General features: G+C 54.9%; 50 protein-coding genes, 1 tRNA gene, 2 rRNA genes and 2 pseudogenes (1 of these 55 only partly in view). 28 read left to right on the top strand and 27 right to left on the bottom strand.

Annotated features, from left to right (window positions below; genetic code table 11):
• The first annotated feature begins 7 nt into the window (after positions 1 to 7).
• The 3 genes from rrf (SK62_RS01510) to rrf (SK62_RS01520) all read left to right on the top strand — a co-directional run bounded on the left by rrf (SK62_RS01510) (position 8) and on the right by rrf (SK62_RS01520) (position 372).
• A 5S ribosomal RNA gene (gene rrf / locus SK62_RS01510) occupies positions 8 to 123 on the top strand.
• A 14-nt stretch (positions 124 to 137) separates the two neighbouring features.
• A tRNA-Thr gene (locus tag SK62_RS01515) sits at positions 138 to 213 on the top strand.
• Between the two features lie 43 nt (positions 214 to 256).
• Positions 257 to 372, top strand: a 5S ribosomal RNA gene (rrf, locus tag SK62_RS01520).
• Positions 373 to 707: 335 nt separating this feature from the next.
• On the opposite strand, the gene SK62_RS01525 is transcribed toward rrf (SK62_RS01520), so the two are convergent.
• The 3 genes from SK62_RS01525 to SK62_RS01535 form a co-directional block, all read right to left on the bottom strand.
• Positions 708 to 929 carry a lipoprotein gene (locus SK62_RS01525; RefSeq protein ID WP_003860364.1) on the bottom strand — a complete coding sequence of 74 codons (222 nt, stop codon included), beginning with the start codon at positions 927 to 929 and terminating at the stop codon, positions 708 to 710.
• A 248-nt stretch (positions 930 to 1177) separates the two neighbouring features.
• Positions 1178 to 4291, bottom strand: coding sequence for an efflux RND transporter permease subunit (locus SK62_RS01530; RefSeq protein WP_047719157.1), 3114 nt, complete (start codon positions 4289 to 4291; stop codon positions 1178 to 1180).
• 11 nt (positions 4292 to 4302) lie between these two features.
• Positions 4303 to 5442 (bottom strand): efflux RND transporter periplasmic adaptor subunit, encoded by a 1140-nt coding sequence (locus tag SK62_RS01535; RefSeq protein WP_047719155.1) that lies wholly within the window; start codon positions 5440 to 5442, stop codon positions 4303 to 4305.
• A 396-nt stretch (positions 5443 to 5838) separates the two neighbouring features.
• Between SK62_RS01535 and envR the strand changes: the two genes are divergently transcribed.
• Entirely contained in the window at positions 5839 to 6486 is a 648-nt protein-coding gene (gene envR / locus SK62_RS01540) for an acrEF/envCD operon transcriptional regulator (protein WP_047719153.1), read from the top strand.
• Here the strand turns inward: envR and SK62_RS01545 are convergent.
• From SK62_RS01545 to SK62_RS01610, 14 genes are all read right to left on the bottom strand, one after another.
• Entirely contained in the window at positions 6481 to 8565 is a 2085-nt protein-coding gene (locus tag SK62_RS01545; protein ID WP_032649683.1) for a putative bifunctional diguanylate cyclase/phosphodiesterase, read from the bottom strand. The genes envR and SK62_RS01545 overlap by 6 nt on opposite strands.
• 139 nt (positions 8566 to 8704) lie before the next feature.
• Positions 8705 to 8869 (bottom strand): DUF2556 family protein, encoded by a 165-nt coding sequence (locus SK62_RS01550; protein WP_003860373.1) that lies wholly within the window; start codon positions 8867 to 8869, stop codon positions 8705 to 8707.
• 178 nt (positions 8870 to 9047) lie between these two features.
• Complete coding sequence (gene fis, locus SK62_RS01555; protein WP_000462905.1) at positions 9048 to 9344, bottom strand: DNA-binding transcriptional regulator Fis; 297 nt, start codon at positions 9342 to 9344, stop codon at positions 9048 to 9050.
• Between the two features lie 23 nt (positions 9345 to 9367).
• The gene (dusB, locus tag SK62_RS01560) at positions 9368 to 10333 is read right to left on the bottom strand and encodes a tRNA dihydrouridine synthase DusB (RefSeq protein WP_023295513.1); all 966 of its coding nucleotides are present in this window, start codon (positions 10331 to 10333) and stop codon (positions 9368 to 9370) included.
• A gap of 330 nt (positions 10334 to 10663) precedes the next feature.
• Complete coding sequence (locus SK62_RS01565; RefSeq protein WP_047719150.1) at positions 10664 to 11404, bottom strand: carbonic anhydrase; 741 nt, start codon at positions 11402 to 11404, stop codon at positions 10664 to 10666.
• A 137-nt stretch (positions 11405 to 11541) separates the two neighbouring features.
• On the bottom strand, positions 11542 to 12423 hold the full coding sequence (prmA, locus tag SK62_RS01570) for a 50S ribosomal protein L11 methyltransferase (RefSeq protein ID WP_015572021.1): 882 nt from the start codon (positions 12421 to 12423) through the stop codon (positions 11542 to 11544).
• Between the two features lie 11 nt (positions 12424 to 12434).
• Positions 12435 to 13886, bottom strand: coding sequence for a sodium/pantothenate symporter (gene panF / locus SK62_RS01575; protein ID WP_017382704.1), 1452 nt, complete (start codon positions 13884 to 13886; stop codon positions 12435 to 12437).
• Positions 13876 to 14118: a YhdT family protein gene (locus SK62_RS01580; protein WP_003860385.1), complete on the bottom strand. Its 243-nt coding sequence runs from the start codon at positions 14116 to 14118 to the stop codon at positions 13876 to 13878. Before SK62_RS01580 ends, panF begins: the two co-directional genes overlap by 11 nt.
• A 108-nt stretch (positions 14119 to 14226) precedes the next feature.
• Entirely contained in the window at positions 14227 to 15576 is a 1350-nt protein-coding gene (gene accC / locus SK62_RS01585; protein WP_003860388.1) for an acetyl-CoA carboxylase biotin carboxylase subunit, read from the bottom strand.
• A gap of 10 nt (positions 15577 to 15586) precedes the next feature.
• Positions 15587 to 16051, bottom strand: coding sequence for an acetyl-CoA carboxylase biotin carboxyl carrier protein (gene accB, locus SK62_RS01590; RefSeq protein ID WP_015572018.1), 465 nt, complete (start codon positions 16049 to 16051; stop codon positions 15587 to 15589).
• 21 nt (positions 16052 to 16072) lie between these two features.
• Positions 16073 to 16525: a type II 3-dehydroquinate dehydratase gene (gene aroQ / locus SK62_RS01595; RefSeq protein ID WP_015572017.1), complete on the bottom strand. Its 453-nt coding sequence runs from the start codon at positions 16523 to 16525 to the stop codon at positions 16073 to 16075.
• Positions 16526 to 16759: 234 nt separating this feature from the next.
• Complete coding sequence (gene msrQ, locus SK62_RS01600) at positions 16760 to 17359, bottom strand: protein-methionine-sulfoxide reductase heme-binding subunit MsrQ (protein WP_003860393.1); 600 nt, start codon at positions 17357 to 17359, stop codon at positions 16760 to 16762.
• Positions 17360 to 18361: a protein-methionine-sulfoxide reductase catalytic subunit MsrP gene (msrP, locus tag SK62_RS01605; protein ID WP_015572016.1), complete on the bottom strand. Its 1002-nt coding sequence runs from the start codon at positions 18359 to 18361 to the stop codon at positions 17360 to 17362.
• A gap of 77 nt (positions 18362 to 18438) precedes the next feature.
• On the bottom strand, positions 18439 to 19413 hold the full coding sequence (locus SK62_RS01610) for an acrylyl-CoA reductase (NADPH) (protein WP_017382706.1): 975 nt from the start codon (positions 19411 to 19413) through the stop codon (positions 18439 to 18441).
• Between the two features lie 184 nt (positions 19414 to 19597).
• On the opposite strand from SK62_RS01610, the gene csrD reads away from it, so the two are divergent.
• The 8 genes and pseudogenes from csrD (at position 19598) to tldD (ending at position 31872) form a co-directional block, all read left to right on the top strand.
• Positions 19598 to 21538: an RNase E specificity factor CsrD gene (csrD, locus tag SK62_RS01615; RefSeq protein WP_032669091.1), complete on the top strand. Its 1941-nt coding sequence runs from the start codon at positions 19598 to 19600 to the stop codon at positions 21536 to 21538.
• A 282-nt stretch (positions 21539 to 21820) separates the two neighbouring features.
• Positions 21821 to 22864, top strand: a complete 1044-nt coding sequence (gene mreB, locus SK62_RS01620) for a rod shape-determining protein MreB (RefSeq protein WP_000913396.1) — start codon at positions 21821 to 21823, stop codon at positions 22862 to 22864.
• Between the two features lie 62 nt (positions 22865 to 22926).
• Positions 22927 to 23943: a rod shape-determining protein MreC gene (gene mreC / locus SK62_RS01625; RefSeq protein ID WP_047719148.1), complete on the top strand. Its 1017-nt coding sequence runs from the start codon at positions 22927 to 22929 to the stop codon at positions 23941 to 23943.
• Complete coding sequence (mreD, locus tag SK62_RS01630) at positions 23943 to 24431, top strand: rod shape-determining protein MreD (protein ID WP_003860402.1); 489 nt, start codon at positions 23943 to 23945, stop codon at positions 24429 to 24431. The genes mreC and mreD overlap by 1 nt, the downstream gene beginning before the upstream one ends.
• A 9-nt stretch (positions 24432 to 24440) precedes the next feature.
• Positions 24441 to 25034, top strand: coding sequence for a Maf family protein (locus SK62_RS01635; protein WP_003860403.1), 594 nt, complete (start codon positions 24441 to 24443; stop codon positions 25032 to 25034).
• On the top strand, positions 25024 to 26493 hold the full coding sequence (rng, locus tag SK62_RS01640; RefSeq protein ID WP_003860405.1) for a ribonuclease G: 1470 nt from the start codon (positions 25024 to 25026) through the stop codon (positions 26491 to 26493). Before SK62_RS01635 ends, rng begins: the two co-directional genes overlap by 11 nt.
• Before the next feature lie 42 nt (positions 26494 to 26535).
• Positions 26536 to 30343 (top strand): annotated as a pseudogene (gene yhdP, locus SK62_RS01645) (AsmA2 domain-containing protein YhdP).
• Positions 30344 to 30426: 83 nt separating this feature from the next.
• On the top strand, positions 30427 to 31872 hold the full coding sequence (gene tldD / locus SK62_RS01650) for a metalloprotease TldD (RefSeq protein WP_047719145.1): 1446 nt from the start codon (positions 30427 to 30429) through the stop codon (positions 31870 to 31872).
• Positions 31873 to 31921: 49 nt separating this feature from the next.
• Here the strand turns inward: tldD and aaeR are convergent, their stop codons facing one another.
• Positions 31922 to 32848 (bottom strand): HTH-type transcriptional activator AaeR, encoded by a 927-nt coding sequence (aaeR, locus tag SK62_RS01655; protein WP_003860415.1) that lies wholly within the window; start codon positions 32846 to 32848, stop codon positions 31922 to 31924.
• Between the two features lie 179 nt (positions 32849 to 33027).
• Between aaeR and aaeX the strand changes: the two genes are divergently transcribed.
• The 5 genes from aaeX (at position 33028) to SK62_RS01680 (ending at position 38003) form a co-directional block, all read left to right on the top strand.
• On the top strand, positions 33028 to 33231 hold the full coding sequence (gene aaeX, locus SK62_RS01660; RefSeq protein WP_003860416.1) for a p-hydroxybenzoic acid efflux pump operon protein AaeX: 204 nt from the start codon (positions 33028 to 33030) through the stop codon (positions 33229 to 33231).
• Positions 33232 to 33238: 7 nt separating this feature from the next.
• Entirely contained in the window at positions 33239 to 34171 is a 933-nt protein-coding gene (aaeA, locus tag SK62_RS01665) for a p-hydroxybenzoic acid efflux pump subunit AaeA (protein WP_017382713.1), read from the top strand.
• Between the two features lie 5 nt (positions 34172 to 34176).
• Positions 34177 to 36144: a p-hydroxybenzoic acid efflux pump subunit AaeB gene (aaeB, locus tag SK62_RS01670; protein ID WP_003860418.1), complete on the top strand. Its 1968-nt coding sequence runs from the start codon at positions 34177 to 34179 to the stop codon at positions 36142 to 36144.
• 86 nt (positions 36145 to 36230) lie between these two features.
• Positions 36231 to 37685, top strand: a complete 1455-nt coding sequence (locus SK62_RS01675) for an NAD-dependent succinate-semialdehyde dehydrogenase (RefSeq protein WP_048249258.1) — start codon at positions 36231 to 36233, stop codon at positions 37683 to 37685.
• Positions 37686 to 37730: 45 nt separating this feature from the next.
• On the top strand, positions 37731 to 38003 hold the full coding sequence (locus SK62_RS01680) for a barstar family protein (protein ID WP_003860424.1): 273 nt from the start codon (positions 37731 to 37733) through the stop codon (positions 38001 to 38003).
• 59 nt (positions 38004 to 38062) lie between these two features.
• Here the strand turns inward: SK62_RS01680 and yhcN are convergent, their stop codons facing one another.
• Both yhcN and argR read right to left on the bottom strand, forming a co-directional pair.
• Positions 38063 to 38326, bottom strand: a complete 264-nt coding sequence (gene yhcN, locus SK62_RS01685) for a peroxide/acid stress response protein YhcN (RefSeq protein ID WP_006812160.1) — start codon at positions 38324 to 38326, stop codon at positions 38063 to 38065.
• A 378-nt stretch (positions 38327 to 38704) separates the two neighbouring features.
• Positions 38705 to 39175, bottom strand: a complete 471-nt coding sequence (gene argR, locus SK62_RS01690; protein ID WP_003860428.1) for a transcriptional regulator ArgR — start codon at positions 39173 to 39175, stop codon at positions 38705 to 38707.
• A 397-nt stretch (positions 39176 to 39572) separates the two neighbouring features.
• On the opposite strand from argR, the gene mdh reads away from it, so the two are divergent.
• Positions 39573 to 40511, top strand: coding sequence for a malate dehydrogenase (mdh, locus tag SK62_RS01695; RefSeq protein ID WP_003860429.1), 939 nt, complete (start codon positions 39573 to 39575; stop codon positions 40509 to 40511).
• Between the two features lie 51 nt (positions 40512 to 40562).
• Here mdh and degS read toward each other — a convergent pair whose 3' ends face one another.
• The 3 genes and pseudogenes from degS to zapG form a co-directional block, all read right to left on the bottom strand.
• Positions 40563 to 41630, bottom strand: a complete 1068-nt coding sequence (gene degS / locus SK62_RS01700) for an outer membrane-stress sensor serine endopeptidase DegS (protein WP_003860430.1) — start codon at positions 41628 to 41630, stop codon at positions 40563 to 40565.
• A gap of 92 nt (positions 41631 to 41722) precedes the next feature.
• A pseudogene (gene degQ / locus SK62_RS01705) lies at positions 41723 to 43089 on the bottom strand (serine endoprotease DegQ).
• Between the two features lie 170 nt (positions 43090 to 43259).
• A complete protein-coding gene (gene zapG / locus SK62_RS01710; protein ID WP_003860432.1) occupies positions 43260 to 43658 on the bottom strand; it encodes a Z-ring associated protein ZapG in 399 nt (132 codons plus the stop codon).
• Positions 43659 to 43847: 189 nt separating this feature from the next.
• On the opposite strand from zapG, the gene zapE reads away from it, so the two are divergent.
• From zapE to nanQ, 10 genes are all read left to right on the top strand, one after another.
• On the top strand, positions 43848 to 44972 hold the full coding sequence (zapE, locus tag SK62_RS01715; protein ID WP_047719142.1) for a cell division protein ZapE: 1125 nt from the start codon (positions 43848 to 43850) through the stop codon (positions 44970 to 44972).
• Between the two features lie 292 nt (positions 44973 to 45264).
• A complete protein-coding gene (gene rplM / locus SK62_RS01720; RefSeq protein ID WP_003860434.1) occupies positions 45265 to 45693 on the top strand; it encodes a 50S ribosomal protein L13 in 429 nt (142 codons plus the stop codon).
• A gap of 15 nt (positions 45694 to 45708) precedes the next feature.
• On the top strand, positions 45709 to 46101 hold the full coding sequence (gene rpsI / locus SK62_RS01725; RefSeq protein ID WP_003860436.1) for a 30S ribosomal protein S9: 393 nt from the start codon (positions 45709 to 45711) through the stop codon (positions 46099 to 46101).
• A gap of 307 nt (positions 46102 to 46408) precedes the next feature.
• Complete coding sequence (sspA, locus tag SK62_RS01730; RefSeq protein ID WP_003860438.1) at positions 46409 to 47047, top strand: stringent starvation protein SspA; 639 nt, start codon at positions 46409 to 46411, stop codon at positions 47045 to 47047.
• 5 nt (positions 47048 to 47052) lie between these two features.
• On the top strand, positions 47053 to 47550 hold the full coding sequence (gene sspB / locus SK62_RS01735; protein WP_026080566.1) for a ClpXP protease specificity-enhancing factor: 498 nt from the start codon (positions 47053 to 47055) through the stop codon (positions 47548 to 47550).
• Positions 47551 to 47652: 102 nt separating this feature from the next.
• Positions 47653 to 48435: a transcriptional regulator NanR gene (nanR, locus tag SK62_RS01740; protein ID WP_017382717.1), complete on the top strand. Its 783-nt coding sequence runs from the start codon at positions 47653 to 47655 to the stop codon at positions 48433 to 48435.
• A 122-nt stretch (positions 48436 to 48557) separates the two neighbouring features.
• Complete coding sequence (nanA, locus tag SK62_RS01745; RefSeq protein WP_047719140.1) at positions 48558 to 49451, top strand: N-acetylneuraminate lyase; 894 nt, start codon at positions 48558 to 48560, stop codon at positions 49449 to 49451.
• 62 nt (positions 49452 to 49513) lie between these two features.
• A complete protein-coding gene (locus SK62_RS01750) occupies positions 49514 to 51004 on the top strand; it encodes an MFS transporter (protein ID WP_047719139.1) in 1491 nt (496 codons plus the stop codon).
• Between the two features lie 88 nt (positions 51005 to 51092).
• Positions 51093 to 51965 (top strand): N-acetylmannosamine kinase, encoded by an 873-nt coding sequence (locus tag SK62_RS01755; protein WP_015571999.1) that lies wholly within the window; start codon positions 51093 to 51095, stop codon positions 51963 to 51965.
• Positions 51965 to 52432, top strand: coding sequence for an N-acetylneuraminate anomerase (gene nanQ, locus SK62_RS01760; RefSeq protein WP_023295505.1), 468 nt, complete (start codon positions 51965 to 51967; stop codon positions 52430 to 52432). Before SK62_RS01755 ends, nanQ begins: the two co-directional genes overlap by 1 nt.
• An 89-nt stretch (positions 52433 to 52521) precedes the next feature.
• Here nanQ and SK62_RS01765 read toward each other — a convergent pair whose 3' ends face one another.
• The 4 genes from SK62_RS01765 to gltB form a co-directional block, all read right to left on the bottom strand.
• The gene (locus SK62_RS01765) at positions 52522 to 53814 is read right to left on the bottom strand and encodes a cytosine deaminase (RefSeq protein ID WP_047719136.1); all 1293 of its coding nucleotides are present in this window, start codon (positions 53812 to 53814) and stop codon (positions 52522 to 52524) included.
• The gene (gene codB / locus SK62_RS01770) at positions 53804 to 55054 is read right to left on the bottom strand and encodes a cytosine permease (RefSeq protein ID WP_017693905.1); all 1251 of its coding nucleotides are present in this window, start codon (positions 55052 to 55054) and stop codon (positions 53804 to 53806) included. The genes SK62_RS01765 and codB overlap by 11 nt, the downstream gene beginning before the upstream one ends.
• Before the next feature lie 187 nt (positions 55055 to 55241).
• Positions 55242 to 56660: a glutamate synthase subunit GltD gene (gene gltD, locus SK62_RS01775; protein WP_017382721.1), complete on the bottom strand. Its 1419-nt coding sequence runs from the start codon at positions 56658 to 56660 to the stop codon at positions 55242 to 55244.
• A 9-nt stretch (positions 56661 to 56669) separates the two neighbouring features.
• On the bottom strand, positions 56670 to 57671 hold the end of the coding sequence (gene gltB, locus SK62_RS01780) for a glutamate synthase large subunit (protein ID WP_017382722.1). Its footprint extends 3459 nt past the window's final position; only the last 1002 of its 4461 coding nucleotides appear in the window; its start codon lies off the right edge, out of view; its stop codon occupies positions 56670 to 56672.

A 57671-nucleotide genomic window follows, 5' to 3' on the forward strand; every position in this document is an offset into this window, starting at 1 on the left:
GAATTTGTCTGGCGGCTTTAGCGCGGTGGTCCCACCTGACCCCATGCCGAACTCAGAAGTGAAACGCCGTAGCGCCGATGGTAGTGTGGGGTCTCCCCATGTGAGAGTAGGGAACTGCCAGGCATCAAATTTAGCGTGCTGATATGGCTCAGTTGGTAGAGCGCACCCTTGGTAAGGGTGAGGTCCCCAGTTCGACTCTGGGTATCAGCACCACTTTATACTTAGGTTAAAGTTCGGCAAGAAGTAAAAGAATTTGTCTGGCGGCTTTAGCGCGGTGGTCCCACCTGACCCCATGCCGAACTCAGAAGTGAAACGCCGTAGCGCCGATGGTAGTGTGGGGTCTCCCCATGTGAGAGTAGGGAACTGCCAGACATCAAACAAGTAGAAAGGCCATCCGAAAGGATGGCCTTTTTGCGTTATCGCTCCAGCCAAACCAATTCCCTCATTCGATATTCCTGCTGTCGCCATTAATACCTTACGGACGTATTAAAGCGTTTTACCCTACTGAAACTGAAGTTGTGGAATGCATTATGCTGGCTCGCAGCAGCGTTAAATCAATTAAATGTTATGTACAGGTATGGGGTATAGCGGAGAGTAAGGTAGCGTATTGAATTTAATTAATATCTGATGCTATTCGTGATGAGGAATATACGCTCCTTATATCAGGAAAAAATAAAAGCGCGGCGATGGCCGCGCTTTTAGAAGCCTTATTTAGTCAGGGCGACAATACCGAGTGTCAGGCCAGCGATTGCCGCGGCGCCACCAGCAATCGCACCTGCTGTTTCCCAGTTATCCTGGGTAGTGCCCTTCATACAGGTATTGGTGTGAACCAGTCGCCCCTGATCGTCGTATACCGGTACACATGGAGAGTCGTGCGCGCAACCAGCAAGCAGCGCAGCGAGAAGTGCAACGGAAAGGAATCTTTTCATGATGTTACCTCAATATGATCGCTTATTCGCTAAAGAGCCGATACAGCAATTAACGAACTGATGATTATTTTACCACCGCACTAATACCATGCAGCACGGGGAATAATCTCAATTTGTGTGGATTGTAAAAATTATGAAGAAAAAAGCGCGGGCACTGATTATTAATGGAGGAAATGTGAAGAGGGGAAGTGTTTTTACATTGTTTTCAGGAAATAAAAAAGGCACCAGAGGTGCCTTTATGATTTTCATTAATCCTTGTGCTTTGTAAATCGTCTCCGGACAACCACAAAGAAAACAGGAACAAAGAAAATGGCCAACAGGGTGGCTGACAGCATCCCGCCCATCACGCCCGTCCCGACCGCATTTTGTGCCCCACTACCTGCACCGCTGCTGATGACCAGAGGCATAACACCAAGGATGAATGCCAGGGAAGTCATCAGGATAGGACGCAGACGCATACGCGAGGCTTCAAGCGTGGCTTCGATAATCCCTTTGCCTTCTTTATCCATGAGATCCTTGGCGAACTCAACGATCAGTATGGCGTTCTTGGCTGATAAACCAATTGTCGTAAGCAGACCAACCTGGAAGTAAACGTCATTGTTCAGCCCTCGCATTGATGCAGCCAGAAGCGCGCCGATCACCCCAAGCGGCACAACCAGCATGACCGAGAAGGGAATTGACCAACTTTCATAGAGGGCCGCCAGACACAGGAACACCACAATCAGTGAGATGGCGTACAGCGCCGGAGCCTGATTCCCGGAAAGTCGTTCCTGATAAGACATCCCCGTCCAGTCGTAGCCGATGCCGGAAGGCAGTTTTGACGCAAGGCTTTCCATCAACGCCATTGCCTCACCGGTACTTTTGCCAGGGGCAGACTCACCGAGGATCTCCATTGACGGCATCCCATTGTAACGTTCCAGACGCGGTGAACCGTACACCCAGTGAGAGCTGCTAAAGGCAGAGAAAGGCACCATTTCGCCGTTAGCGCTACGCACATACAGGCCGTTAATGTCTCCTGGTAGCATACGGAAGCGAGCATCAGCCTGGACATAAACTTTTTTCACCCGTCCGTGATCGATAAAGTCGTTCACATAGGTGCCACCCAGCGCTGTTGAAATCGTCTGATTGACGTCAGACACGCTCACACCCAGCGCCTGTGCCTTCTCCTGATCGACGTCCAGCTTGAACTGTGGCGTATCTTCCAGTCCGTTAGGACGCACGCGAACCAGTAAGTCAGGATGTTCTCTCACCATGCCCAGCAGCTGGTTACGCGCCTGGGTTAACTGCGTATGCCCCAGGTTTGCCTGGTCAATCAGTTCAAAGTCAAAGCCTGTTGCGGTACCCAGTTCAATAATGGCAGGCAGGTTAAACGGAAATACAAGACCGTCTTTGATCTGGCTGAACGCTTTCGTCGCGCGGCTGACAATCGCCTCAACGCCGTTTTCCTTGCCCGGACGTTCTTCCCATGGCTTAAGGCTGACAAAAGCGATACCGGAGTTCTGCCCCTGTCCGCTAAAGCTAAAACCGTTTACGGTAAAGACCGATTCAACGTTCGCTTTCTCTTTCGTCAGGTAATAATCCTGAACCTGATCGAGTACCTGCTGGGTACGCATCTGCGTCGCCCCTGCCGGCAACTGAACCATCGTCATAAACACCCCCGGATCCTCTTCCGGCAGGAAGGAGGAAGGCAGGCGCAGGAACAGAACTGCCATGCCGCCGACGATGATGACGTAAACCAGCAGATAGCGGCCGGTCTTACGTAAAATGCCGCTCACGCTGTTGCTGTAATGCTCCACACTTTTATCAAAGAGCGCGTTAAACCAGCCGAAGAAACCACCTTTCTTTTCATGATGTTCGCTGGCAACCGGTTTGAGCAGCGTTGCACAAAGAGCAGGCGTTAATATCAACGCCACCAGTACCGACAAGGCCATCGCGGAGACAATGGTCAGCGAGAACTGGCGATAGATAGCCCCGGTTGAACCACCAAAGAATGCCATCGGGATAAATACCGCCGAAAGCACCATGGCAATGCCCACCAGGGCGCCCTGGATTTGCTCCATCGACTTCTGCGTCGCCTCTTTTGGCGGCAGCTTGTCCTCAACCATGACGCGTTCTACGTTCTCGACCACCACGATGGCGTCATCGACGAGCAGACCTATCGCCAATACCATCCCGAACATCGTCAGGGTGTTAATGGAGAACCCGAACGCAGCCAGTACCGCAAAGGTGCCCAGTAACACCACGGGCACGGCGATCGTCGGAATAAGCGTTGCCCGCAGGTTTTGCAGGAACAAGTACATCACCAGGAACACGAGAACAATCGCTTCAAACAGTGTCTTCACCACTTCATGGATTGAGATCTTCACGAAAGGTGTGGTGTCGTACGGATACACGACTTTCAGGCCCTGAGGGAAGAAGGGCTGCAACTGCGCCAGTTTACTCTTGATGGCGGCAGCGGTATCCAGCGCGTTTGCGCCAGTCGCCAGCTTGATCCCCAGCCCCGTTGCTGCCTGGCCATTGATTTTGGTGACCATGTTGTAGTTTTCGCCACCCAGCTCAATGCGGGCCACATCTTTCAGGTGGACCATTGAACCGTCCTGGTTCACCTTCAGAGTCACACGACCAAACTCCTCCGGCGATTTCAGACGCGTTTGAGCAATAATTGAGGCGTTCAGTTGCTGCCCAGGTACGGACGGTGTTCCGCCCAACTGGCCCGCAGCAATCTGGTCGTTCTGCGTTTTTAGCTGGTTAATGATATCCAGCGGCGTGAGCTGATATTTGTTCATCGCGTTGCTGTCCAGCCAGATGCGCATTGCATACTGGGCACCGAACAGCTGCACGTCACCGACGCCGGAAGTACGGCTGATCGCATCTTTTACATTAGAAGCGACATAGTCGGAGATATCATCCTGCGTGAGGTTTTTATTGTCCGACACAAAGCCTGCAACCAGCAGGAAGCTGCTGCTGGATTTCTCCACGCCGATCCCCTGCTGCTGCACTTCTTGTGGCAGCAGCGGCATGGCGAGCTGGAGTTTGTTCTGAACCTGCACCTGCGCAATATCAGGATCCGTACCCGACTCGAACGTCAGCGTAATGGTGACGTTACCAGCGGAATCACTGGTGGACGACATGTACATCAAATTATCGATACCGTTCATGTTCTGTTCGATAACCTGAGTGACGGTGTCCTGTACCGTCTGGGCATCAGCGCCCGGGTAGGTTGCTGTCACCGCAACCGCCGGCGGCGCAATGGTCGGATATTGCGCGACCGGTAGTTTTAAAATGGCCAGTCCGCCCGCAATCATCAGAATGATGGCGAGTACCCAGGCGAAAACAGGCCGTTGAATAAAGAAATTAGCCATGTCGTTATTCCTTAACTGGCTGGAGTCGCTGCGGTATCAGGAATAGCCACGACGGTGACGCCAGGACGAACTTTTTGCAGGCCGCTGATAATGACGCGGTCGCCGTTTTTGAGGCCTTCCGTGATCAGCCAGCGATCGCCAATCGCCTGCGGTGCAACGACAGTGCGTGATTCCACCTGGTTTTTCTCATTTACCACAAGCACGGTGGCATCTCCGCGTGGTGTACGGGTTACTCCCTGCTGGGGAACCAGTATGGCATCAGGTTGCGTACCTTCATCGATGCGCGCACGGACAAACATACCCGGTAACAGCATATGCTGTGGGTTAGGGAAGAGGGCGCGAAGGGTGATTGAGCCGGTACTTTCATCTACCGAGACATCAGAGAACTGGAGCGTTCCTTTCAGCGGATAAGGCTGGCCATTTTCCATCAGCAACTCGACGCTGCTGGTGTCTCCCTTTTGCAGGCTCGTCTGCTGCTTCAGGCGCATAAAATCGCTGCTGGATTGCGTCACATCGACATAAATGGGATCGAGTTGCTGAACCGTAGCCAGTGCAGTTGCCTGGCCATTAGTGACTAACGCCCCTTCGGTGACGCTGGATTTACCTATACGCCCGTTGATTGGGGATGTGACTTTCGTATAGGCCAGGTTGATCCGCGCGCTTTCAACGCCAGCCTTCGCGGCAACCACGCTCGCATCCGCCTGCTGGGCAGTTGCCACCGCCTGATCGTACTCCTGCTTGCTCACATATTGCGTACCAACCAGCGGAACGTAACGTTTCACCGTCAGATGGGCGATATTCGCCGCCGCCTGTGCTTTTACCAGCTCACCTTTCGCATTGTCGTAGGCTGCCTGATAGGTGGCCGGATCGATTTGATAAAGGGATTCACCCGCTTTAACGTCGCTGCCTTCGGTAAAATTACGGTGCAGAATGATACCACTTACCTGAGGACGAACCTCCGCAACACGATACGCGTCAGTTCTGCCGGGCAATTCTGTCGTTACGGCCAGTGGCGCGCTTTTAACAATATGAACACTGACCTGAGGAGCTTGCGCATGCTGCTGTGGGTTTTCTTGCCCATCGCACCCGGTGAGCAGCGCGGCACAGACAATGAAACCGGATAAGGGTAAGCATCTGAAGTGATTCGTCATTACTGTTCCTTAAACTACCCTTGAGCCGATATTTGCCATGAATCGGTGAAAGGGTGTGAGGCAAAAAATAGAAATGTAGCCGCGTATAATAATGAGGGTGTTTAATGTTTTTTAATTTATAAGTGCTGATGGAGCTTTTAAAAGTAAAAATCGGAATCTGACACAGTGCATTCGGTATTCTTTTTCTGTCAGGATAATCAACGAAATGTTTTCGGTGAATGCTATTCATATATTTTATGAATTTTATGTATTCGATTTATTCACGTGAATTATAAATTAAATGAATTGACTTTTTTTGTGCAAAATTAACACGGGTTTTGGTTAATACTTTGACTACACGACCACGGCAATATCCTTTGATAACGTATCAATTTTATGAGTAATGAGTAGCAGGTTATGGCGCGCAAAAAAAAAGAAGAGGCTCAAAAGACCCGCCAGCAGCTGATTGAAGCCGCTATCGGGCTATTCGCGACGCGTGGCGTATCCAGCACCACGCTTACCGACATCGCCGATGCTGCTCAACTCACTCGCGGGGCGGTTTACTGGCATTTCTCGAGTAAAGCGGAAATATTTAATGCAATATGGGATCAGCAATTGCCGATGCGTGAGATGATTCGTGACAGGTTAATACTTTCCGAAAATGACGACCCTTTGTTAATGCTTCGTGAACAATTTATTGTCGCACTACAATATATTGCGAGCGAGCCGCGGCAATATGCGCTTTTACAAATTTTGTATCATAAGTGTGAATTTCATGACGATGTGATTTCAGAATGTGAAATACGAAAGCGGATCGGTTTAAACGATGATTATCTTCGCAAGACGCTAAAGCGATGCATTGCTCGTAACGTTATCTCTTCGCAAACCAATATTGAACTGGCGCTGATTTTTTTCCACGCCTTTTTTAGCGGTGTCATTAAAAACTGGTTAATGGATAGCAACAATTTTAATCTGTACAAACAAGCACCGGCGCTGGTGGATAATATTCTGGCGACACTAAATATCACCCGAGTGGCGCCAGTGGTTTACGATACAGCCTCATGACCGCGTCCGGGGTAGCGACATCTCCCCGTGCTGGCACTGTTCCATAATAGCTTGCGCGGTAATCGGTTTGCCCAGCAGGTAACCCTGTAGCGTATTGCATCCCAGTTCTGTCAGAAAGGTTTGCTGCGCTGCGGTTTCGACCCCTTCCGCCACGACCTTCAGATTCAGCGTTTTTGCCAGGGCGACAATCGCCGAGACAATCGTCGCATCTTCGCTCTCACCACTTAACTCTTTCACAAAAGCACGATCGATTTTCAACTCGCAGGCGGGGAGTCGCTTAAGATACAGAAGGCTTGAGTAACCGGTGCCAAAATCGTCTATCGAGGCTTTTACTCCCGCATCCGTCAGCGCTGTCAGGACACGCACGCTTTCGTCCGGATTGTTCATTGCCGTGGTTTCGGTCACCTCCAGGATCAACATGCCGGGCGGTACGCTATGGCGCGTCAGACAATCGAGAACTGTTTTAACCAGCGACGGCTGTTCGAACTGCAATGTAGAAAGATTCACCGCCATTGACCAGTCCGTGTGGCCCTGAAGATGCCATTCACGCAGCTGGCGGCAGGCCTCGTCGATTACCCAGTTTCCAATCGGAATAATCAGCCCCGTTTTCTCTGCCAGCGGTAGAAAAAGATCGGGTGGGAGTAACCCCTGTTTGGGATGCTGCCAGCGTAACAGCGCTTCGAATCCGAGGACTGGCCCGGCAGGGGCGTGAAATTTAGGTTGATAAAGCAGGCGTAACTCATTACGGTCGATGGCCTGCCACAGATCATTCATCAGCTGTAGATGCGTCTGCGCCAGCGTATTCATTGACGGCTGGAAGAAGTGATAGCCGTTACGACCCATATGTTTTGTGTGGTACATCGCAGCATCAGCGTTAAACATCAGTTCACGATCGGTTTTGCCATCGTGTGGATATAGCGCAATGCCAATGCTCAGGGTGACCATCAGTTCGTAAGGATCGAGATGGAACGGGCTATCAATGACGCGCACCAGTGAATTTGCCAGTGAGGCAGCATCATCCGGAGTGGCGGTTTCGGCCAGCAGGACGAATTCATCCCCACCGATACGCGCCAGCGTATACTGACCTTTCAGCTGCAACAGCAAACGCTGAGTCACCGCAACCAGAAGCTTGTCACCGACATCATGACCATAGGCATCGTTGACGGTTTTAAAGCCGTCGAGATCCATAAACATCAGCGCGAAAGGGCTTCCTTCGCGATCGGCCTTGCTGATGGCCTGATCGAGGCGATCCTCAAGCAGAATACGATTGGGTAATCGCGTCAGCGTATCATGTAACGCCAGCTGTGCGAGTTCACGATTAGCTTCTGCCAGTGATGAGGCCAGCAGCGAGGTACGAGCCTGAAGGCGGGCATCGAACATCGACACCAGCAGCGTAATCCCCAGAATAGCGAGCGCGACCACGCTAACCAGTATCGCCAGCCAGCTCCCGTTAATGCCATGATGGTGGACCATCGTCGACATTGGAAATTGTGCTGCTTCCATGCCGGCGTAATGCATGCCAGCGATAGCGATGCCCATGGTGATCGCCGCCCCCAGCCGCATCAACGCCATTCGTGCGGCTTCCTGACGTAAACGGAACGTCAGCCAAAGAGCGGCCAGTGAAGCGGCAAGGGCAATGACCACGGAGATAGCCACCCACTTTTTATCCCAGACAATACCCGGTGTGACCTCCAGGGCTGCCATACCAGTGAAGTGCATGGCAACAATGCCCGTTCCCATCACGACGGCGCCAGGCAGCAGCCGGCGCAAACGTAGCTGCTCGCCGCTAACGAGCCACAGGGCAAACATTGACGAGCTGATGGCGATAACCATCGAAAGCACGGTCAGGACCGCGTTGTAACTCATGCTCATGGAAAGATCCATCGCCAGCATACCGATGAAATGCATCGCCCACACGCCAATCCCCATCGAAACACCGCCACCTGCCAGCCAGACGCGTGCAGCGATGCCCTGGCTTCCGGCAACGCGCGCAGCCATATTCAGCGCGGTATAGGCGGCAAGAATGGCAACAACAAAGGAGATGACTACGAGGATTTGGTTGTATTGGCTAACCAGCATGGTCTGTTCACTCGTTGTGAGACGTTAAGCAAGAGCGGTTGGAAAGGGCACAGACATTATCATCGTCAGGAAATGACGAAAAGTGATTCAAATCCCTGTTTTTATTGGGTGATAACAGGGGGGGACAGGATGGAAGCGGTTAGTCCAGCTCTGAGCAGTTGACCAGTTTAAGCGGGTTCACGGAATTCATATTGCGACATTTATCGGTTTCGGTGCTCATCAGTTCAATCCACTGCATCAGCAGCGCATCAAAAATGAAAACAGAGACAGCAAAAACGACCAGCCACCAGTATTTACGAATCATGTGTCATTCCGTGAAAAGAGAGCCTGTAAGTTGCTGGAAATATACACGAAAAGCGGGCGTTGAAAAGTGGGGAAAGAGAAGGTTTACAAAGCATTGACGGTTGCCCGTCCGGACGATAAAAAAGGCGCTTCCCCATGCCGAAGAGCGCCTTTTTAAACAAGCAGTTAGCTAATCGAAATTAGTTCATGCCGTATTTTTTCAGTTTCTTACGCAGGGTACCACGGTTGATGCCCATCATCAGGGCAGCGCGGGTTTGATTACCACGGGTGTATTGCATCACCATGTCCAACAGTGGCTGTTCAACTTCAGCCAGTACCAGCTCATACAGGTCATTAACATCCTGACCGTTCAGTTGAGCAAAATAGTTCTTCAGTGCCTGTTTAACCGAGTCACGCAGGGGCTTTTGAGTCACCTGATCCTGGGAGTTAACGGTAGATACGGTCAGTACGTCAGAATTTACGCGTTGTTCGAACATAGTTCTGTCAGCTCTTTATTTCATTACGCAAGATTTTCGAAGTATGCCTCCAACGCCTCCAGCTGTACGCTGGCATCCTCTATGGCGTTGAATGTGCGCCGAAACTGGTCATTTGGAGCGTGCTCCTGGAGATACCAGGAGACGTGTTTACGCGCAATTCGGTACCCTTTTGCCTGGCCGTAGTGGTCATGCAGTTCCCGAACATGCGAACAAAGCAAGCGCTTAACCTCTGCCAGAGGCAGTGGGGCAAGCAGCTCCCCAGTGTCCAGATAATGCTGGATTTCCCGAAAGATCCAGGGTCTTCCCTGAGCGGCACGTCCTATCATCAGAGCATCAGCTCCCGTATAGTCGAGCACAGCTCTGGCTTTAAGCGGGTCAGTAATGTCGCCATTCGCGATAACCGGAATGGAAACTTTCTGCTTAACTGCCCGAATGCTGTCGTATTCAGCTTCACCGTTGAACAAACAGGCGCGAGTGCGTCCATGTATGGTCAGGGCCTGAATGCCACAGTCTTCGGCCAGTTGGGCAATCTCTACGCAGTTACGGTGTTCCGGCGACCAACCCGTGCGAATCTTCAACGTAACAGGAACGTCCACTGCGCTGACAACCGCCGTCAGGATTGACTTCACCTGGTCGGGGTATTGCAGAAGGGCTGAACCTGCAAGCTTGCGATTCACCTTTTTGGCCGGGCAACCCATATTGATATCAATAATCTGGGCGCCACTTTCCACGTTAATACGCGCGGCATCTGCCATCTCTTCAGGCACGCTTCCGGCAATTTGCACGGTGCGGATACCTGGTTCATCAATGTGCACCATCCGTAGGCGGGACTTATCGCTTTCCCAAACCTGCGGGTTAGACGACATCATCTCGGAAACGGTCAGGCCTGCTCCCATCTCGTAACACAGCGTCCTGAACGGCCGGTCGGTAATACCTGCCATTGGGGCTGCGATCAGGCGATTTCTGAGCTGGTGGTGTCCGATGCGCATGAGTTAAGAAATGACCATACTGTGACTGCAAGGCGGCGTATATTACGCATTTTTTGCACGAGATGAAAGGCCAAACTTTGAACAATCCTCTGTTGTAGATCAAGGAATCGCCAGTCATTCTTTTTGGATAAGATTATTCGCTATTTAAATCATTGTGTTATGAATAAATGAACATTTTGTGGGCGCTTACAATTTCCCGTAACTTCTCATCATTTCTGAATAAATGAATCAATTGTCCGGGATAATCTGCTGCTATAAGCAGCAGATTATGGCGCTTCTTTGCGATCTGCGTCGCATTTCAGCACAGGATATCAGCGTAAAAAAATCGACTTATTCAACAACCAGACGGCCATGAAGCGGTTGAACCGGGCGGCTGTTTTCATGGTGCATGGTGTGAGTGAATTTTTGCAGCTGTTCAGCAGAGACGGTCAGCGGGTGCTTGAGCACCAGCCATGTCACCCCTTCTGAACACGGTGGCGTGGTCAGAGAGCCGCTAAAACGCCAGTAGGTTTTATCCGTGGGCAGTAATTTATTCATATCGAGGGTTGGCTTAATCGTGACGTTCTGGTCAACCTGTCCAGGCATCACGCCCCAGAGTTTATCCAGTTCAGTGTTTGCCGCGCCCTGATCGAACATAACGGCAACGACCGTCAGTTCGCCGTCAGCGTTTTTATGGACCAGATGCATTTCCATTGTGTATTTTTTACCGTGCACCGTGTTTTCGGATGGCGCATGGAAATGGAACTGCTGTAACGTCCAGCGCTGTTTATCAAGCGTGATGCTGTCGCGTGTATCGGCATTTTCACTTGCCTGGATAGTATGGCCGTTGTTTGTCAGAATGACCGGGCCGTCGATATAGTGCGTTTCCAGCGGAGAGATGTGGGCTTTGACCGTGTTATCTATGTTGACCGGCGACTGATACATTCCGCTTTTACACGTCTTGTACGCCTCGTCCAGTTCGCCCCAGTGTTCCGGTGCGCCTTCTCCCTGATAACTCCAGTGTGATGCGTAAGCCGTAGCCGAAATCATGCTCAGCGCCAGCAGCGCTGCCTTGCCTGAAATGTGTTTCATCATATTCTTCCTGTGAATTTTATTATCCAAATCAATGATTAACATTATGATTTGTGCGGTTATTTTATCGAAGAAAGGAAGAAGGCGGGAGAAAAAACCGAAGGGAAAAGGCGTGGTCAGACGACCACGCCAAACGCTTATTTTTTACGGCCGGTGATGCGACACCACTCTTCTTTCTCGACCACCGGGTCGAGCGCGAAGAGATCGGCGTAGGCTTCACAGACGCTGTCTGCCTGGCTGGCAAGGATACCGGACAGGCCCAGCAGACCGCCTTCAACCGGCAGCACGCTGATTAACGGCGCCAGCTCGCGTAACGGGCCAGCCAGGATATTCGCGACCACAACATCGGCTTTCATCGCCTCTGGCTGTGCATCGGGCAGATACAGTTCAAGGCGATCGGAAACGCCATTACGCTCGGCGTTATCACGGCTGGCCTGAATCGCCTGCGGATCGATGTCGATCCCGATGGCTTTTGCCGCGCCCAGTTTCAGCGCCGCGATAGCAAGGATCCCGGATCCGCAACCGAAGTCGATCACGGTTTTGCCTTCCAGATCCAGGCCATCCAGCCATTGCAGGCACAGGGAGGTTGTCGGGTGGGTGCCGGTGCCGAACGCCAGACCCGGATCCAGCATCACGTTGACGGCGTTTTTATCGGGAACTTCACGCCAGCTTGGGCAGATCCACAGACGCTGACCAAACTGCATCGGATGGAAGTTGTCCATCCACTCGCGTTCCCAGTCTTTGTCTTCCAGCTGTTCAATTTTATGCGCGAAACCCACGCCCAGCAGCGGATGGTTTTCCAGAATCGCCACGACCTCTTTCATGTCGGTTTCTGCATCGAACAGGCCGATAACGTCCGTATCACCCCACAGGCGCGTTTCGCCTGGCAGCGGCTCAAAGACCGGCGTGTCATGCGTGTCCTGGAAGGTGATAGAGACCGAACCGGCCTCCATCAGCGCATCACTCAGTTCTTCGGCGTTCGCGCCGGTTGTGTTCAGTTTTAATTGGATCCACGGCATGGCAAAACTCTTTATTTATCAGTAGAAATCAGGGCAGTTTGTGGCACCGGTCGACCAAAACGGTTTCCCACCACAAACGCCAGTAAACTTAACAGTAACGAAGGCACGATAGGATGGAAGCCCAGATACTGAATTTTAAACGTGGCGAGAACGGCATACAGGACGCCCCCGACAATCATGCCGCTTAATGCACCCGCGGCATTCGCGCGTTCCCAGTACAGCCCCAGCACCAGCGGCCACAGGAAAACGGCCTCCAGCCCACCAAAGGCGAGCAGGTTCAACCAGATGATCATCTCCGGTGGACGCCACGCGGCCAGCAGCAGCAACGCCCCCAGCACCAGGGTAATCACCGCCGACATGCGCTTGAGGCGTCGCTCATTTTCGACCTGTTCAGGGCGCAAATTCAGATAGAGATCTTTAATGATCGTAGCGGAACTTTGCAGCAACTGAGCGTTGATGGTCGACATAATGGCCGCCATGGGGGCGGCGAGGAAAATCCCGGCGGCAAACGGCGGAAGCACTTTCACCATCAGGGTTGGAATGACCAGATCCGGTACGGTAAGGTCAGGGATCACCGCGCGTCCCAGCGCACCCGCCAGGTGCATACCGAACATCAGGATCGCCACCACAATTGTCCCGATAATGATCCCGCGGTGCACCGCTTTGCTGTCTTTATATGAGATGCAGCGCACGGCGGTATGCGGCAGGCCAATCACGCCAAAGCACACCAGTACCCAGAACGAGGTCATAAAGGCTGGAGAGAGGATGTCATCCGCCCCCTGCGGCGAGACCAGTTTCGGATCGATCGCTTCCAGGGTTTCAACCGCATGACTCAGGCCTCCTGCGGCATGCACGATACCTACCAGCAGAACGAGGGTGCCAATGAGCATCACCATCCCCTGCATCGTGTCGTTGAGTACGCTGGCGCGGAACCCGCCAAACGCGGTATACAGCGCGATACTCACACCGAAAATGACCAGGCCCGTCTCATAGGGGATCCCGGCTGCCGTCTCCAGCAGTCGCGCCCCGCCGATAAACTGCACCGTCATTGCGCCAATAAACGCCACCAGCAGACTCAGGCTTGCCAGCCATACCAGCAAGCGACTCTGATAGCGGGCAAACAGCATATCGTTCAGCGTTACGGCATTGTAGCGACGGGCCAGAATGGCAAACTTTTTACCCAGTATGCCCAGAGAGAGCCAGATGGCAGGCAGCTGGATCATGGCCAGCAGTACCCAGCCCAGCCCGTACTTATAAGCGGCGCCGGGGCCACCGATAAACGAGCTGGCGCTGATGTACGTGGCGGTCAGCGTCATGGCCAGCACGACGCCACCCATTGAGCGGCTCCCGAGGAAATACTCGTTCAGAAAGGTGCCGGTCGAACGTTTACGCATCGCATAAACCGACAGGCCAAACACCAGGAACAGGTAAGCGATAAGGGGCAGAATGACTTCAAGCTGCATCATCGTCCTCCAGTGAAATATCGCGATAGATGAATTTCACCATCGCCCAGCACAGCAGGATAAACACCAGCGGCAGCAGCAGGCAGGCCATTTCAAACCAGTGCGGGAGGCCGGTAATGCCAATCGCCGAATCAGGTAAGTAAGCAGTTACTAACCACGCGGCGAGATAGAGAAGGGTCAGCCACAGCGCCCAGCGCGCTTCTTTATGGGCCTGAACAAAACGTTTGTCCATTTTTTGTCCCTTGTGGATGAAGAAAGCGGGGATTGTACATGATGGGGCTTAGCGATCCCCAGAAATAAAAAAGGCCGGATAATCCGGCCTTTTAGCAACACTGGTCTCTTACTTCTCGTTCAGACCGAGTTTTTTCTCCAGGTAGTGGATGTTAGTCCCACCATTCTGGAAGTGCTCGTCGCTCATAATGCGCATCTGGAGATCAACGTTGGTTTTGATCCCGTCGATGATCAGCTCCTGAAGGGCATTCTTCATGCGGGCAATGGCCACGTCACGGTTTTCGCCGTAGCAGATCAGCTTACCGATCATTGAGTCATAATACGGCGGTACGGTGTAACCGGCGTAGATATGGGACTCCCAGCGCACACCAAAGCCACCCGGCGCGTGGAAACGCGTGATTTTACCCGGGCTTGGCAGGAAGGTATTCGGGTCTTCGGCGTTGATACGGCACTCTACCGCATGGCCTTTAACCACAACTTCTTCCTGTTTGATGGACAGCGGCTGACCGGCTGCGATACGCAGCTGTTCTTTGATCAGGTCAACGCCGGTGATCATTTCGGTAACCGGGTGTTCAACCTGAATACGGGTGTTCATCTCGATGAAATAGAACTCGCCGTTTTCGAACAGGAACTCAAAGGTACCCGCCCCGCGATAGCCGATATCGACACACGCTTTGGCGCAACGCTCGCCGATGTAGCGACGCAGTTCCGGCGTAATGCCCGGCGCTGGCGCTTCTTCGACCACTTTCTGGTGACGACGCTGCATGGAGCAGTCACGTTCTGCCAGATAGATTGCGTTGCCCTGACCGTCAGCCAGCACCTGAATTTCGATGTGGCGTGGGTTTTCCAGGTATTTTTCCATGTACACCATGTCATTACTGAAAGCCGCTTTCGCTTCCGCTTTGGTCATGGAGATGGACTGCGCCAGTTCAGCATCGCTGCGTACAACGCGCATACCGCGACCGCCGCCGCCGCCGGACGCTTTGATGATCACCGGATAGCCAATGCGTTTAGCATGGGCGCGGTTAGCATCCATATCGTCGGTCAGCGGGCCGTCAGAGCCCGGTACGGTTGGCACGCCGGCTTTTTTCATCGCGGTGATGGCAGACACTTTGTCACCCATCAGGCGAATGGTGTCGGCTTTCGGGCCAATGAAGATAAAGCCAGAGCGTTCAACCTGCTCAGCAAAGTTGGCGTTCTCAGAGAGGAAACCATAACCCGGGTGAATCGCGACCGCGCCAGTGATTTCGGCGGCGCTGATGATCGCCGGGATGTTCAGATAGCTTTTTACGGACGGAGCCGGACCGATACAGACCGTCTCATCCGCCAGCAATACGTGTTTTAAATCGCGATCCGCGCTTGAGTGCACGGCCACGGTCTTGATGCCCAGTTCTTTACAGGCACGAAGAATACGCAGTGCAATCTCGCCACGGTTGGCGATAACAATTTTATCCAGCATGTTCGCCTCGTTACTCGATGACGACCAGCGGCTCGTCAAATTCTACCGGCTGACCACTTTCGACCAGGATCGCTTTCACAGTACCTGATTTGTCTGCTTCGATCTGGTTCATCATTTTCATGGCTTCAACGATGCACAGGGTATCGCCTACGTTGACTTTCTGACCCACTTCGATGAACGCCTTCGCGTCCGGGCTCGGGGTGCGGTAGAAAGTACCAACCATTGGGGAACGTACGATGTGACCACTGATTTCTGTTGCAGCCGCAGGTGCCGCTTCTGCTGCCACTGGTGCAACGGCTGCGGAGAGCGCAGGCTGCTGCACTGGCGCAGCGTAAGCTTGCTGCATTACCGGGAAGCTAGCGGCCGGGGCTGCACGGCTGATGCGTACAGACTCTTCGCCTTCAGAAATTTCCAGTTCGGAGATGCCTGATTCTTCAACCAGCTCGATCAGTTTTTTAATCTTACGAATATCCATGAGTGGGTTCCGTACTCTTGTTTAGTGTGATTGTGACAAGCGTTTTACCGCTGTCTGTAAAGCGTATGAATAGCCGTCTGCACCCAGCCCACAAATCACGCCAGCGGCGATATCTGACAGGTAGGAATGGTGGCGGAACGGCTCTCGGGCGTGCACGTTACTCAGGTGGATCTCGATAAACGGGATACTCACCGCGAGCAGTGCGTCGCGTATAGCAACACTGGTGTGCGTAAACGCGGCCGGATTGATCAGGATATAGTCCACAGTGTCTTTAGCCTGATGAATACGGTCGATGATTGCGTACTCCGCGTTTGACTGAAAATGGTCCAAATCCACATTCAGCGGGGCTGCTTCCGTACTCAGACGGTTAACAATTTCGCTCAATGTCAGCGTGCCGTACTTCTCTGGCTCACGGGTGCCGAGCATGTTCAGGTTCGGACCGTTCAATACTAAAATTTGGAATTTGTCAGCCATTATGCCGCTATCTCCTGCGATTTTCGGGTAAAAAACAACATATACCCTCAAAGCGCAATTGTCACCCTTTCAGAGGCCTAAAACCCCTGTCCGGAAAACCGAAGTCGCACATTATAACGATTTCGTAGCATTTGGCAGCTAAATACTGGTCTTATCAGGGAAGATTATCAACCGCTATCCGAAAAAGATTCGCGGTTGATAAATAATCTGCGGGAAAACGCACAGTTTCGTGAACTATCGCAACCACTGGCGGAACTTCTTGTAACGCCACGCTAAAAGGGCCAGGGCCAGCAGGGCGTAGATGACTGGCTGAGGGGATAAAATCTTCACCGACCACAGGTAATGAATCGGGGCGAGGATCGCGACAAGATAGACGAAGTTGTGCAGCAGTTGCCAGCGTCGACCTAGTTTTCGCTGCGCATACTGCGTGGATGTCAGCGTCAGCGCCAGTAAAACCAGCCAGCTTACGATACCCAGCGTCAGATAGGGACGCGTCACCAGTTCGCTGCCAAGGAGTGCCAGGTTGTTAATGCCCAGTTCCAGCAGGGCGTAGCTGGTGAGATGCAGCGTCGCCCAGGCAAAACACCATAGCCCTAAAAGCCGACGGGTGCGTATCAATAATGGCTGTTTAGCGTAGCGCGCCAGCGGTGAGACGAGCAAGGTCGCCAGCAAAAATTTCAGAGCCATCCGACCCGTAAAATGCTGAATATCTTTCGCCGGATCGGCACTGAACTGTCCCTGGCTGGCTGCCCAGAAGAGCCAGATAAAGGGGAGCAATCCGGCTAAATGCAGGAGTACCTTCAGCCAGGTTATCTGCTTTGCCGTTAAACGCACTTAGAAGTTCTCCCGTAAATTCAGCCCACGGTAGAGGGATGCCACCTCATCCGCATAGCCGTTAAACAGCAGCGTTGGCTGGCGTTTAACATCCAGCGCGCCGCCGGAGCCGATAAAACGTTCCGTCGCCTGCGACCAGCGCGGATGGTCAACGTGCGGGTTAACATTGGCAAAAAAACCATACTCGTCAGGCGCTGCCAGGTTCCAGGTGGTGGGGGGGCGTTCACGGGTGAGCTTAATGCTGACGATCGATTTGATGCCCTTGAAACCGTATTTCCACGGTACGGTCAGGCGAATGGGCGCCCCGTTTTGCGGCGGCAGCGCTTTGCCGTAAACCCCAACGGTAAGCAGCGTAAGCGGATGCATGGCTTCGTCGAGACGTAAACCTTCAACGTAGGGATACTCCAGCCCGCCGCCGATAAACCGATCCTTCTGGCCTGGCATCTCGTCCGGGGCGTAGCGCGTCTGGAAGGAAACATACTTCGCGTTGCTGGTGGGCTCAACCAGCGCCAGCAGTTTATGCAAAGGGAAACCTACCCACGGCACCACCATCGACCAGGCTTCCACACAGCGCATACGGTAAATGCGTTCTTCAAGTGGGAAGCGGGTGGTGAGGTCATGATGATCCAGCGTCAGCGGTTTTGCCACCTCGCCATCTATCTTCAGCGTCCAGGGATCGGTTTTCATGCTCCCGGCGTTGGCGGCAGGATCGGCCTTATCGAGACCAAACTCATAGAAGTTGTTATAGCCGGTGACTTTATCTTCCGGCGTCAGCGCCAGTTTATTCTGCCACTGCGCCGGTTTGGTGAAGTTAAGCGGTGCGCCGGAGGGGGCTTTCGGGCGATCGTTGCCCTTAAACCAGTCGAGCAGATCGGCATGGGCCGCAGGGGTGAGCGTCAGGGCGGTGGCGCTGATGCCAAGCATTTTCAGGATCTGGCGGCGCTGTAGCATAAAGACAGATTCAGACGTTACGTCGGCTTCCGTCAGTTTTCGGGTTTTCATGGCATCCTCCGTCAGGCGTTTTTCTAAGCATGACGGAGGAGGAGGGTTAGCGCGAATATGTCACGAAAATTTGAAGATTAGGCGATTTTAACCAGCGCACGACCGTGGAACTGATTGTCCATGATTTTACTGGCGAACTCTGGTGCCTGGCTCAGGGTAATCTCAGTGGCGCTCTGGTCAAAGAATGAGGCTGGCAGATCCTGCACCAGACGTTCCCAGGCCTCAGCTCGCCGCTCGGCTGGGGTCATGACCGAATCGACACCCTGAAGACGCACGTTACGCAGAATAAATGGCATCACCGTCGTCGGCAGGGCAAAACCGCCCGCCAGACCACAGGCCGCCACGCAGCCGCCGTAATTCATTTGCGCCAGCACCTTCGCCAGCACTTTGTCGCCGACGGTATCTACTGCGCCAGCCCAGACCTGTTTTTCCAGCGGGCGGGTCTCGGCGAATTCGTCGCGGCTCAGAATACGGCTTGCGCCCAATTGACGTAGATAATCATGCGTACTTTCGCGGCCTGAGACGGCAGCGACCTGATACCCCAGCTTGTGCAGCAGCGTGACGGCCGTGCTGCCCACGCCGCCGCTGGCGCCGGTGACGACAATTTCGCCAGAGTCAGGGCGGATCCCGGCCTCTTCCAGCGCCATCACGCACAGCATGGCGGTGAAACCTGCCGTGCCGATGATCATCGCCTTACGACCGTCCAGGCCTTTCGGCATCGGGACCAGCCAGTCACCTTTTACGCGCGCCTGCGCTGCCAGTCCGCCCCAGTGGTTTTCACCTACGCCCCAGCCGGTGAGCAGCACCTGCTGTCCGGCGTGAAAACGTGGATCTTCACTGGTATGTACGCGGCCTGCAAAGTCGATTCCTGGCACCATCGGGAAATTTCGGATGATTTTACCTTTTCCCGTAATGGCCAGCGCATCCTTATAGTTCAGGCTGGACCAGTCGATATCTACGGTCACGTCGCCCTCCGGCAGGCGGCTCTCCTCGATGGCTTGCACTGAGGCAACGGTTTTGCCGTCCTGCTGTTCTAAGATCAAAGCCTGCATACTGGGTCCTCACTAGGTTTGATGATGGGAAAATATGTTCTGATGACTATACTCGCTCAATGAAACGCAGTGCCGATTTAACGCAATAAATTGCCAGATACGCCAGGTTTGGTAGTATGCCGCATTTGAAATGCAAGTTAGTGCTCACTTGCACCCCCCTTCAACCCACGGAGTAATCTCAAGGATGCGATTAACGACGAAGTTCTCAGCTTTTATCACCTTGCTGACGGGGCTGACCATATTTGTCACGCTAATCGGCTGCTCGCTGAGCTTTTACAATGCCATCCAGGATAAGCTGGTTAACCGGGTTGAATCGGTTGCATCGGTTATCGACACTCGCCTGATTGCAACCTCCTTCCCGGCGCTTTCGCGTGAGCTGGATGAGTTAATGGTGCCTGTGGATATCGTGCAGATCGACATTAAACAGGGGAAGCAGACCGTTTTCAGCCATACCCGCCAGGGCAGCTATCGTCCTGCCGGCACGGTAGATCAGTATCGGGACGTCACGGTTAATTCACTTAAACATCCGGGTATGACAATTCATCTGATGTACCAGGATCCGATGAGCAACTATTTACGCTCGCTTATGACCACCGCGCCCTTAACCATCGCCGTTGCCTTTATCGTACTGCTGATTTTCCTCGCCGTTCGCTGGCAGCGTCGTCAACTTTCCGGCCAGGAGCTGCTGGAAACACGCTCCGTGCGGATACTGAATGGCGAACGGGGTCCACAGGTGCGGGGATCGGTTTATGAATGGCCATCACGCACCAGTAGCGCCCTGGACGTGTTGCTCTCCGAAATCCAGTTTGCCAGCGATCAGCGTAGCCGTATGGACACATTGATTCGCTCTTACGCCGCGCAGGATAACAAAACGGGCCTCAACAACCGTCTTTTCTTTGATAATCAGCTGGCTACCCTTCTTGATGACCCCGAAAAGGTGGGTACGCATGGCGTGGTAATGATGATTCGCCTGCCCGACTTCGATCTGCTCCGTGATACCTGGGGTCAGCGCGTGGCGGAAGAGAACCTCTTTACGCTGATTAACCTGCTGTCCACCTTTATTATGCGCTACCCCGGCGCGTTACTGGCACGCTACCACCGCAGCGACTTTGCCGTCTTGCTGCCGCATCGCACCTTAAAGGAGTCCGAGAGTATCGCCAGCCAGCTGCTGAAAGCCGTCGATGCGCTGCCCCAGAGCAAAATGCTCGACAGAGACGATATGGTGCATATGGGCATCTGTGCCTGGCGCGGCGGTCAGTCGACGGAGCAGGTGATGGAACATGCGGAAGCGGCCACGCGTAACGCCGTATTGCAGGGGGCGAACGGCTGGGCAGTCTATGATGATACGCTGCCGGAGAAAGGGCGCGGCAACGTGCGCTGGCGAACCCTGATTGAACAGATGCTTAGCCGGGGCGGACCGCGCATCTATCAAAAACCGGCGGTCATGAAGAATGGTCATGTTCATCATCGTGAGCTGATGTGCCGTATTTTTGATGGCACAGAAGAGGTTATCTCCGCGGAATATCTGCCCATGGTGTTGCAATTCGGATTGTCCGAAGAGTATGACCGTCAGCAAATCACCCGTCTCATTCCGTTTTTATCGTACTGGCCTGAAGAAAATCTGGCTTTACAGGTGACCGTCGAATCGCTGATCCGTCCGCGTTTCCAGCGCTGGTTACGTGACACGTTAATGCAATGCGAAAAATCGCAACGCAAACGCATTATTTTTGAACTTGCAGAGGCAGATGTAGGTCAACACATCAGCCGGTTGCGCCCGGTAGTGCGTTTAATCAATGCGCTTGGGGCTCGCGTGGCGGTAACCCAGGCGGGTTTGACGCTGGTGAGCACCCGCTGGATCAAAGAGCTGGATGTTGAATTATTGAAGCTGCATCCGGGTCTGGTAAGGAATATTGAAAAACGCACGGAAAACCAGCTGCTGGTACAAAGCCTGGTGGAAGCGTGCAAAGGAACGCAAACGCAAGTATTTGCCACAGGCGTACGTTCACGTAGTGAATGGCAGATGTTGACAGAGCGCGGCGTGACGGGCGGTCAGGGGGATTTTTTTGCCGCCTCTCAGCCGCTTGACACCAATGTGAAAAAATATTTGCAAAGATACTCTGTTTGACCTGCCGTTTACTTTGTTTTCACGTAGAATATCGCGCCTGTAGCTTTGAGTAAGACGAGCATAAAAGCCAGTGAACGACCTTTAGTGGGTTACAAGTGAAAGTGAGGGACGCTGCTGTTTACTCAGCCCTGAGGGATTCAGGGGATGAATTTGTAACAAAGGAAACGTGCTGCACTAATTTTCACCGTAGCAGACGATTTTTGCGCCTTGTCGCTGCTGCGTGTGGTTGGTAAAGTAAGCGGATTTTGTTTTCCGCCCCAGCTTTCAGGATTATCCCTTAGTATGTTGAAAAAATTTCGTGGCATGTTTTCCAATGACCTGTCCATTGACCTGGGTACCGCGAATACCCTTATTTATGTAAAAGGACAAGGCATCGTATTGAATGAGCCTTCCGTTGTGGCCATTCGTCAGGATCGTGCCGGCTCGCCAAAAAGCGTGGCCGCAGTAGGTCATGATGCGAAGCAGATGCTGGGCCGTACGCCGGGCAACATCGCCGCGATCCGCCCTATGAAAGACGGCGTTATTGCTGACTTCTTCGTGACCGAAAAAATGCTTCAGCACTTCATCAAGCAGGTTCACAGCAACAGCTTCATGCGCCCAAGCCCGCGCGTGCTGGTGTGTGTGCCGGTTGGCGCAACCCAGGTTGAACGCCGTGCGATCCGTGAATCCGCTCAGGGTGCCGGTGCGCGTGAAGTGTTCCTGATTGAAGAACCGATGGCTGCGGCAATTGGTGCGGGTCTGCCGGTTTCTGAGGCTACCGGTTCTATGGTGGTGGATATCGGTGGCGGTACCACTGAAGTGGCCGTTATCTCCCTGAACGGTGTGGTGTACTCCTCTTCCGTGCGTATCGGCGGCGACCGTTTCGACGAAGCCATCATCAATTACGTTCGCCGTAACTACGGCTCTCTGATCGGTGAAGCAACCGCAGAGCGCATCAAGCATGAAATCGGTTCTGCCTATCCGGGTGATGAAGTACGCGAGATCGAAGTTCGCGGTCGTAACCTGGCTGAAGGCGTGCCACGCGGATTCACCCTGAACTCCAACGAAATCCTGGAAGCGTTGCAGGAGCCGCTGACCGGCATCGTGAGCGCGGTGATGGTTGCGCTGGAACAGTGCCCGCCAGAGCTGGCTTCCGATATCTCCGAGCGCGGTATGGTTCTGACCGGTGGTGGTGCGCTGCTGCGTAACCTCGACCGCCTGTTAATGGAAGAGACAGGTATTCCTGTCGTAGTTGCAGAAGATCCACTGACTTGCGTCGCCCGTGGTGGTGGCAAGGCGCTGGAAATGATCGACATGCACGGCGGCGACTTGTTTAGCGAAGAGTAGTCGGGTGTGAGAGGGTAGCAATTCGCTACCCTTTCTCTCTGACGCGAGAATACGCATAGCCTATGAAGCCAATTTTTAGCCGTGGCCCGTCGCTACAGTTTCGCCTGATCCTGGCGGTTCTGGTTGCGCTCGGGGTCATTATTGCCGATAGCCGCCTCGGTACGTTCAGCCAGATCCGAACGTACATGGATACCGCCGTCAGTCCTTTCTACTTTATTTCAAATGGTCCCCGTGAACTGCTCGACTCCGTGTCGCAAACGCTCTCATCGCGTGACCAGCTCGAACTCGAAAACCGTGCGTTACGCCAGGAACTGCTGCTGAAAAATAGCGAGCTGCTGATGCTGGGGCAATATAAGCAGGAAAACGCCCGTCTGCGCGAACTGCTTGGCTCGCCGCTGCGCCAGGATGAACAGAAAATGGTCACCCAGGTGATCTCCACCGTAAACGATCCGTACAGCGATCAGGTGGTGATTGATAAAGGCAGCGTGAACGGCGTATACGAAGGTCAGCCTGTCATCAGCGATAAGGGCGTCGTGGGCCAGGTTGTGGCGGTTGCCAAACTGACCAGCCGCGTGTTGCTGATTTGCGATGCCACCCATGCACTGCCGATTCAGGTGCTGCGTAACGATATTCGCGTGATTGCCGCCGGTAATGGCTGCACGGACGATCTGCAACTGGAACATCTGCCCGCCAACACGGATATCCGCGTGGGCGACGTGCTGGTGACGTCCGGTCTGGGCGGTCGTTTCCCTGAGGGCTACCCGGTTGCGGTTGTCTCTTCCGTGAAGCTCGACACTCAGCGTGCCTACACCGTGATTCAGGCGCGTCCAACGGCCGGCTTGCAGCGTTTGCGCTACCTGTTGCTGCTGTGGGGCGCCGATCGTAACGGCGCTAACCCGATGTCCCCGGAAGATGTGCATCGCGTGGCCAACGAACGCCTGATGCAGATGATGCCGCAGGTGTTGCCTGCGCCGGATGCGATGGGACCACCTGCACCCGTACCGGCTCCGGCGACGGGGTTAACGCAGCCGCTGCCGGATGCGCCCCCATCGCCGCAAGTCTCGGGTGGAGGGCAGTAGTGGCCAGTTATCGTAGCCAGGGGCGCTGGGTAATCTGGCTCTCATTCCTCGTTGCACTGTTGCTGCAAATTATGCCCTGGCCGGACGACATTCTTGTTTTCCGGCCAAACTGGGTATTGCTCATTTTGCTCTACTGGATCCTTGCCCTGCCGCACCGCGTAAATGTCGGCACAGGTTTTGTGATGGGTGCCATACTGGATCTTATCAGTGGCTCTACGCTTGGCGTCCGCGCCTTATCCATGAGCATTATTGCGTATCTCGTCGCACTCAAATTCCAGCTCTTTCGTAACCTTGCGCTCTGGCAACAGGCGCTGGTAGTGATGTTGTTGTCGCTCGCTGCGGATATCGTTGTTTTCTGGGCAGAGTTTTTAGTGATCAACGTCTCTTTCCGACCGGAAGTGTTCTGGAGTAGTGTAGTAAACGGTGTGCTCTGGCCGTGGCTGTTCCTGCTGATGCGTAAAATTCGCCAGCAGTTTGCCGTGCAATAAAAGGTTTCTATGACGTCTTTGTATCTTGCCTCCGGTTCTCCGCGTCGCCAGGAACTGCTCGCGCAGTTGGGTGTCTCCTTCGAACGCATCGTTACCGGTATCGAAGAAAAACGTGCTGAGGGTGAAAGCGCTCAGCAGTATGTCTCTCGTCTGGCGCGTGAAAAAGCGCAGGCGGGCGTTGCATGCGTGCCGCGTGACTTACCGGTGCTGGGTGCGGATACCATCGTCATTCTCAATGGTGAGGTGCTTGAGAAACCCCGCGACGCAGACCATGCGGCGCGGATGCTGCGTAATATGTCCGGACAAACCCATCAGGTGATGACGGCGGTAGCGCTGGCAGACAGTCAGTACGTTCTGGATTGCCTTGTGGTAACGGAAGTGACGTTCAGAGTCCTCACCGACGAGGAGATCGCCGGCTATATCGCCAGCGGTGAACCTATGGATAAAGCAGGTGCATACGGTATTCAAGGGTTGGGTGGCTGTTTTGTCAGGAAGATAAATGGCAGCTATCACGCCGTAGTCGGCTTACCGCTGGTGGAAACGTATGAGTTGCTGAGCAATTTTAACTCACTGCGTGAGGGAAGGGATAATTATGACGGCTGAATTGTTGGTAAACGTAACGCCATCGGAAACCCGTGTGGCCTACATTGATGGTGGCATTCTCCAGGAAATTCATATTGAGCGTGAAGCGCGACGCGGAATCGTAGGCAATATCTACAAAGGTCGTGTCAGTCGTGTCCTGCCGGGTATGCAGGCGGCTTTTGTAGATATTGGGCTCGATAAGGCGGCGTTTTTACATGCCTCCGATATCATGCCGCACACCGAATGTGTGGCAGGCGAAGAGCAAAAGCAATTTGCCGTGCGCGACATCTCTGAGCTGGTGCGTCAGGGCCAGGATCTGATGGTACAGGTGGTAAAAGATCCGCTTGGCACCAAAGGCGCGCGTCTGACCACCGACATCACCCTGCCTTCACGCTATCTGGTCTTTATGCCGGGGGCGTCGCACGTCGGCGTGTCACAGCGCATTGAGAGCGAAAGCGAGCGTGAGCGCCTGAAAAAGGTGGTCAGCGCCTACTGCGACGAGCAGGGCGGGTTTATTATCCGTACCGCGGCGGAAGGGATCAGCGAAGAAGATCTGGCCTCGGATGCGGCCTATCTGAAGCGCGTCTGGACCAAAGTGATGGAGCGTAAAAAACGCAACCAGACCCGCTACCGGCTGTACGGTGAGCTGGCGCTCGCTCAGCGCGTATTACGTGATTTCGCCGACGCCCAGCTTGACCGCATCCGCGTGGACTCCCGTCTGACGTACGAAGCCTTACTGGAGTTCACCGCCGAGTACATCCCGGAAATGCCGGGGCTGCTGGAGCATTACACCGGACGCCAGCCGATATTTGACCTCTATGACGTTGAAAACGAAATCCAGCGTGCGCTGGAGCGTAAGGTTGAGCTGAAATCGGGTGGCTATCTGATCATCGATCAAACCGAAGCGATGACCACCGTCGACATCAACACCGGCGCGTTTGTCGGCCATCGCAACCTCGATGACACCATCTTCAACACCAACATAGAAGCGACGCAGGCCATCGCGCGTCAGCTTCGTCTGCGTAATCTGGGCGGCATTATCATCATCGACTTTATCGATATGAACAATGAAGATCACCGCCGTCGCGTGCTGCACTCACTGGAGCAGGCGCTGAGTAAGGACCGCGTGAAAACCAGCATCAATGGCTTCTCGCAGCTCGGTCTGGTGGAAATGACCCGGAAACGGACCCGCGAAAGCGTGGAACATGTCCTGTGTAATGAGTGTCCAACCTGCCATGGACGCGGAACGGTAAAGACGGTGGAGACGGTCTGCTACGAGATCATGCGTGAGATTGTCCGTGTCCATCATGCCTACGACTCAGACCGTTTTCTGGTCTATGCTTCCCCTGCGGTGGCGGAGGCCCTGAAAGGGGAAGAGTCGCACGCGCTGGCAGAAGTGGAAATCTTTGTCGGCAAACAGGTAAAAGTGCAAATTGAGCCGCTCTATAACCAGGAGCAGTTTGACGTCGTCATGATGTAAACGCAGTTCGCTGCGAGATTTAAGGCTGACAAGGAGAGACGCGTGAGGCGATTGCCGGGGATTTTACTGCTTACAGGGGCAACGCTGGTCGTGATTGTCGCGTTGCTCGTGAGCGGGCTGCGTCTCGCCTTGCCGCATCTGGACAGCTGGCGGCCGCAGATCCTGGCAAAAATCGAATCCGCCACCGGCCTGCCGGTGGACGTGAGTCATATCGAGGCAAGCTGGCAGAACTTTGGCCCGACGCTTGATGCGCGGGATATCAGCGCCAGCCTGAAAGATGGCGGCCACCTCAAAATCAAACGCGTCACCCTGGCGCTGGATGTCTGGCAAAGCCTGCTGCATTTGCGCTGGCAGTTTCGCGATCTCACCTTCTGGCAACTACAGCTGATGACTAACACGCCGCTGCGAAGCGGCGACAGCGATCGGGGGCTGGAAACCAGCCGTATCAGCGATCTGTTCCTGCGGCAGTTCGATCATTTCGATCTGCGCGACAGCGAAGTGAGCTTTATTACTCTTTCCGGCCAGCGCGCTGAGCTGGCGATCCCACAGCTGACCTGGTTAAACGGGAAAGATCGCCACCGCGCCGAGGGGCAGGTGAATCTCTCCAGCCTGAACGGGCAGCACGGCGTTATGCAGGTGCGGATGGATCTGCGTGACGACAATGGCCTGCTGAACAACGGCAGGGTGTGGCTACAGGCGGACGACGTGGACGTGAAGCCGTGGCTCGGTGAGTGGTTACAGCAGAACATGCAGCTGGAGACCGCGCGCTTCAGCCTGGAAGGCTGGATGACCCTGACGAACGGGACGTTCGCCAGCGGCGATATCTGGCTTAAGCAGGGAGGCGCGAGCTGGAAAGGGGAAAACCATCAGCATCAACTTTCCGTCGATAACCTCACCGCACACGTGACGCAGGATAAAGGCGGCTGGCAGTTCGCTATACCGGATACGCGCATCTCCATGGATAACAAACCCTGGCCGCGCGGCGCGCTGACGCTGGCGTGGATGCCGGAGCAGGACGTCGGCGGGATAAACGGTAAACGCAGCGACGAGCTGCGTATCCGCGCCAGTAACCTGGATCTGACGGCGATCGAAGGGCTGCGTTCAATGGCCGCAAAACTCTCCCCGGAGCTGGGCGAAATCTGGCTGGCGACGCAGCCGAGCGGGCAGATAAACCGGCTGGCGCTGGATATTCCGCTCCAGGCTACGGAAAAGACGCGTTTTCAGGCGGCATGGAAAAATCTCGCATGGAAACAGTGGAAACTGCTGCCGGGTGCCGAGCACTTCAGCGGTAAACTGGAAGGAAGCGTGGAAAACGGCAGGCTGACGGCAGAAATGCAGGACGCGAAAATGCCGTACGAAACGGTCTTCCGTGCGCCACTGGAGATCGAAAAGGGAAATGCCACCCTCAACTGGCTGAAGAATGACAAAGGTTTTCAGCTTGATGGCCGCGATATCGATGTGAAAGCCAAAGCGGTACATGCCCGCGGTAATTTCCGTTATCTACAGCCTGAAGGCGATGAGCCGTGGTTGGGTATTCTGGCGGGCATCAGCACGGATGACGGTTCGCAGGCGTGGCGCTACTTCCCGGAAAACCTGATGGGGAAAGCGCTGGTGGACTATCTCAGCGGCGCTATTCAGGGCGGCCAGGCGGATAACGCCACGCTGGTCTACGGCGGCAACCCGCACCTGTTCCCGTATAAGCACAACGAAGGCCAGTTCCAGGTTCTGGTGCCTCTACGCAACGCCACCTATGCCTTCCAGCCGGACTGGCCGGCGCTGAAGAATCTGGATATTGAACTCAACTTCCTGAATGACGGCCTGTGGATGAAGACGGACAGCGTTGCGCTGGGCGGCGTAACGGCAAGCAACCTGACGGCAAACATCCCGGATTACTCCAAAGAGAAACTGCTGATTGATGCGGATATTAAGGGGCCAGGTAAAGCGGTTGGCCCGTACTTTGAAGATACGCCGCTGAAAGACTCCTTGGCAGCCACCCTTCAGCAGTTGCAGTTAGATGGCGATGTGAATGCTCGCTTACATCTGGATATCCCGCTGGACGGTGAAATGACCACCGCCAAAGGCGACGTTAGCCTTAATAACAACAGCCTCTATATCAAGCCGCTGGACAGCACGCTGAAAAACCTCAGCGGTCAGTTCAGCTTTGTTAACGGCACGCTGGAAAGTGAGCCGCTGAAAGCGACCTGGTTCAATCAACCCGTCAATATCGATTTCTCCACCACCGAGGGCGATAAAGCCTACCAGGTGGCGGTCAATATGGACGCGAACTGGCAGCCGTCACGCATGGATGTTCTGCCGAAGCCGATTGAGAATGCGGTGGACGGCGCGGTGTCATGGAATGGCAAGGTCGCCATCGACCTGCCTTATCATGCCGGTGCGCGCTATAACGTCGACATTACGGGCGATCTGAAAAACCTCAGCAGCCAACTTCCCGCGCCGCTGAATAAGAAAAGCGGTGAAGCATTGCCCGTCAATGTTAAGGTTGCGGGCAACCTTAACAGCTTCGATTTAACCGGAAACGCTGGTGGAACAAACCACTTCAACAGCCGCTGGCTGCTTAACCGCAAGCTGACGCTCGACAGAGCGATCTGGACGACGGACAGCCGTACCACGCCGCCGCTGCCGGAGCAGGCGGGCGTTGAACTGAATCTCCCGCCGATGGATGGCGCAGAGTGGCTGGCACTGTTCCAGAAAGGTGTCGGGCAAAACGTCGACCAAACGGCGCAGTTCCCGCAGTCCATTACCTTGCGCACGCCTGCGCTGACGCTGGGCGGGCAGCAGTGGAACAACCTGAGTATTGTCTCCCGGCCGACGGTAAACGGCTCAAAGGTCGAGGCGCAGGGGCGTGAGATTAACGGTTCGTTGACCATGCGCGATCACGCGCCATGGCAGGCGGCTATCCGTTATCTCTATTACAATCCGACCTTTACGGCGTCTAAAGCAGAGTCGACAAGCGCTTCTCCTGTCAGTGGCAGTGGGACGTCGCGCGTGGATTTCAGCGGCTGGCCCGATCTCCAGTTGCGCTGTGCGGAATGCTGGCTGTGGGGGGCAAAAATATGGCCGTATCGACGGTGATTTTGCTATTCAGGGCAATACGCTGAGCCTCTCTGGTGGGCTGGTGGATACCGGCTTTGGCCGCATGACTGCCGCTGGCGAATGGGTGAACAAACCGGGTGAACAGCGCACCTCGCTGAAAGGCGATATTAAAGGCAACAAGCTGGACGCCGCAGCTAACTTCTTCGGCATTAGCACGCCGCTTCGCGGATCGTCCTTCGATGTGAATTACGATCTGCACTGGCGCGCAGCGCCATGGACACCCGATGAAGCTTCGCTTAACGGCATCCTGAAAACCCACTTCGGTAAGGGTGAGATTGCCGATGTGAGCACGGGGCGCGCCGGGCAGATCCTGCGTCTGCTGAGTTTTGACGCGCTGCTGCGCAAGCTGCGCTTCGACTTTAGCGACACCTTCAGCGAAGGTTTCTACTACGATTCCATTCGCAGCACGGCGTGGATCAAAGACGGCGTTCTGCACACCGACGACACGCTGGTGGACGGCCTGGAAGCGGATATCGCGATGAAAGGGTCAGTGGATCTCGTGCGCCGCGAGCTGGATATGGAAGCCGTGGTGGCGCCGGAGATTTCCGCAAGCGTGGGCGTTGCGGCAGCCTTTGTGGTCAATCCGATCGTCGGGGCGGCGGTGTTTGCGGCCAGTAAAGTGCTGGGACCGCTCTGGAGCAAAGTCTCGATTCTGCGCTATCGCATTACCGGGCCGGTTGATAAACCACAGATTAATGAGGTGCTGCGCCAGCCGCGCAAAGAAGCACAGCAATGATTTGACGTGGGCAGGTAATTGCCTCACTCTCAATAAATACGATCTTTATACCGCCACTGGCGGCAACGAACGAGTAGCAATAGATGAGTCTGAACCTGGTAAGTGAACATTTGCTCGCAGCGAACGGCCTGAGCCATCAGGACCTGTTCTCCATTCTTGGTCAACTGACCGAACGCCGCCTCGACTACGGCGATCTCTATTTCCAGTCGAGCTATCACGAATCCTGGGTTTTAGAAGACAGTATCATTAAAGATGGCTCTTATAACATTGACCAGGGCGTCGGCGTGCGCGCCGTCAGCGGCGAAAAAACCGGTTTTGCCTATGCAGACCAGGTAAGCCTGGCCGCGCTGGAGCAGAGCGCGCAGGCGGCGCGAACCATTGTGCGCGATACGGGCGACGGACGGGTGAAAACGCTGGGTGAAGTGCAGCACGCTGCGCTCTATACCAGCATCGACCCGCTGCAAAGCATGAGCCGCGAAGAGAAGCTGGACATCCTTCGTCGCGTGGACAAAGTGGCTCGCGCGGCGGATAAACGCGTGCAGGAAGTCTCTGCCAGCCTGACCGGTGTTTATGAACTGATCCTGGTGGCGGCGACGGACGGTACCCTGGCGGCGGATGTTCGCCCGCTGGTGCGTCTCTCTATCAGCGTGCAGGTTGAAGACGACGGCAAGCGCGAGCGCGGCTCCAGCGGTGGCGGCGGTCGTTTTGGTTATGACTGGTTCCTGGGTGATGTCGACGGCGAAGCCCGCGCGGATGCATGGGCAAAAGAAGCCGTGCGCATGGCGCTGGTCAACCTGTCTGCCGTGGCTGCACCCGCCGGTACGTTGCCGGTGGTACTGGGCGCAGGCTGGCCGGGCGTGCTGCTGCACGAAGCGGTCGGTCACGGCCTGGAAGGTGATTTCAACCGTCGCGGGACGTCCGTATTCAGCGGTCAGATGGGGCAGCTTGTCTCCTCAGAGCTGTGTACCGTGGTGGATGATGGCACCATGCTCGACCGTCGCGGCTCGATTTCTATCGACGATGAAGGTACGCCGGGTCAGTACAACGTGCTGATCGAAAACGGCGTACTGAAAGGCTACATGCAGGACAAGCTTAACGCGCGCCTGATGGGCGTTGCGCCGACGGGTAACGGCCGTCGTGAATCCTACGCACATCTGCCGATGCCGCGCATGACCAATACTTACATGCTGCCGGGCCAGTCCACGCCGCAGGAGATTATCGAATCCGTTGATTACGGTATCTTTGCGCCAAACTTTGGCGGCGGTCAGGTGGATATCACCTCCGGCAAATTTGTCTTCTCTACCTCAGAGGCGTATCTGATTGAGAAGGGCAAAGTGACCAAAGCGGTGAAGGGCGCAACCCTGATTGGCTCCGGCATTGAGGCCATGCAGCAGATTTCCATGGTCGGTAACGACCTGAAACTGGATAACGGCGTGGGCGTTTGCGGCAAAGAGGGCCAGAGCCTGCCTGTGGGCGTCGGTCAGCCTACGCTGAAAGTGGATAATCTGACGGTGGGCGGCACGGCGTAAATTTTCCCCCGCACCCTAACCCTCTCCCCAACGGGGAGAGGGGAAAAGCCTACTCTTTCCTTCTACCTCGCATGCCCTGAAACAGCTCCGCCACTTCGACAAAATAGTCCGTCAGATAGTTAATACAGACCTGCACCTTCAGCGGCAGCTTATCCTTTTCGGTATAGAGCGCGTACACCGGACGCGGATCGGACTGGTAGCGCGGAAAGAGGATCTCCAGCACGCCGCTGTTGATCTCGTTGATCACCCACATCAGCGGTACGTAGGCGATCCCGGCCCCGGCCACCAGCCAGCGTGAGATGGTCATCGGATCGTTGGTGACGAAGCGGCCTTCAGGCAGCAGTTTAGTGGAAAGCCCTTCCGGCGCGATCAGTTCAAATTCGTTATCTGGCCGAACGCTGTATTCCAGCCACGAGTGGTTGCTCAGGTCGGCAGGTTTTTCCGGCACGCCATACTGTGCCAGATAGCTTTTCGACGCGCAGACCACCATCGGCATGCTGCCCAGTCGACGCGAGAACAGGCTCGAGTCCTGCAACGCGCCAACGCGGATCACCACGTCTAACCCATCGGCAATCAGGTCCGGTGCCGGAATGCCCGTTACCAGATTAACGGTTAAACCGGGATACTCTTTAAGCATTTCCGCCGTCATGGCAGCGAGAACATTTTGTGCCATAGTTGAAGAACACCCGATACGCAGCGTGCCGATAGGCGTGTTGTTAAAGGCATAGAGCTGCTCGTGAACATCCTGCACCTCATGCAGCATTCGACGGCAGCCCTGATAGTAAATTTTACCCGCTTCCGTCAGCCCGATGCTGCGGGTGCTGCGGTTGAGCAGCTTCACCTGGAGCTCATCTTCCAGTTTTGACACTGTCTGGCTAATGGATGAGACGCTCATTTGTAGCTGACGTGCTGCGGCGGTAAAAGAGCCTTGCTCAACCACTTTCGCAAAGACGGACATGCGTTTTAGACGTTCCATTATTCACTCTGGCTTAAAAGTGATTTAGATCACATATGATAGATAACAGCATAACAGTTACGTTAATATATTATTAATTACATAACGGCTGCGCCACTCTCGCCCGGCAATTCTTGCTCTCCTGCGGCGGCGCGAGCTTAAAAATCCAGTAACCTGCACTCTCTTTAATCAAGGTCAACATGAGTCTGTTTCCCGTTATCGTGGTGTTCGGTTTGTCGTTCCCACCGATATTTTTCGAGCTTCTTTTATCACTGGCGATCTTCTGGCTGGTGCGCAAGGTGCTGGTCCCTACCGGGATTTATGATTTCGTCTGGCATCCTGCATTGTTCAATACCGCGCTGTATTGCTGCCTGTTCTATTTAATATCGCGCATGTTTGTCTGAGGTTGATGTGAAAACGCTAACAAGAAAAATCTCCCGCACTGCCATCACTATGGCGCTGGTCATCCTGGCGTTCATCGCTATTTTTCGCGCCTGGGTTTATTACACCGAATCCCCGTGGACGCGCGATGCGCGTTTTAGCGCGGAGGTGGTCGCGATAGCGCCCGATGTCGCCGGTCTCATTACGGCGGTCAACGTCCACGATAACCAACTGGTGAAAAAAGATCAGGTGCTGTTCACTATCGACCAGCCGCGCTATCAAAAAGCGCTGGAAGAAGCGGAAGCCGACGTGGCGTATTACAACGCGCTGGCCGCTGAAAAACGCCGTGAAGCAGGTCGCCGTAACAAGCTGGGCATCCAGGCTATGTCCCGGGAAGAGATTGACCAGTCTAATAACGTGCTGCAAACCGTGCTGCATCAGCTGGCAAAAGCGCAGGCGACGCGCGATCTGGCGAAGCTCGATCTGGAACGTACCGTTATCCGCGCGCCGTCCGATGGCTGGGTGACCAACCTCAACGTCTATGCGGGTGAGTTTATCACGCGCGGCTCAACTGCCGTGGCGCTGGTGAAACAGAACTCCTTCTACGTCCTCGCCTATATGGAAGAAACCAAGCTGGAAGGCGTGCGTCCGGGCTATCGCGCCGAAATCACGCCGCTCGGCAGCAACCGGGTCCTGAAGGGAACCGTGGACAGCGTGGCCGCGGGGGTGACCAACTCCAGCAGTACCAATGATACAAAAGGGATGGCGACCGTCGATTCTAACCTCGAGTGGGTTCGCCTGGCGCAGCGCGTACCGGTACGCATTCGTCTGGATGAGCAGCAGAGCAACCTCTGGCCCGCAGGCACCACCGCGACGGTGGTGATCACGGGTGAAAAAGACCGTGATGCCAGCCAGGATTCTATCTTCCGTCAAATCGCCCATCGCCTGCGCGAGTTTGGTTGATCGCTATGGGCATTTTTTCCATCGCCAGCCAGCACATCCGCTTCGCCGTGAAGCTGGCATGCGCCATTGTGCTGGCGCTGTTTGTTGGCTTCCATTTCCAGCTTGAAACGCCGCGCTGGGCCGTTCTGACCGCCGCGATCGTCGCCGCGGGTCCAGCCTTCGCGGCGGGTGGCGAACCTTACTCCGGGGCAATTCGCTATCGCGGGATGCTGCGTATTATCGGCACCTTTATCGGCTGTATCGCCGCCCTGACCATTATCATCCTGATGATCCGCACGCCGCTGCTGATGCTGATTGTGTGCTGTATCTGGGCGGGTTTTTGCACCTGGGTCTCTTCGCTGGTGAAGGTGGAGAACTCGTACGCCTGGGGTCTGGCGGGGTATACCGCGCTGATTATTATCATCACCATTCAGAGTGAACCGCTGCTTGCTCCGCAGTTCGCCGTGGAACGTTGTAGCGAGATTGTCATTGGTATCGTCTGCGCGATTGTCGCAGATCTGCTCTTCTCTCCGCGATCCATCAAGCAGGAAGTCGATCGTGAGCTGGACGCGCTGATTGTTGCTCAGTACCAGCTTATGCAGCTGTGCATTAAGCACGGCGACAGCGAAGAGGTCGACAAGGCCTGGAGCGCGCTGGTGCGCCGCACGCAGGCGCTGGAAGGGATGCGCAGTAATCTCAACATGGAGTCTTCCCGCTGGGAGCGGGCCAATCGTCGTCTGAAAGCGATCAATACCGTCTCGTTAACGCTGATCACCCAGGCGTGTGAAACCTACCTGATTCAGAACACCCGCCCCGAAGTGGTAACGGATACTTTCCGCGAACTGTTTGATGAGCCCGTGGAGACGGTGCAGGACGTGCATCGACAGCTTAAACGCATGCGTCGTGTGATTGCCTGGACAGGAGAACGGGATACGCCAGTCACCATTTATACCTGGGTTGGCGCCGCAACGCGCTACCTGCTCCTGAAACGCGGCGTGATTAGCAACACCAAAATCAGTGCGGCGGAAGAAGAGGTGTTACAGGGCGAAGTGGTGATCAAACCGGAGTCCGCCGAGCGCCACCATGCGATGGTTAACTTCTGGCGTACCACCCTGGCCTGTATACTCGGCACGCTGTTCTGGCTGTGGACCGGCTGGACGTCCGGCAGCGGCGCGATGGTGATGATTGCCGTCGTCACCGCGCTGGCGATGCGTCTGCCCAACCCGCGCATGGTCGCGATCGATTTTCTGTATGGCACCATTGCGGCGTTACCCATTGGTGCGCTCTACTTCCTGGTGATTATTCCCTCGACGCAGCAAAGCATGCTTTTGCTCTGCATCAGCCTGGCGGTGATGGCGTTCTTTATCGGGATTGAGGTACAAAAACGCCGTCTGGGATCGTTGGGTGCGCTGGCGAGCACGATTAACATCATCGTGCTGGATAACCCGATGACCTTCCATTTCAGCCAGTTCCTGGATAGCGCATTAGGTCAGCTGGTGGGCTGTTTCCTGGCGATGATGGTGATCCTGCTGGTGCGGGATAACTCTCAGGCGCGGACAGGGCGTGTGCTGCTGAATCAGTTTGTGTCGGCCGCCGTATCGTCATTGACTACCAACACCGCGCGGCGCAAGGAGAACCACCTGCCGGCGCTCTATCAACAGCTGTTCCTGTTGCTGAATAAATTCCCGGGCGATGTCGCCCGCTTCCGCCTGGCGTTAACCATGATTATCGCGCACCAGCGTCTGCGGAACGCGCCAGTGCCGATCAATGATGATTTGTCCGCTTTCCACCGCCAGCTACGGCGAACGGCGGACCATGTGATATCGGCATCGAGTGATGACAAACGTCGCCGCTACTTTAAGCAACTGCTGGAGGAGCTGGATATCTACCAGGAGAAACTGCGGATCTGGGAAGCGCCGCCGCAGGTTACCGAGCCGGTAGAGCGGCTGGTGTTTATGCTGCACCGCTACCAGAATGCGCTGACAGACAGCTAACGAAGAGAAAACCGACGCCAAAAGCGTCGGTTTTTTTGTGGCTATACTTATTCTTGCAGGTTCAAACATTCAGGAAGGGAGGACACATGACAACCCAGGCTCTTCAGGACAGTATCCTTTTTCAGACCGGGTATCTGGTTAACGGTATCTGGAAAACACTCGACACCACGTTTGATGTGCTAAACCCGGCCACGGGCGAGGTGGTCGCGAAAGTGGCGAAAGCAGGGAAAGCCGAAACCGAAGAGGCCATTGCGGCCGCGACGAAGGCCTTTCCCGCATGGCGCGCAAAAACGGCAAAAGAGCGCTCCACGATCCTCTATCGCTGGTATGAACTGATTATCGAGAATAAAAGCTGGCTCGGGCGACTGATGACTACCGAGCAGGGCAAGCCGCTGAAAGAGGCTGAAGGTGAGGTGGACTACGCTGCCAGCTTCATTCAGTGGTTTGCCGAGCAGGCCAAGTGCGCCAACGGTGAAATCATTCCTCCGGTTAAACCCGGCTCCCGTATTCTGGCCACTCGTGAACCTGTCGGGGTGGTTGCTGCTATCACGCCATGGAATTTCCCGATGGCCATGCTCACCCGTAAGCTCGGCCCGGCGCTGGCAGCAGGATGTACCGGCGTCATCAAGCCTGCAAACAACACGCCGCTGAGCGCCTTTGCGCTGCTGACGCTGGCGAAGCAGGCCGGTGTGCCGGATGGTGTGCTGAATGCGGTCGCGGGGAGCACCTCAGAAATTAGTGACGCCATTATGGCCAGCCATGACGTGCGCAAAATCTCGTTTACCGGATCAACCGCCGTCGGGAAAACGCTGGTTCGCAATTCCGCAGAGACCATGAAAAAGGTATCGATGGAGCTGGGCGGTAATGCGCCATATATCGTTTTCGAGGACGCGGATATTGAGGCCGCCGTCAAAGGCGCGATCGCCAATAAGTTCCGTAACGCCGGGCAGGTCTGCGTCAGCGTAAACCGTTTCTATATTCAGGAGACGGTCTATGACAAGTTTGTCAATCAACTTGCCGATGCGGTGAAGGCGCTGAAGGTGGGTAACGGTCTGGACGAGGGCGTCGTTGTCGGCCCGCTGATTGAGCCTTCGGCTGTCGAAAAAGTCCGTGAGCACGTCGAAGATGCGGTAGCGAAGGGCGCCACGGTGCTGGCTGGGGGTAAACCGCACGAACTTGGCGGCAACTTCTGGATGCCAACCGTACTCGGTGACTGCCATGAAGGCATGAAGCTGGCAGAAGAGGAGACCTTTGGTCCCGTTGCCGCCTGCTTCCGCTTCACGTCGGAAGACGAAGTGGTTATGCGCGCTAACAATACGCCTTACGGGCTGGCAGCCTACTTTTATACCCAGAATCTCTCGCGCGTGTTCCGCGTCTCGCAGGCCATTGAGAGCGGCATGATCGGAATTAATGAATGTGCGGTCTCGACCGAGCTGGGTCCGTTTGGGGGCGTAAAAGAGTCCGGGCTGGGCCGCGAAGGGTCCGTGCTGGGGCTGGAGGAGTTTCTGGAAGTCAAAACCCTGCATATCGGGGGATTATAATAGACAGGGCGGCATTTGCCGCCCGCCTGTACCGGGTGGCTGGCAATGAAAATTTATACCTTTGATTTTGACGAAATTGAGAGTCAGGAAGACTTCTATCGCGAGTTTATTCGGGCGTTCGACCTGGAGCGGGGCAGCGTAAGCAATCTTGATATGCTGTGGGATGTGGTTACCGGCGATCGTCTGCCGTTACCGCTGGAAATCGAATTTACCCATCTGCCTGAAAAACTACGCAGACGCTTTGGTGCATTGATTTTATTGTTTGATGAAGCGGAGGAGGAGCTGGAAGGGCAACTGCGTTTCAACGTGCGCCAGTGATAAAAAAGCCCCTGACCGGGAGGTCAGGGGCAAGTCGTATGATGAGATACGACGAGGGTTTATTTGTACAGTTCTGCGGTAGCGTGCCAGTGGTCGCCACTGCGCGCTTCGATGATGCGATAGGATGACGCACCCTGTTCTTCCGCTTTTTTGTTCAGCATTTCGTGCATGTCCATCGGAGACGTACCGATGGCGCCAACAGAAACAGTCCCGATAGCCTGACGGGATTGTGCCTGTTCAGCATTGATGGTGTCGGCTGCAAACGCACCGAATGACAGGACTGACAGTACGCTCAGGGCAGCTACAGTGGTTTTAATTTTCATGATTATTTACCTCGTCAATTATTTTACTGGGGTCTTTGTTCTGTGACCCTCATCACAAAATCAAGTATACACTAATCACGCAAAAAATTAATACCAGACTAATGGTTTCGTCTGTTATTACGCGTTAAAAAATTCATTTTTTATAACGAGAATGCATAAAAAAGGGCGTCACAATGCGAGGTTTGTGGTTTTTTCTTATGTAAATCAAAGGCGTATGGTAATTTGATTTTTTGTGCGATTTTGCGGCAGATCATTCACTGAATGAATGTTAACAGGCGGTAAAAAGCACTATTTGCAAAAGTAGCAGGCAGAGAAAAGCAGGGTAAAACGCGGTAAAAGCAGAATGATCCCCGCAGCCAGGCGCTACGGGGCAGACAATTACAGCTCCTGTTCGAACAGGACCAGAATCGCTTCGTAGAGGTCTTTCACCGAGAAACCATTTGCCGGGGTGGTAAAAATGGTGTCATCGCCGGCGATGGTCCCGAGGATCCCCTCTGCTTTACCCAGCGAGTCCAGCAGGCGGGCAATCAGCTGGGCTGCGCCCGGGCTGGTGTGGATCACGACCACGGCATCGTTATAGTCGATGTCCAGAACCAGGTTTTTCAGCGGGCTGGAGGTCGTTGGCACGCCAAGTTCAGCAGGCAGGCAATAAACCATTTCCATTTTGGCGTTGCGCGTACGCACCGCACCAAACTTGGTTAACATGCGAGAGACCTTCGACTGGTTGATGTTGTCGAAGCCTTGTTCCTGCAACGCCTGAACAATTTCTCCCTGAGAACTGAATTTCTCTTCTTTGAGTAGCGCTTTAAACGCCTTCACTAATTCTTCTTGCTTAGACGAGCTTCGCATAAGTCACCCGGAATATGACGATAGAAACAACATTATTATGCATGTGGATGAATTTTTATGCAAATTATCTACCTGGCACCAGGCTGAAATAATGTTATGAAAGGGAGAGATTTTATCAGATTTCGTTATCGGAAAACATGCCTGGGTCACGCCGCGCAAATAAGCTTAAAAGTAAATTAAATGTTATCAAAATGATGTTGTTTTGGTGGCGTGGCAGGGTGTATTGTAACCCCCTCTTAATTCGTTGTTGCCTGCATCCCGATAGTATTCAGGTGAAGGCGAAAGACGTGCGACCTCAAATTCTTTAGCGATGAAAATTGTAATTAATGACGTGCTGAATTATGGTCGCCGCAACGGAGTTACAGATACTTAAGTTAACCATAATAAGGAGTTTAGGATGAAAGTCGCAGTCCTCGGCGCTGCTGGTGGTATCGGCCAGGCGCTTGCCCTACTACTGAAAACCCAACTGCCTTCAGGCTCAGAACTCTCCCTGTACGATATTGCTCCGGTAACCCCAGGTGTGGCGGTTGACCTGAGCCACATCCCGACAGCTGTGAAAATCAAAGGCTTCTCCGGTGAAGATGCGCGTCCTGCGTTGCAGGGTGCCGACGTGGTGCTGATCTCCGCGGGTGTTGCGCGTAAACCGGGTATGGATCGTTCAGACCTGTTCAACGTCAACGCGGGCATCGTGAAAAACCTGGTTCAGCAGATTGCTGAAACCTGCCCGAAAGCGTGCATCGGGATCATCACCAACCCGGTGAACACCACCGTTGCTATCGCAGCAGAAGTGCTGAAGAAAGCGGGCGTTTACGACAAGAACAAACTGTTCGGCGTAACTACGCTGGATATCATCCGCTCCAATACCTTCGTGGCTGAGCTGAAAGGCAAGCAGCCAACGGAAGTGGAAGTGCCGGTTATCGGCGGTCATTCTGGCGTGACCATCCTGCCTCTGCTGTCGCAGATCCCGGGCGTGAGCTTCACCGAGCAGGAAGTGGCTGACCTGACCAAACGTATTCAGAACGCAGGCACCGAAGTGGTGGAAGCGAAGGCGGGTGGCGGTTCTGCAACCCTGTCTATGGGCCAGGCGGCGGCACGTTTCGGCCTGTCTCTGGTTCGCGCGTTGCAGGGCGAAAAAGGCGTTGTTGAATGCGCCTATGTTGAAGGCGACGGTGAACACGCGCGCTTCTTCTCTCAGCCGCTGCTGCTGGGTAAAAACGGTGTTGAAGAGCGTAAGTCTATCGGCACGCTGAGCGCGTTTGAGCAAAACGCGATGGAAGGCATGCTGGATACGCTGAAGAAAGACATTACGCTGGGCGAAGAATTCGTTAACAAGTGATCTTATCCCGGTAAAAAAAACGGAGCGTTAAGCTCCGTTTTTTTATGCCCGTCAGTTAGTGGCCGGGTATTCCTGGATGGTGACCTGAATCGTCAGCTTCTTGTCATTACGCATGACTTCAACAGGGATGATGGAGCCCGGGCGAATCTCAGCCACCTGGTCCATGGTTTCCAGCGCAGAGACCGCTGGCGTACCGTTGACGGAAAGGATAACGTCGTTCACCTGGATACCTGCGTTGGCCGCCGGGCCGCCAGGCGCCACTTCGTTGACCACAATCCCCTGGATCTGATCGATACCACCGCCCTGCGTATGCATCGGCGCGATTTCACGCCCGCCAATACCGATGTAGCCACGGATCACGCGGCCATCACGGATCAGCTTGTCCATGATCTTGGTCGCCAGCTGGAACGGAATGGCAAAGCCAATCCCTTCCGGCGTTTCGCCGTCGTTGCTCTTGTCGAACGAGAGGGTGTTAATGCCCATCAGTTCGCCGAGAGAGTTCACCAGCGCACCGCCGGAGTTACCGTGGTTGATTGAGGCATCGGTTTGCAGGAAGTTCTGCCGCCCTGACGGGTTCAGGCCGATTCGACCGGTCGCGCTGATGATCCCCTGAGTGATGGTCTGGCCCAGGTTGTACGGGTTACCGATCGCCAGCACCACATCGCCGATGTGCGGGGTGCGTTTGCGATTAATCGGGATTGTCGGCAGACCGCCTGTGGCGTTGATCTTCAGCACCGCCAGGTCGGTAAGGCTGTCCGACCCCACCAGCAGGGCTTCAAACACGCGGCCATCCTGTAAGGCGACGATAATCTGGTCGGCATCGTTAATGACGTGTTTATTGGTGATGATGTAGCCCCGGTCATCCATGATCACACCGGAACCGAGCGTGCGGATCTCCAGCTGGTTATGAGCGGAACTGTTAAGCCCGCGGTTATAGACGTTAACCACGGCGGGGGCGGCACGGCGTACCGCCTGATTGTACGTTGCAGGCGTTTCATCCGTGCTGTCGAACTGAGGAGCCGACAGTTTGTTGAACTGGCGTAAAGATGGCATAGCCACCAGCAGCAGACCGGCAACGATCAAACCAATGACAATTGAACGAAAGAGCTTTAAAAGCATGATGCGTGTGTCGTTAAAAAAGGAACGGTTTGCAGCATAACATGAGTTATCCGGACATCACACGCAGCGGCGATGTCCGGAGTCGCAAATGGTTAACGCAGTAAAATGTAGAGGGTGTCGTTGCCACGGATAATTTGCAGGGCAATGACCGCCGGTTTACTCTCCAGCACCTTACGCATTTCGGCAATAGACTGCACGCGAGTGCGGTTCACGCCCACGATCACGTCGTCCTGATGTAAACCTGCCTGCGCGGCCGGGCTGCTCTTCTCAACGGTAGTGACAGAAATGCCTTCGTGCCGTTTTTAAGCTGACCGTCGCTCAGCGTAGCGCCCTGTAGAGCCGGGGAGATCTGTTCTGCGCTGGCGGAAGAGGAGGTGCTTTTGTCCAGCGTCACTTCCACGGTCAGCGGTTTGCCCTCACGGATCAGGCCCAGCTTCACTTTAGCGCCCGGCTCCGTGGTGGCAATACGTGATCGTAATTCAGCGAAGCTGCTCAGCGGTTTATCGTTCAGGCTGACAATAATGTCGCCGGATTTCACGCCCGCTTTCGCAGAGCCTGAGTTGGGCAGCACTTCGCTGACAAACGCCCCGCGCTGGACGTTGAGCTTAAAGGCTTTGGCGATATCGGCGCTCATCTCCATGCCTTTGATGCCCAGCAGACCGCGCTTAACCTCGCCAAACTGAATCAGCTGTTGAGACAGGGTTTTCGCCATGTTACTCGGAATGGCAAAACCAATCCCGATGCTGCCGCCGCCTGGCGCGAGGATAGCGGTGTTGATGCCGATCAGCTCGCCGTTCAGATTAAGCAGCGCACCGCCGGAGTTGCCCCGGTTGATGGAGGCGTCGGTCTGGATGAAGTTTTCCAGCCCTTCGAGATTCAGGCCGCTGCGCCCCAGGGCGGAGACAATCCCGGAGGTGGCGGTTTGGCCTAAGCCGAACGGGTTACCGACCGCGACGGCAAAATCACCGACGCGTAGCTTATCGGAATCTGCAATGGCGATCTGGGTCAGATTGCTGGGGTTTTGCACCTGTAGCAGGGCGATATCACTCTGATCGTCACCGCCGATCAGTTTGGCGTCAAACTCCCGGCCATCGTTCAGCTGAACGCTGATTTTATCGGCCTGGCTGATCACGTGGTTATTGGTCAGGATATAGCCCTTAGCCGCGTCGATAATCACCCCTGAGCCCAGGCCTTCAAAGGGCTGAGCCTGCTGATCCGGCGCATCTTCGCCAAAATATTTCTTCAGCTCTTCAGGAATACGCTGGCTTTGGCGTGCCGTCCCTTCCACCTGAACGCTGACTACCGCAGGCAGGACTTTTTCAAGCATCGGCGCAAGGCTGGGAATGGCTTCTTGTCCAGGCACCTGCGAAGGCAGTGCCGCACTGGCGGGGAAGGACGCCGAGAGAGATAACCCGACACTTAACGCTAAGGCGCTCAACAGCTGGTTTTTTTTCTTCATTGATGCTGACTCTCGTATCCTGGAATGAAAAAGAACGGCCCCAAAAACATCTTGATGTTATTGAATTTTCAACCGCTGAACAATGAGGTGTTTGACTAAATAATAGCTGGGGAAGGGAAGAAAGGATGGGCGCATAAGGTGCGCCCGTAAAATTTATTCAGGTTGTGCGATTAATCGCGTTTTACGCCACCGCGCAGCAGGCCGGACGCGCCGTCTGAATAGTCGCGTGGCATCTGAACCGGAGCCTGATCGTTACCGGCTTCAGAATCAGCCAGACGATTGCGGAAGGGGTTGGTCTCCGCGGTCATTTCCGGCAGCAGGCTGCTGGAGCTTTTCGCCATGTGCTGGTAGAGCTGGCGATAATCTGTCGCCATGTTGTCCAGCAGCTCAGCGCTACGGGCAAAGTGGCTGACCAGCTCTTCGCGATATTCTTCCAGTTCGGCTTTGTTCTTTTCCAGTTCGTATTGCAGTGACTGCTGCTGACGCAATTTGCGGTTACCGAAACGCATGGCCACAGCACCAATGATGATGCCGACGACTAAACCGATTAGCGCATATTCCCAGGTCATGAACTTCTCCCGTTGTCTTGTTGTTCCGTAGGGTGTTGGCTCGGCTCCTGCCTGTGCCTGATTATGCCACTATAACCGCTATTTCCGCAGAAGTGGAATCCTGACGTATCATCGCGTAGTGTAGAACGGCCTTTTTTTCATCAGCCACGCGCGCTGGTGAGGTTTAACTAAAGGAATAACAACAACATCATGCAAAACCTGTCCCCTTCATCGCGTTACCAACTGGCCCTGAGCGAGGGCACACACCAGCCGGATGATGTCCAGCGTGAAGCGGTTAACCGCCTGGACACTATTTATCAGGAACTTCTGGCGAAATCCGCCGATGCGGTGCAGAGCAGTGGGCTGAAGGCGGCATTCGGCCGTTTACTGGGCAAAAAAGAGCCCACGGTGAACGCACCGGTTCGTGGCTTATATATGTGGGGCGGCGTTGGGCGGGGTAAGACCTGGCTGATGGACATGTTCTACCAGAGCCTGCCCGGCACGCGTAAGCAGCGCCTGCACTTTCACCGTTTTATGCTGCGGGTCCATGAAGAGCTGACGGCGCTCCAGGGCGAAACCGACCCGCTGGACATTGTGGCCGATCGCTTTAAGGCGGAAACGGACGTGCTCTGCTTCGACGAGTTCTTTGTTTCCGATATTACGGATGCCATGCTGTTGGGGGGCCTCATGAAAGCGCTGTTTGCGCGTGGGATCACTCTGGTGGCGACCTCCAATATCCCGCCGGATGAGCTTTATCGCAATGGTCTCCAGCGGGCGCGTTTCCTGCCGGCCATTGATGCTATCAAACAGCACTGCGACATCATGAACGTCGATGCCGGCGTCGATTATCGACTGCGCACATTAACGCAGGCACACCTGTGGCTTTCGCCGTTGAACGCCGACACAGCCCGCGAGATGGATAAACTGTGGCTGGCGCTGGCGGGAGCGCCGCGGGGTAACGCGCCAGCGCTGGAGATTAATCATCGTCCGTTGCCGACGCTTGGCGTAGAAAACCAGACGCTGGCCGTCTCGTTTGCAACGCTCTGCGTGGACGCCCGCAGCCAGCATGACTACATTGCACTTTCGCGTCTGTTCCATACCGTTATGTTGTGGGATGTGCCCGTTATGACCCCACTCATGGAGAGCGAAGCGCGCCGCTTCATCGCGCTGGTAGATGAGTTTTACGAGCGCCACGTTAAGCTGGTGGTCAGCGCCGAGGTGCCTTTATATGAGGTTTATCAGGGCGAGCGCCTGAAGTTTGAGTTCCAGCGCTGCCTGTCGCGCCTGCAAGAGATGCAGAGCGAAGAGTACCTCAAGCGTGAGCATATGCCGTAATAAATGCTCCCCTCTCCCCGTGGGAGAGGGGCTGGGGGTGAGGGCACCAGACCGCACAATACCTGACCCCGAAAAACCCATTCCAAATCACATTTAAGGGTCGATCTTTGACCTCAACTTCTCTATAATCTTGCGACCCCACGTTACGAGAAGGTTTTTTTCCCGAAACTTTCTATGTGTCGGCATGTGCTATTCGAAGGGGTAGGTTTGCCGGACTTTGTCGTGTGAACCTCAACTGACTAAACGTTTGGGTGTTCACCAACGTGTAACTTATTATTTGGGTAAGCTTTTAATGAAAACTTTTACAGCTAAACCAGAAACCGTACAGCGCGACTGGTATGTTGTTGACGCGACCGGTAAAACTCTGGGCCGTCTGGCTACTGAACTGGCTCGTCGCCTGCGCGGTAAGCATAAAGCGGAATACACTCCGCACGTTGATACCGGTGATTACATCATCGTTCTGAACGCTGACAAAGTTGCTGTTACCGGCAACAAGCGTACTGACAAAATGTACTACCACCACACCGGCCACATCGGTGGTATCAAAGAAGCGACCTTTGAAGAGATGATTGCCCGCCGTCCTGAGCGTGTGATTGAAATCGCGGTTAAAGGCATGCTGCCAAAAGGCCCGCTGGGTCGTGCTATGTTCCGTAAACTGAAAGTTTACGCAGGCAACGAGCACAACCACGCGGCACAGCAACCGCAAGTTCTTGACATCTAATCGGGATTATAGGCAATGGCTGAAAATCAATACTACGGCACTGGTCGCCGCAAAAGTTCCGCAGCTCGCGTTTTCATCAAACCGGGCAGTGGTAAAATCGTAATCAACCAGCGTTCTCTGGAACAATACTTCGGTCGCGAAACTGCCCGCATGGTAGTTCGCCAGCCGCTGGAACTGGTTGATATGGTAGAAAAACTGGATCTGTACATCACCGTTAAAGGTGGTGGTATCTCCGGTCAGGCAGGTGCGATCCGTCACGGTATCACCCGCGCGCTGATGGAGTACGACGAATCCCTGCGTTCTGAACTGCGTAAAGCTGGCTTCGTTACTCGTGACGCTCGTCAGGTTGAACGTAAGAAAGTGGGTCTGCGTAAAGCACGTCGTCGTCCACAGTTCTCCAAACGTTAATCCATTCTGCTTACGCAGAACGATTGGCGAAAAACCCGCTTCGGCGGGTTTTTTTATGGATAATGCGCAGGTTATCCACAGTAACATTTCATATATCTTCTCTTTTTCCACATTTCCGGAATCCCCTCACCACAAAGCCATCAAAATCTGGTAAACTATCATCCAATTTTCTGCCCAAATATCGGTGAATACTCGATTTTTGTTCGATTCTTGAACAATGTGTCTTCTCTGGGATGGGCGATACATCATCTGGCTGGCCCCGTTGGGCTGGTAGCAGTAAAAATTCTGAATATACCTGGAGGTTTTCATGGCTGTCGCTGCCAACAAACGTTCGGTAATGACGCTGTTTTCTGGTCCTACTGACATTTATAGCCATCAGGTTCGTATCGTGCTGGCCGAGAAGGGTGTCAGTTTTGAGATCGAGCATGTGGAAAAGGATAACCCGCCTCAGGATCTGATCGATCTCAACCCGAGCCAAAGCGTACCGACGCTGGTGGATCGCGAGCTGACCCTGTGGGAATCCCGTATCATTATGGAATACCTGGATGAGCGTTTCCCGCATCCGCCGCTGATGCCTGTTTATCCTGTTGCGCGTGGTGAAAGCCGCCTGTACATGCAGCGTATCGAGAAAGACTGGTACTCGCTGATGAATGTTATCGTCAACGGTTCCTCTTCTGAAGCGGATGCTGCACGTAAACAGCTGCGTGAAGAGCTGCTGGCAATCGCGCCAGTCTTTGGTCAGAAGCCTTTCTTCCTGAGCGATGAGTTCAGCCTGGTCGATTGCTACCTGGCTCCGTTGCTGTGGCGTCTGCCAACCCTGGGCGTAGAGTTCAGCGGCCCTGGCGCGAAAGAGCTGAAAGGCTATATGACTCGCGTCTTTGAACGCGACTCTTTCCTGGCATCTTTAACTGAACCGGAACGTGAAATGCGTCTCGGCCGAGGCTAATGACTGTGGAAATGTCACAACTTTCACCACGCCGTCCGTATCTGCTGCGCGCCTTCTATGAATGGCTGCTGGATAACCAGCTCACGCCGCACCTGGTTGTGGATGTGACGTTGCCGGGCGTGCTGGTTCCAATGGAATACGCGCGCGACGGACAGATTGTACTGAATATTGCGCCACGCGCAGTGGGTAACCTGGAGCTGGCGAACGACGAAGTGCGCTTTAATGCGCGCTTCGGCGGCGTGCCGCGTCAGGTTTCCGTGCCGCTGGCAGCTGTGCTGGCTATCTACGCCCGTGAAAACGGTGCGGGCACCATGTTTGAGCCGGAAGCGGCTTATGATGAAGAGGTTGCCAGCCTGAATGATGATGAGGCATCCGATGAACGCGAAAGCGACACGGTAATGTCTGTCATCGATGGCGATAAACCCGATCATAATGATGACACCGATCCGGATGACGAGCCACCACCACGCGGTGGTCGTCCCGCACTGCGCGTTGTGAAATAAACCAACAGGCCCGACGGGCCTGTTTTGCTTTCGGTCCCTTTTCGCCCCCTCTAATTTCCTGTGTTATGATGAACTGTTTTCCTTCAATGGCACCGGACTGCAATGAAACCGACTGATCTTAAAGCTGAAAACTCTGATGAAACCATTGGTCGCAGCCTGCGCCGTCGGCCGCTGGCGCGCAAAAAACTGTCTGATATGGTGGAAGAAGAGCTGGAGCAGATGATCCGTCGGAAGGAATTTGCCCAGGGAGAGCAGTTACCCTCCGAGCGCGAACTGATGGAGTTCTTCAACGTGGGTCGCCCCTCGGTGCGCGAAGCGCTGGCGGCGCTAAAGCGTAAAGGGCTGGTGCAGATTAACAACGGTGAACGTGCCCGCGTAACCATGCCGTCTGCCGATACCATCATCAGTGAATTGTCGGGAATGGCGAAAGACTTTCTGACCCAGCCCGGCGGTATTGCCCATTTCGAGCAGCTTCGCCTGTTCTTTGAATCCAGCCTTGTTCGTTATGCCGCAGAATATGCCACTGACGATCAGATTGCGCAGCTCACGAAAGCCCTGGAGATCAACAGCCAGTCCCTGGATGACAACACGCTATTTATTCGTTCCGATGTCGATTTTCACCGCGTGCTGGCGGAGATCCCCGGCAATCCGATCTTCAATGCGATCCACGTTGCGCTGCTTGACTGGTTAATTGCGGCGCGTCCTAAAGTGCCGGACGCAGAGCTTTATCAGCATAATGAAGTCAGCTATCGCCAGCATATCGCAATTGTGGATGCGATCCGCCGCCGCGATCCCGATGAAGCGGATCGGGCGTTGCAAACTCACCTTAACAGCGTCTCCGCCACCTGGCACGCTTTCGGCCAGCATTCAAAAGCCAAAAAATAACGATCCTTTAGTGAAGCAGATCGCAATATAAGCGTTCTGTATTCTACTGCTGCTTAATTGATCTGGTATAACAGGTATAAAGGTATGTCGTTATAACAAACACACGATCGATTGAGGTAACTATGGCAACGCAATTACGCGGCGTAATGGCCGCACTCCTGACCCCGTTTAACTCTGAGCAGATGCTGGATAAAGAAAGCCTGCGCCGTCTGGTGCGGTTCAATATTGAACAGGGTATCGATGGGCTGTACGTCGGCGGTTCAACGGGAGAGGCCTTTGTACAGAGCCTTTCGGAACGAGAGCAGGTGATGGAGATTGTGGCGGAAGAGGCGAAGGGGAAAATCACGCTCATCGCCCATGTTGGCTGCGTCAGCACGGCGGAAAGCCAGCAGTTAGCCATGGCCGCCGCCCGCCTCGGTTTTGACGCTGTATCCGCCGTCACACCGTTTTACTATCCCTTTAGCTTTGAAGAACATTGCGATCATTACCGTGCAATTATTGATTCGGCGGATGGTCTGCCGATGGTGGTCTATAACATTCCGGCGTTAAGCGGCGTGAAGTTAAGCCTGGATCAGATCAACACGCTGGTAACGCTCCCCGGCGTCGGCGCGCTGAAGCAAACCTCCGGCGATCTCTTCCAGATGGAGCAGATCCGTCGCGAACATCCGGATCTGGTGCTCTACAACGGCTATGACGAGATCTTCGCCTCCGGCCTGCTGGCCGGCGCGGACGGGGGGATCGGCAGCACCTACAACATTATGGGCTGGCGCTACCAGGCGATCGCTAAAGCGGTTCGTGAAGGGGATAACGCCACCGCACAGCGCCTGCAAAGCGAATGCAACAAGGTGATCGATCTGCTGATTAAAGCCGGGGTGTTCCGTGGTCTGAAAACGGTTCTGCACTATATGGACGTGGTATCCGTGCCGCTGTGCCGTAAGCCGTTTGCCCCTGTGGATGAAAAATTCGCGCCAGCGCTGAAAGCGCTGGCGGAGCAGCTAATGGCGGAAAAACGCTAACACATCGCCGGGGGCGCAGCCGCCATCCGGCAAAACGACAGAGAAATCGTCGGGAGAGTGAAATGAGTAAGTCTACCCAAAGCATCCCGTGGTACCGCCATCTTACCCGTCCTCAGTGGCGCGCCTTCTCCGCCGCCTGGCTGGGATATCTGCTTGATGGCTTCGATTTTGTATTGATAGCCTTAGTCCTGACAGAAATAAAAAGCGAGTTTGCCCTGACGACAGTGGAAGCGGCGAGCCTGATTTCGGCGGCCTTTATATCGCGCTGGTTCGGCGGCCTGCTGCTGGGCGCCATGGGCGACCGCTATGGCCGCAAGCTGGCGATGATCACCAGCATCGTGCTCTTTTCCTGCGGTACGCTGGCCTGCGGTTTTGCGCCGGGTTACGTCACCCTGTTTATCGCCCGCATGGTGATAGGCATGGGGATGGCGGGGGAATATGGCTCCAGCGCAACCTATGTGATTGAAAGCTGGCCAAAGCACCTGCGCAACAAGGCGAGTGGTTTTCTGATTTCCGGTTTCTCCGTCGGCGCCGTGGTTGCGGCCCAGGTCTACAGCCTTGTCGTGCCCGTCTGGGGCTGGCGGGCGCTGTTCTTTATCGGCATTCTGCCCATCGTCTTTGCCCTGTGGCTGCGGAAAAATATTCCGGAAGCTGAGGACTGGAAAGCGAAGCACGAAGGCAAAGTCCCGGTGCGCACCATGGTTGATATTCTGTATCGCGGCAAATACCGCGTCATCAATATGGCGATGACGCTGTTTGCCGGTACGGCGCTGTGGTTCTGTTTTGCAGGCGAACTCAACAACGCGGGGCTGGTCGTTATTCTCGGCCTGCTTTGCGCCATCGTCTTTATCAGCTTTATGGTGCAAAGCAGCGGTAAACGCTGGCCGACGGGCGTCACGTTGATGGTTGTCGTGCTCTTCGCCTTTCTCTACTCCTGGCCGATTCAGGCGCTATTACCCACTTATCTGAAAACCGACCTGGCCTATGATCCGTCAACGGTGGCGAAGGTGCTGTTCTTTAGCGGCTTCGGTGCGGCGGTAGGCTGCTGCGTGGGTGGTTTTCTCGGTGACTGGCTTGGCACCCGCAAGGCCTATGTCTGTAGCCTGTTGGCCTCACAGCTCCTGATTGTTCCCGTCTTTGCGATCGGCGGCGCCAATGTCTGGGTGTTGGGCTTGTTACTCTTTTTCCAGCAGATGCTGGGGCAGGGGATCTCCGGGATCTTACCCAAACTCATCGGCGGCTATTTCGATACCGACCAGCGTGCGGCGGGTCTGGGCTTTACCTACAACGTTGGCGCGTTGGGCGGCGCGATTGCCCCGGTGATTGGCGCGCTGCTGTCGCAGGATATGGCGCTGGGCACGGCCCTGGGATCGCTCTCTTTTGGCCTGACGTTTGTGGTGATCTTGCTTATTGGTCTGGATATGCCCTCCCGCGTTCAGCGCTGGATCAGGCCAGAAGCCCTGCGTACGCATGACGCTATTGACGGTAAACCTTTCAGCGGAGCCGTCCCGTTTGGCGGCGATAAAAGCGCTTTAGCGAAAAGCAAAAGTTAATCCGCTTGCCCGGACCTGTACCGGGCACATTCGTAAGGGATGAGGTATGTCACAACGGGATAAAAACATTTCCGAGCGGGGCGGTGCTATGACGACACTGGCGATAGACATAGGTGGAACTAAACTTGCCGCCGCCCTGGTGGATGACGGTTTACAGATCCACGCGCGACGCGAATGCCCTACGCCCGCCAGTAAGACGCCTGACGCACTGCGTGAGGCGCTGGCTGAGCTGGTCAAGCCGTTACAGACCCAGGCAACGCGTGCGGCCATTGCCTCAACCGGAATCATTCAGGACGGCAATCTGCTGGCGATTAACCCGCAAAATCTCGGAGGATTGCACCATTTTCCGCTGGTGCAGACGCTCGAAGACATTGCTGGTTTGCCGACCCTGGCGATCAATGATGCTCAGGCTGCGGCATGGGCGGAATATCACGTTAGTGCGAAGGAAATTAAAGACATGGTATTCCTGACTGTTTCAACGGGCGTGGGGGGCGGCGTAGTCAGTAACGGGAAACTCGTGACCGGAAGCGGCGGACTGGCTGGGCATCTTGGGCATACGCTCGCCGATCCAAACGGCCCGCAATGCGGCTGTGGTCGCGTGGGGTGCGTGGAAGCCATCGCGTCTGGTCGCGGTATTGCCGCCGCAGCCAGGGGAGAGCTTGCAGGATGCGATGCAAAAACGATTTTTGCGCGCGCGGCAGAGGGAAATAAACAGGCGGCGGAACTGGTCCAACGTTCTGCACAGGTACTGGCGCGGCTTATTGCCGACACGAAAGCGGTGATGGACTGCCAGCGCGTGGTGATTGGCGGCAGCATCGGGCTGGCAGGAGGGTATCTGGCGCGGGTCCGCGCGTATCTTGAGGAGCATCCTTCTGTTTATCACGTTGAATTAACCGCCGCGCACTATCGACACGATGCGGGCTTACTGGGCGCGGCGCTGTTGGCTCAGGGAGAAAGATGATGTTTTTTGGTGAGATTCGGACGCTTCCCTCCACGGGGTTGCATCCCGTTCTTCTGGAGGCGCTAACCCTCGCGCTGGCTGCCCGTCCGCTGGAAAAAGCGGCAGGACGTTATGAGCTTCGCGGTGAGGATATCTTCATGAACGTGATGACGTTTGCCACGCAGTTTCCAGACCAGAAGAAAGCGGAACTGCATGAGCAATATATTGATATCCAGGTGTTATTGACGGGAGAAGAGCGCATCCTCTTTGGCGTGACGGGCTCGGCACGCCAGCGTGAAGATTTTCATCCTGAAGAAGATTATCAGTTGTGCAGTGAGATTGCAGGTGAACAGTGTGTCACCCTCCGGCCGGGGATGTGCGCCGTATTTATGCCGGGAGAGCCACATAAGCCAGGATGCGCAATCCTTGAGCCAGGCGAGATAAAGAAAGTCGTGGTGAAGGTACGCGCCCGCTTGCTGGATACGTAGTTTATAGGCCTGATGGCGCTTCGCTTATCAGGCCTGCGGGCATAACGTAATTTGCAGGCCGGATAAGGCGCAGCCGCCATCCGGCAATGTTATTCGATATTCTGGTGCTTAAACGTCACCGCTTCCGGCTGCGTCAGGTGCAAGGTTGTCTGGCTGGGCACCGTCTCGGCAATCACCTTGCCGTGGCGAACAGAGTATCGTGCCGGCGTCTGGCGACGAACTGCATCAAACCCATTCTCTGCCGGGAGAATCACCAGGTTTGCTGTATTCCCAACGCGCACGCCATAGTCCTGCAAATCGAGCGTTTTCGCGCTGTGGGTAGTGATCAGGTTAAGCCCATCATTTATTTGCCCGTAACCCATCAGTTGGCAAACGTGCAGCCCCATATGCAGAACCTGAAGCATATTCGCGGTTCCCAGCGGATACCACGGATCGAAAACGTCGTCATGACCAAAGCAGACGTTGATCTCCGCTTCCAGCATTTCTTTGACGCGTGTGATGCCTCGGCGTTTGGGATAGGTATCGAAACGGCCCTGCAAATGCGTGTTAACCAGCGGGTTTGCCACGAAGTTAATGCCTGACATTTTTAACAGGCGGAACAGTCGGGACGTATACGCGCCATTATAGGAGTGCATCGCCGTGGTATGGCTGGCGGTCACGCGTGAACCCATTCCGTCACGATGTGCCAGTGCGGCAACGGTTTCAACGAAGCGCGATTGTTCATCATCAATTTCATCACAGTGGACATCGATCAGTCGGTCGTACTTTCTGGCCAGGGAAAACGTTTTATGCAGCGACTCAACGCCATATTCACGCGTAAATTCAAAGTGGGGGATTGCGCCGATGACATCCGCCCCTAAACGCACGGCTTCCTCAAGCAGTTCTTCACCGTTCGGATAAGAAAGAATGCCTTCCTGCGGGAATGCCACAATTTGCATATCGACCCACGGGGCGACTTCCTGCTTCACCTCCAGCATGGCTTTCAGTGCCGTAAGGGTGGGGTCCGAGACGTCAACGTGTGTACGTACGTACTGAATGCCGTTGGCGATTTGCCACTTCAGGGTCTGCATCGCGCGAGTTTTAACGTCTTCGTGGGTAAGCATCGCCTTGCGTTCGGCCCAGCGCTCGATTCCCTCGAAAAGCGTGCCGGACTGGTTCCAGTTCGGTTCACCCGCCGTTTGCGTTGTATCCAGATGGATATGCGGCTCGATGAAAGGAGGGATAACCAGCCCGCATTCGGCGTCCAGCACCTGACCGACTGGCGCAGAGGCGGTTTCCTGAGGATCGATACGGCTGAAGCGTCCGTCCTCAATCGTGATTTGCCATAAACCCTCTTGCCCCTGCAAACGGGCCTGACGGATAGTGAGGGAATTATTCTGCATGGGAAACCTCCGAAGGATTAGCAAGGGTACGTTTGGCGAATGGGTTTAACACCAAATAGCTGAAGACGCCACCCAATACTGCGTTAACGGGGACAATTCCCGGAATGTAGTGCCCGGCAGCAACACCCAGGGCGACCGAGAAAATGGCAATCCAGTTAACGGACACAAATTTTGCGTGGTCGAAGCTGGCATAGCGGCGGCGATTAATCAGGTAGTCGGCGATAATCACCCCGCCAACCGGCGGAATCGCTGCCGACAAAAAGGTCAGCCAGCCAACGAAGTTGTTGTATAGCCACAGCGCGCACAGCGTACCGATAATGCCATTAACCACCGACAGCGTACGGCTGGAAAGACCAGTAATATTGGCGAAACCCAGACCAGAGGCGTACAACGCGTTGTCATTGGTGGTCCAGATATTCAGGCCAAGAACGACAATGGCCGGCAGCAGCAGTCCCTGGGCGATCATCACGTCAGAAATATCGGCCTGTCCTACGGCGGCAGCGCCTGCCGCACCGAAGATAAACATCAGCGAGTTGCCAAGGAAAAATGCCACCATCGCCACCAGAACGGCACCTTTGGCATTGCGGCCAAAGCGGACGAAGTCGGCGGTCAGCGTGCCTGCGCTGATAAACGAGCCTACGACCAGCGCCAGCGCGCTGGAAAAGTTGAGCGGCGTCTGCGGCACAATGGATTTGAGGTGGTCCAATCCTCCCACGCCGTCCACCGCCAGCCAGACGGAGTAGCTACCCAGGATGACGATAGCGGGTACGGCGATGATGGATAAAATCGTCAGTGCCGAGATGCCAAAAAAAATGGTTAACGTCATCAACAGGCCGGAAACTGCAATCAGGATGTTCACGTCGATGCCCGTGGCTTTACTCACCGGGATGGCAAACATCGCTACGCCGACGCCAAACCACCCTACCTGCGTACCGCCTAAAAGCATGGAGGGAAGCCAGGAACCTTTTATACCGAACGAGTAACGCGCAAGAAGATGGGTTGAGAGGCCGGTTTTTGCGCCAATGTAGCCAAGAAAAGCAGTGTAAATACCGAGGAGGAGATTGCCGAAGAGAACTGCGAGGAAGAAATCATTATAGGAAAGACCGGTACCGAGCGTGCCTCCGGTCCACATACTGGCGGAAAAAAACGTTAACCCTAACATCACAAAAGTGAGTGGAACCACGCCTTTCCGCGCCGCCAGAGGGACGGGGCCCTGGCTATAATTGTTATCTTGCGACACAACGCCTCCTTGAATTTTGGCCAAAAAATCCGCCGCATAATATACATTTTTTTCACGAAAGCAAACGTTTACGTCGGGATTTACGCTGCTTTTTTGCTTAAAAAGGCACCATTAACTTAAGGGTAGGCTACTGAAAACAGGCTCCCCAGCGTTCCGCTTTATGCTTCTGCCGGGGAGTCAGAGGGGCTTACACTTCCAGGAAGTTCATGATCCCGTCAGCCGCTTTACGGCCTTCGGCAATCGCCGTGACCACCAGGTCAGAGCCGCGAACGATGTCGCCACCGGCGAAGATTTTCGGGTTGCTGGTCTGGAACGCGTTATCGCTGCCTTCTGGCGCAATGATGCGGCCCTGAGAGTCCAGCTCTACGCTGTGCTTCGCCAGCCACTCCATGCTGTGAGGACGGAAACCAAACGCCATCACCACGGCGTCAGCCGGGATCACGTGTTCAGAACCGGCCACGATCTCCGCGCGACGACGGCCTTTCGCATCTGGCGCACCCATCTCCGTGCGCGCCATCTTCACGCCGCTCACTTTACCGTTGGCATTCACTTCAATACCCAGAGGCTGGATGTTGAACTGGAACTCGACGCCCTCTTCACGTGCGTTTTTCACTTCGCGCTTAGAGCCCGGCATGTTCTCTTCGTCACGGCGGTAGGCACAGATGACATGCGCCGCATTCTGGCGAATGGAGGTACGCACGCAGTCCATTGCGGTATCACCGCCGCCCAGCACCACCACGCGTTTGCCTTCCATGCTGACGAACGGCTCATCGGCGGTCTCGCCGTAGCCCATTAGCTGTTTGGTATTCGCAATCAGGAACGGCAGCGCGTCGTACACGCCTGGCGCATCTTCGTTCTCCAGACCACCGCGCATGGACTGATAAGTGCCTACGCCCAGGAACACGGCGTCGTAATCTTTCAGCAGGTCGTCGAGCTGCACGTCGCGGCCCACTTCGGTGTTGAGTTTGAACTCAATGCCCATGCCGGTGAAGATTTCGCGGCGGCGGGTCATCACCTCTTTCTCCAGCTTGAAGGCCGGGATACCGAAGGTCAGCAGGCCGCCAATCTCCGGGTGGCGATCAAAGACCACCGCCTTCACGCCGTTACGGGTCAGCACGTCCGCACAGGCCAGGCCTGCCGGGCCCGCGCCGATAATCGCTACGCGCTTGTCGGTTTGACGCACACCGGTCATATCCGGGCGCCAGCCCATCTCGAACGCTTTATCGTTGATATAGCGTTCGATGTTGCCGATGGTTACCGCGCCAAACTCGTCGTTCAGCGTACAGGAGCCTTCACACAGACGATCCTGAGGGCACACGCGGCCGCACACTTCCGGCAGGGTGTTGGTCTGATGAGACAGCTCGGCGGCTTCAAAAATACGCCCTTCGTTGGCCAGCTTCAGCCAGTTCGGGATGTAGTTATGGACCGGACACTTCCATTCGCAGTAAGGGTTACCGCAGGACAGGCAGCGGTCTGCCTGTGCTTTGGCCTGGCCTTCTGAAAACGGCTCATAGATTTCAACAAATTCAATTTTACGGATCTTCAGCGGTTTCTTTGGCGGATCAACACGCTGAAGGTCGATAAACTGGTAAACGTTCTGGCTCATCTGAATTCCTTACTGCGCCTGCACGCGCAGCTCTGCTGCGCTACGACTACGGTGACCCAACAGGGCTTTAACATCGCTGGACTTCGGCTTCACCAGCGCGAATTTCGCAGAGAACGCCGGCCAGTTGGCCAGGATCTCTTCGCCGCGCGAAGAGCCGGTATGCTGCACGTGTTCGGTAATTAAACCGCGCAGGTGTTCTTCGTGGATGGCCAGCGTATCAACGTCCAGCACTTCCACCAGCTCCGGGTTCACGCGTTTGCGGAACTCACCGTCTTCATCCAGGACGTAGGCAAAACCGCCCGTCATGCCCGCGCCAAAGTTCACGCCGGTTTTACCCAGGACGCACACAATTCCGCCCGTCATGTATTCACAGCCGTTATCGCCGATGCCTTCCACCACGGTGATGGCGCCGGAGTTACGCACCGCAAAACGTTCGCCCGCACGGCCCGCGGCAAACAGACGACCGCCGGTTGCGCCGTACAGACAGGTATTGCCGATGATGCTCGCTTCATGGCTGCGGAAGGCTGAACCAACCGGAGGACGCACCGCCAGCAGACCGCCCGCCATGCCTTTTCCGACGTAGTCGTTGGCATCGCCGGTCAGGTATAACTCAACTCCGCCTGCGTTCCACACGCCGAAGCTCTGACCCGCGGTACCGCTGAAGTGCGCGGTAATCGGATCCGACGCCAGACCCTGGTCACCGTGCGTTTGCGCGATGTAACCGGAGAGGGACGCACCCACGGAACGGTCGGTGTTGCGGATATCAAACCAGAACGTTTTGCTCTGCTTCTCATCCACATACGGCTTCGCCTGTTGCAGCAGCTGTGCGTTCAGAACGCCGTTGTCGAACGGCGGGTTGTTCTCGGTACAGTAAACCGCTTTGCCAGGATGCGGCTGAGCGGTTTCCAGCAGCTTAGACAGCTCCAGCTTCTGCTGCTTGGCCGTGAAGCCCTCAAGCTCTTTCAGCAGGTCGGTACGGCCAATCAGGTCTACCAGACGCTTCACGCCCAG

Source organism: Enterobacter sp. BIDMC109, assembly GCF_001037885.1.
Lineage (GTDB): Bacteria > Pseudomonadota > Gammaproteobacteria > Enterobacterales > Enterobacteriaceae > Enterobacter > Enterobacter hormaechei_C.

Excerpts from the sequence above, each read along its gene's own strand:
- SK62_RS01525 (WP_003860364.1), bottom strand. The coding sequence starts at position 929 with ATGAAAAGATTCCTTTCCGTTGCACTTCTCGCTGCGCTGCTTGCTGGT.
- SK62_RS01530 (WP_047719157.1), bottom strand. The coding sequence starts at position 4,291 with ATGGCTAATTTCTTTATTCAACGGCCTGTTTTCGCCTGGGTACTCGCC.
- SK62_RS01535 (WP_047719155.1), bottom strand. The coding sequence starts at position 5,442 with ATGACGAATCACTTCAGATGCTTACCCTTATCCGGTTTCATTGTCTGT.
- envR (WP_047719153.1), top strand. The coding sequence starts at position 5,839 with ATGGCGCGCAAAAAAAAAGAAGAGGCTCAAAAGACCCGCCAGCAGCTG.
- SK62_RS01545 (WP_032649683.1), bottom strand. The coding sequence starts at position 8,565 with ATGCTGGTTAGCCAATACAACCAAATCCTCGTAGTCATCTCCTTTGTT.
- SK62_RS01550 (WP_003860373.1), bottom strand. The coding sequence starts at position 8,869 with ATGATTCGTAAATACTGGTGGCTGGTCGTTTTTGCTGTCTCTGTTTTC.
- fis (WP_000462905.1), bottom strand. The coding sequence starts at position 9,344 with ATGTTCGAACAACGCGTAAATTCTGACGTACTGACCGTATCTACCGTT.
- dusB (WP_023295513.1), bottom strand. The coding sequence starts at position 10,333 with ATGCGCATCGGACACCACCAGCTCAGAAATCGCCTGATCGCAGCCCCA.
- SK62_RS01565 (WP_047719150.1), bottom strand. The coding sequence starts at position 11,404 with ATGAAACACATTTCAGGCAAGGCAGCGCTGCTGGCGCTGAGCATGATT.
- prmA (WP_015572021.1), bottom strand. The coding sequence starts at position 12,423 with ATGCCGTGGATCCAATTAAAACTGAACACAACCGGCGCGAACGCCGAA.
- panF (WP_017382704.1), bottom strand. The coding sequence starts at position 13,886 with ATGCAGCTTGAAGTCATTCTGCCCCTTATCGCTTACCTGTTCCTGGTG.
- SK62_RS01580 (WP_003860385.1), bottom strand. The coding sequence starts at position 14,118 with ATGGACAAACGTTTTGTTCAGGCCCATAAAGAAGCGCGCTGGGCGCTG.
- accC (WP_003860388.1), bottom strand. The coding sequence starts at position 15,576 with ATGCTGGATAAAATTGTTATCGCCAACCGTGGCGAGATTGCACTGCGT.
- accB (WP_015572018.1), bottom strand. The coding sequence starts at position 16,051 with ATGGATATTCGTAAGATTAAAAAACTGATCGAGCTGGTTGAAGAATCA.
- aroQ (WP_015572017.1), bottom strand. The coding sequence starts at position 16,525 with ATGGCTGACAAATTCCAAATTTTAGTATTGAACGGTCCGAACCTGAAC.
- msrP (WP_015572016.1), bottom strand. The coding sequence starts at position 18,361 with ATGAAAACCCGAAAACTGACGGAAGCCGACGTAACGTCTGAATCTGTC.
- SK62_RS01610 (WP_017382706.1), bottom strand. The coding sequence starts at position 19,413 with ATGCAGGCTTTGATCTTAGAACAGCAGGACGGCAAAACCGTTGCCTCA.
- csrD (WP_032669091.1), top strand. The coding sequence starts at position 19,598 with ATGCGATTAACGACGAAGTTCTCAGCTTTTATCACCTTGCTGACGGGG.
- mreB (WP_000913396.1), top strand. The coding sequence starts at position 21,821 with ATGTTGAAAAAATTTCGTGGCATGTTTTCCAATGACCTGTCCATTGAC.
- mreC (WP_047719148.1), top strand. The coding sequence starts at position 22,927 with ATGAAGCCAATTTTTAGCCGTGGCCCGTCGCTACAGTTTCGCCTGATC.
- SK62_RS01635 (WP_003860403.1), top strand. The coding sequence starts at position 24,441 with ATGACGTCTTTGTATCTTGCCTCCGGTTCTCCGCGTCGCCAGGAACTG.
- rng (WP_003860405.1), top strand. The coding sequence starts at position 25,024 with ATGACGGCTGAATTGTTGGTAAACGTAACGCCATCGGAAACCCGTGTG.
- tldD (WP_047719145.1), top strand. The coding sequence starts at position 30,427 with ATGAGTCTGAACCTGGTAAGTGAACATTTGCTCGCAGCGAACGGCCTG.
- aaeR (WP_003860415.1), bottom strand. The coding sequence starts at position 32,848 with ATGGAACGTCTAAAACGCATGTCCGTCTTTGCGAAAGTGGTTGAGCAA.
- aaeX (WP_003860416.1), top strand. The coding sequence starts at position 33,028 with ATGAGTCTGTTTCCCGTTATCGTGGTGTTCGGTTTGTCGTTCCCACCG.
- aaeB (WP_003860418.1), top strand. The coding sequence starts at position 34,177 with ATGGGCATTTTTTCCATCGCCAGCCAGCACATCCGCTTCGCCGTGAAG.
- SK62_RS01675 (WP_048249258.1), top strand. The coding sequence starts at position 36,231 with ATGACAACCCAGGCTCTTCAGGACAGTATCCTTTTTCAGACCGGGTAT.
- SK62_RS01680 (WP_003860424.1), top strand. The coding sequence starts at position 37,731 with ATGAAAATTTATACCTTTGATTTTGACGAAATTGAGAGTCAGGAAGAC.
- yhcN (WP_006812160.1), bottom strand. The coding sequence starts at position 38,326 with ATGAAAATTAAAACCACTGTAGCTGCCCTGAGCGTACTGTCAGTCCTG.
- argR (WP_003860428.1), bottom strand. The coding sequence starts at position 39,175 with ATGCGAAGCTCGTCTAAGCAAGAAGAATTAGTGAAGGCGTTTAAAGCG.
- mdh (WP_003860429.1), top strand. The coding sequence starts at position 39,573 with ATGAAAGTCGCAGTCCTCGGCGCTGCTGGTGGTATCGGCCAGGCGCTT.
- degS (WP_003860430.1), bottom strand. The coding sequence starts at position 41,630 with ATGCTTTTAAAGCTCTTTCGTTCAATTGTCATTGGTTTGATCGTTGCC.
- zapG (WP_003860432.1), bottom strand. The coding sequence starts at position 43,658 with ATGACCTGGGAATATGCGCTAATCGGTTTAGTCGTCGGCATCATCATT.
- zapE (WP_047719142.1), top strand. The coding sequence starts at position 43,848 with ATGCAAAACCTGTCCCCTTCATCGCGTTACCAACTGGCCCTGAGCGAG.
- rplM (WP_003860434.1), top strand. The coding sequence starts at position 45,265 with ATGAAAACTTTTACAGCTAAACCAGAAACCGTACAGCGCGACTGGTAT.
- rpsI (WP_003860436.1), top strand. The coding sequence starts at position 45,709 with ATGGCTGAAAATCAATACTACGGCACTGGTCGCCGCAAAAGTTCCGCA.
- sspA (WP_003860438.1), top strand. The coding sequence starts at position 46,409 with ATGGCTGTCGCTGCCAACAAACGTTCGGTAATGACGCTGTTTTCTGGT.
- nanR (WP_017382717.1), top strand. The coding sequence starts at position 47,653 with ATGAAACCGACTGATCTTAAAGCTGAAAACTCTGATGAAACCATTGGT.
- nanA (WP_047719140.1), top strand. The coding sequence starts at position 48,558 with ATGGCAACGCAATTACGCGGCGTAATGGCCGCACTCCTGACCCCGTTT.
- SK62_RS01750 (WP_047719139.1), top strand. The coding sequence starts at position 49,514 with ATGAGTAAGTCTACCCAAAGCATCCCGTGGTACCGCCATCTTACCCGT.
- SK62_RS01755 (WP_015571999.1), top strand. The coding sequence starts at position 51,093 with ATGACGACACTGGCGATAGACATAGGTGGAACTAAACTTGCCGCCGCC.
- nanQ (WP_023295505.1), top strand. The coding sequence starts at position 51,965 with ATGTTTTTTGGTGAGATTCGGACGCTTCCCTCCACGGGGTTGCATCCC.
- SK62_RS01765 (WP_047719136.1), bottom strand. The coding sequence starts at position 53,814 with ATGCAGAATAATTCCCTCACTATCCGTCAGGCCCGTTTGCAGGGGCAA.
- gltD (WP_017382721.1), bottom strand. The coding sequence starts at position 56,660 with ATGAGCCAGAACGTTTACCAGTTTATCGACCTTCAGCGTGTTGATCCG.